This window comes from Duganella sp. CY15W (assembly GCF_009857555.1).
Classification (GTDB): Bacteria; Pseudomonadota; Gammaproteobacteria; order Burkholderiales; family Burkholderiaceae_D; genus Rugamonas; species Rugamonas sacchari.
Genome location: NZ_WWCQ01000004.1, coordinates 344825 through 402495, shown reverse-complemented (window position 1 = coordinate 402495; position 57671 = coordinate 344825). Strand labels below are relative to the sequence as shown.

Below are 57671 nucleotides of genomic sequence, written 5' to 3'. Positions count from 1 at the left end.
CGACCGTGACCACCGCCGGATCGCGCGGATCCTGTTCGCGGCTGACGATGGTTTGCAGCTGGACGATGAACTGGCCAGCCATCACCACCGGGTCTTTGGCATTCTGCGGTTCCGCACCGTGTGCGCCCACGCCACGCAACACCACATCGATGGAGGTGACGCCTGCCGTGGTGGGGCCGCTCGTCACCGCCACCTGGCCTGCCGCGCGGCCCGGCGTGTCGTGCAGGGCGATGGCGAAATCCGGTCTGCCGAAGCGTTCGTAGAGATTGTCCGCCAACAGCGCCTTGGCGCCGTCGGCGGTTTCTTCGGCTGGCTGGCCGACGATGACCAGCGTGCCTTTCCATTGCTGGCGCGTGGCCGCCATCAGGCGTGCGGTGCCGATCAGCGTGGTGGTGTGGATGTCGTGGCCGCAGGCATGCATCACCCCGACCTCCTGGCCGGCCGCATTCTTGGTGCGTACCTGGCTGGCGTATGGCACGCCGGTTTCTTCGATGATGGGGAGGGCGTCGATGTCGCCGCGTATCAGCAGGCGCGGGCCGGGGCCGTTTTCCAGCACGCCGATTACGCCGTAGGCCTGGCTGCCGTCTGTGAACTTGCCGACCCGCTCAGTCACTTTAAAACCGGCTTTGCGCAATTCGTCCGCCACCAGCGCCGAGGTTTTGGCTTCCTGGTGCGACAGTTCCGGGAACTGGTGAATCTGTTTGTAGATGCCGACCAGGGACGGCAGGTTGTCTTCGACCGGCTTGTCGAGATAACTGGCGCCAAACGCGGAAGACAGGGAAAGGCAGGAGACGGTTACAGCGCTGGCCAGTTTTTTCATTGGTCTTTCTTCTGAGTGGTTAAGTGGTCGCCATGACGACGGCGTTTTTGCCTGATCGCTTGGCCTGGTACATGGCGCGGTCGGCGCGCGCCAGCAGGGTGTCAAGGCTGGCGCTATCGTCCGGCAGGAACACGGCAATGCCGATGCTGGCGCTGAGCGACACGGTGGCGGTCTTCAGCGCGAACGGCTGGCGCAGCCGGGGCATGATTTTGTGGCCCATTTCCTCGGCCGCCGCCGGTGCGTGCAGGTGCTCGAGGATGATGACGAATTCGTCGCCGGCCAGCCGCGCCACAGTGTCGGTGCGGCGCACGGCATCCACCAGGCGCGCGCCGAACTGGCGCAGCAGCTCGTCGCCTTCTTCGTGGCCGTAGGTGTCGTTCACGCCCTTGAAACCGTCGAGGTCGAGGAACATCACCGCGCATGGCTGGCGCGTACGTGAGGCGCGCTGCATGGCTTCGGGCAGCGTCTCCATGAGCGCGCGGCGGTTGGGCAGGCCGGTCAGCACATCGCGCATGACCAGGTCCTGCAGCTCGGCGGTGCGTTTGCGGACCGTGCTTTCCAGCTGTTCGTTCATGGTCTGCAGTTGCTGCATGTGCTGTGCTTCGTTGCGCACCATGTCGCTCATCGCCGCTGACAGCACCTGCGCTTCACGGAAGCTGTCGATGGCAGGAATGGGCGGGGACGGCATGCCGAGCAGCGCCGCCTGCGTACGCGCCTCAATGGCGCTGCTCAGGTGATCGATCGGGGTGGCCAGCCGGTGCGCCACCCAGGCGGCGATGCCGGCCATCGCGGCGCCCACGGCGATGCTCAGCCACAGGATGCGTTGTTCCAGCGTGTGCAGCGCCGCCAGCGCGGCATCTTCCGGCTGGCGCACCAGCACCGACCATTGCAGGCTGGCGGGATCGCCGTCCTGGCCGGTGCGGCTGTAGCCGGTCAGATAGGTTTTGCCGTCGCTCCAGGTTTCGCGCAGCGCGCCGGTCTGGCCGGACTGCGCCAGCGGCAGGCTGGGGGCGCTGATTTTTTTCTCTTCCATGCCCGGCGGACCAAGCAGCACGGTGCCGTCGTTGCGGACCACGACAATCTCGGCACCGTAAGCGCGCAGGGCGGGCGTCAGCAGGTTGCCAGCCAGATGACGCGCCCAGGTCCAGCTCATGTGCACGCCCAGTACGCCCCATTGCTCGCCGCTGCTGCGCCGTACCGGTACTGCTACGTCGATGAAGCGCCATGGATCGGGCGCCTGCGGCAGTAGCTTGCCCAGCAGGACGGCCGGATGGTAGTCGATCGCATGCAGCCCGGCTTGCCCTTTCTGGAACCACGGCCGCGCGCTGACGTCGGCCTTTTCCAGCAGCCCGCGGGCCGCAGCATAGACCTTGCCGTCCATGTCGGCGACGCCGATCCAGGCGTAATCGGGGAAGGTGCTTTGCAGGCTGTCGAGCACGGCGCGGGCGGCGGCGGGATCGCGCGCTTCGCGCACCTGCGCCAGCGAGGCGACCAGCTGGACGTCGCCGGCGGCCTTGCTGACGACCCGGTTCAGCGCGTCGCGCATCTGCCACGACTGTTGCTGCAAGCGCAGCTCCGCTTCCCGGCTGGCGTAGTAGATGGTGAAGTGATCGACCAGCAGCAGCTGCAGGCCGGTGCTCACGGCCACCGTGACGCATACCCCGAGCGTGACCAGCGTGGCCAGCCGCAACCGCTTGCGCGGCTGTGCCGGACCATCGGAGGCAGCCTTTTCCGGGGGCTTAGTCATCTGTCTAGGCTAGCCTTGTCGTACGGAAAAATCAAGCAGACCAGTATTTTTTGTGCAATGGCGAATCCGGGCGTATAATCGCCGCGTCACCGCAAGGTGGCAAACGCTAGGGGTCCTGCTTCGCATTGTGCGGCGCGGGTGAGAAATACCCTCCGAACCTGATCTGGATAATGCCAGCGAAGGGAAGCTTAGGATGACGCCGCGCCACCACTCCACCGTGCGCGGGCTGCCGTCCAACCTCCTTTGCTGGCTCCTGTAGCCAACCAAAGGAGCCAAATGAACGCCAACCCAAAATTCATGTCCGCCACCGCCACGGTGGATGAGGCAGCGATTCAGCCATTACCGAATTCCCGCAAGACCTATGTGCAGGGCAGCCGCGCCGACATCCGCGTGCCGATGCGCGAAGTCTCGCAGGCCGACACGCCGGCATCGTTCGGCTTTGAAGTCAATCCGCCAGTCTATATCTACGACACCTCCGGTCCGTACACCGACCCGGAAGCGCAAATCGACATCCGCTCCGGCCTGGCCGCCACGCCGCGCATGCCGTGGATACTGGAGCGCGAAGACACCGAGGAACTGGATGGCCCGACCTCGGTCTATGGCAAGGCGCGCCTGGCCGATCCTGCGCTGGAAGAGCTGCGCTTTGATCTGCACCGCAAGCCGCGCCGCGCGCGCGCGGGCAAGAACGTCACGCAGATGCACTACGCGCGCCAGGGTATCGTCACACCGGAAATGGAATACGTCGCCATCCGCGAGAACCTGCGCCGCAAGGAATACATCGAGAGCCTGAAGACGTCCGGTCCGACCGGCCAGCGCCTGGCGGAGATGATGGGCCGCCAGCATCCGGGGCAAGCGTATGGCGCCAGCATTCCGGCCGAGATCACGCCGGAATTCGTGCGCGATGAAATCGCCCGTGGCCGCGCCATCATCCCGGCCAATATCAACCACCCGGAAGTGGAGCCGATGATTATCGGCCGTAATTTCCTGGTGAAGATCAACGCCAACATCGGCAACTCGGCCGTGACCTCGTCGATCGGCGAGGAAGTGGAAAAAATGACCTGGTCGATCCGCTGGGGCGGCGACACCGTGATGGATCTGTCGACCGGCAAGCATATCCACGAAACGCGCGAATGGATCATCCGTAACAGCCCGGTCCCGATCGGCACCGTGCCGATTTACCAGGCGCTGGAAAAGGTCAACGGCAAGGCCGAAGACCTGACCTGGGAAATCTTCCGCGACACGCTGATCGAACAGGCGGAGCAGGGCGTGGACTACTTCACCATCCACGCCGGCGTGCTGCTGCGCTATGTGCCGCTGACGGCCAAGCGCATGACGGGCATCGTCTCGCGCGGCGGTTCCATCCTGGCCAAGTGGTGCCTGGCGCATCACAAGGAAAACTTCCTGTACACGCACTTCGAAGACATCTGCCAGATCATGAAGGCGTACGATGTGTCGTTCTCGCTGGGCGATGGCCTGCGTCCCGGCTCGATCTACGACGCCAACGATGAAGCGCAGCTGGGCGAACTGAAAACGCTGGGCGAACTCACGCAGATCGCCTGGAAGCATGACGTGCAGGTGATGATCGAAGGCCCGGGCCACGTGCCGATGCAGCTCATCAAGGAGAATATGGACCTGCAGCTGGAGCAGTGCCACGAAGCGCCGTTCTACACGCTCGGCCCGCTGACCACCGACATCGCGCCAGGCTACGACCACATCACCTCCGGCATCGGCGCCGCGCAGATCGGCTGGTACGGCACCGCCATGCTGTGCTATGTCACGCCGAAGGAGCACCTGGGCCTGCCGGACAAGAATGACGTCAAGGATGGCATCATCACTTACAAGATCGCTGCGCACGCGGCCGATCTGGCCAAGGGCCATCCGGGCGCGCAGATCCGCGACAACGCGCTGTCCAAGGCGCGCTTTGAATTCCGCTGGGAAGACCAGTTCAACCTGGGCCTGGACCCGGACAAGGCGCGCTCCTTCCACGATGAGACGCTGCCCAAGGATTCGGCCAAGGTGGCGCACTTCTGCTCCATGTGCGGTCCGCATTTCTGCTCAATGAAGATCACGCAGGAAGTGCGCAAGTATGCGGAAGATGGCATGCAGGTCAAGGCGGTGGAGTTCATCAAGAACGGCGCGGAACTGTACAGCAAGGCGTAATCATGATTGAGATTGAATTGAACGGCGCCCCGCACCTGGTGCCGGCGCAGCACTCGCTGCATCAACTGATCGACGCCTTGGACCTGACAGGGCAGGCGCTGGCGCTGGCGGTCAACCGCAACGTGGTGCCGCGCCAGCAATGGCCGGAGCGCCTGTTGCAGGCGCAGGACAAAGTGGACATCGTACGCGCCATCGGTGGCGGTTAACTGGAGACAGAAATGAGTGACGTATTAACGATCGCTGGCAAGCAATACAAGTCGCGGCTGCTGGTCGGCAGCGGCAAGTACAAGGATTTGCAGCAGACCCGCGAAGCCACGGATGCGGCGGAAGCGGACATCATCACGGTGGCGATCCGCCGTGTGAATATCGGCCAGGACCCGAAGGCGCCCAGCCTGCTGGATGTGCTGCCGCCGTCGCAGTACACCATCCTGCCGAATACCGCCGGCTGCTACAACGCCAAGGATGCGATCTACACGCTGCAAATGGCGCGCGAGCTGCTCAACGGCCACAAGCTGGTAAAGCTGGAAGTGCTGGGTGACGAGAAGACGCTGTTCCCCAACATGCCGGAAACGCTGGTCGCCGCCGAAGCGCTGGTGAAGGATGGCTTCGACGTCATGGTCTACTGCAGCGACGATCCGATCCAGGCGCGCATGCTGGAGGACATCGGCTGCGTAGCGGTGATGCCGCTGGCGTCCCTGATCGGCTCCGGCATGGGTATCCTGAATCCGTGGAACCTGTCGCTGATTATCGAGCAGGCCAAGGTGCCGGTGCTGGTGGATGCCGGTGTCGGCACGGCTTCCGATGCGGCGATCGCCATGGAACTGGGCTGCGACGGGGTGCTGATGAACACCGCCATCGCTGGCGCGCAGGACCCGGTGCGCATGGCGCGCGCCATGAAGCTGGGCGTACAGGCGGGCCGCGAGGCTTATCTGGCGGGACGCATTGCGCGCAAGTTTGCGGCATCGCCATCGTCGCCGATGGCTGGCCGGCTGGCATGACCTCCAGCGGGCGGCCGTGCGTGCTGGTGTTTGCCGGACTCGATCCATCCGGCGGCGCTGGCCTGATCGCGGATGTGCAGTCGGTGGCGGCGCAGGGCGCGCATGCGCTCACGGTCTGCACTGCGCTGACGGTGCAGGATAATGACCGCGTCTACGGCGTGCAGCCGGTGGACGCGGACATGCTGCTGCGCCAGGCGCAGGTGCTGGCCGACAAATGCGTCATCAGCGCGGTCAAGATCGGCATTACCGGCAGCGCTGCCAACGCGCGCGCGATGGCGGCATTTATCCAGCAGTTGCGCGCACGCCAACCGGAACTGCCGGTGGTGCTGGACCCGGTGCTGGCCAGCGGCCATGGCGATCTGCTGTCGCGTGACGACGCAGTGCAGTCATTGGCGCCCTTGCTACCGCTGACCACCGTGCTCACGCCTAACGGGCCGGAAGCCCTGGCGCTCAGCGGCACCACGCAGCCGGACGCGCAGGCGCAGGCGCAGGTGCAGGTGCTACAGGCGCGCGGCTGCCGCCATGTACTCATCACCGGCGGTCACGGCGACGGCAACGATGTGGTCAACCGCTGGTATGGCCCCGACGCCAGTGCCGGCCCGGTCAACACCTGGCGCTGGCCGCGGCTGGCCGGCGAATTCCATGGCAGCGGCTGCACGCTGGCGGCCGCCATCGCCGCCCAGCTGGCGTTGGGCCTGCCGGTCGCCGTCGCACTGGAAAACGCCCAGCGCTACGTCCACCACGCATTGCGCGATGCGTATGCCATTGCCGATGGCCAGCGCATCCCGCTGCGCTAACTTTTGAACGAAAGCACACCATGCAAGGACTCTATCTCGTCACTCCCAACTGGGACGACACCAGCCGTATGCTGCAACTGAGCGAAGAGGCGATGAAGGCCGCGCCCATCGCCATGCTGCAATATCGCCACAAGGAAGCCGGCCCCGTGCTGCGTCACGAACAGGCCAGCGCGCTGCTGGCCCTGTGCCGCCGCCACCGCGTGCCCTTCATCGTCAACGACCATGTGGACCTGTGCACCGAGCTTGACGCCGACGGCGTGCACCTGGGCGGTACCGATGCCGAGGTGGCGCAGGTGCGCAAGCGCCTGGGCAAGGGCAAGATCATCGGCGCCTCGTGCTACGGCGACATGCTGCGCGCACTGAACGCGCAGGAGGCGAGCGCCAGTTATGTGGCGTTTGGCGGCTTTTACCCGTCGCGCGTGAAAAAGTATGCAGTGACCACCTCGCCGGCCATCCTCGACCAGGCTCGCAGCGTGATCCAGGTGCCGACCGTCGTCATCGGTGGCATGACGCCGCAGAATGCCGCGCCGCTGGTCGAACGCGGCGCCCACATGGTGGCGGCCATCAGCAGCGTCTATCAAGCCGAAAGTGTGGCGCAGGCGGTGGGGCAATTTCAATCGCTTTTCGCTGGGCGATAAAAACGCTTGAAGTGTGGACGGATTTCGGTTTTATAATGGGGCGTTAGTATCACACTAAGGTTTCCGCCCCTATGACTGCATCCGTCCCTGCACCGAAACGTCTCGTTCTCATCGTTGACGACGATCCCCTGCTGCTCGACTTCCTTGGCGAAGTGCTGGGCCATGCCGGCTACGAAGTAGTCAAGGCATCCTCGGCGGAGCAAGCCCTGCAGTCGATTGCCCAGCGCGAGCCGGACCTGGCCCTGCTGGACATCCACATGCCCGGCATGAATGGCCTGGAACTGGCCAAGCAGCTGCACGCCACCAGTTCGGTGCCATTCATGTTCCTGTCCGGCCGCGGCGACGCCGACGCCGGCAAGCAGGCCGCCTCGTATGGCGCGGTGGGCTTTCTGGTCAAACCTGTGGATGAAAAACATCTCATGCCAGCGTTTGCTGCCGGCCTGGCGCGTGCGGATGAGATCCGCCAGTTGCGCCGTACCGAGCTGAACCTGAACGCGGCACTGGCAGCGGGCCGTGAAACCAGCCTGGCGGTCGGCTTGCTGATGTGTAAATTCCAGACGGACCGCAACACCGCGTTTGAAGTGCTGCGCGACCACGCACGCTCCAACCGCCGGAAAGTGAATGAAGTTGCAGATCAGTTGCTGGCAGCAGAAGAAACGTTGAACAGCTTGCATGCCGCCTTCAGCAGCCGTCTGAAAAAGTAAACGTTCAGGACAATTTTTCTTGTCGTACGGCATTTTTGTTATACACTGTCGACTGAGCGGCGGATAAGCCTTATCCGCCCGCCTCAATCGCGGCAGCGCCTCAATTCGCACCTGCCGCTTCCATGGCCGCCTGTTCCCCGCGCCACGCCTAATTCCTTCGGCCCAACTCCGCCGAGCTTGTATTCAGCTTTCCAAGCGGAGACCGTCATGACCAATGATTTCCCTACGAGCAGCTATCGTCCCTTTACCGAAGAGAGCGGTGGCGCAATTGGTTTTTCCATTTTTGCCGCCGCGCCGCGCGTGCTGCATATCGATAGCGACCACGATGCCGCGCTGGTGCTGGCGGCGCTGCTGGTGCCGGAAACCCAGGTAACCCACGTGCCGACCATGGCCGCAGCGCAGGAACTGCTGCAGCGCGAGAAGTTTGCGCTGGTGGTGCTGGACCCGGACCTGCCGGACGGCGACGGCGTCGACCTGCTGCACGAAGTGCGCGCCATGCAGCGCGAAGCGCGGGTGCTGATGTACTCGGCCCGCCATCCCGAGCAGCACTACGCCGGCAATGCCTTCCTGCCCAAGCCGTGGACCTCGCCGCGCCAGCTGTGGCGCACCGTGTCGGATTTGCTGGGCATCGGTCCGGCGATGCCGGTTGAGCCCCAATAATCGCAACATTGATCATCTCTACACGCTGACGTCGGCCAGCGCTTGTTTTACGCTGGGGTGAGGTGATAGGCTGCTGTTCGGCCTGATCCTCCTCACCCAAGAAGAACATCATGACGTCAGCTATCAAACTCGCCATCGTTGGCGTCGGCAAGATCGTGTACGACCAGCACGTGCCGGCGATTGCGGCGCGGGCCGATGACTTCTCGCTGGTCGCCACGGCCAGCCGCCACCACACCATCGACCACATTCCCGGTTTCACGAGCATCGAGGCGATGCTGGCGGCCCATCCCGATATTGACGCTGTTTCGCTGTGCATGCCGCCGCAGTACCGCTACGCCGCCGCGCGTCAGGCGCTGGCCGCCGGCAAGCATGTCCTGCTTGAAAAGCCGCCCGGCGCCACGCTGGCGGAAGTCGCCGACCTGGCGGCGTTTGCCGCTGAAAAAGGCGTCACCCTGTTCGCCAGCTGGCACTCGCGCCATGCGCCCGGCGTGCAGCCGGCCAAAGCCCATCTGGCAGCGCATGCGCCCACTGCCGTGCAGGTGCGCTGGCAAGAAGACGTGCACCAGTGGCATCCGAACCAGGACTGGATCTGGCAGGCAGGCGGCCTGGGCGTCTTCGATCCGGGCATCAACGCGTTGTCCATCCTGACGGAGATCCTGCCATCGGCCGTATTCCTGACCCAGGCCACGTTGGCATTTCCGGAAAACCGCGAGGCGCCAATCGCCGCCGACCTGCATTTCCAGGATGCCGCGGATATCAAGGTGCATGCCGAATTCGACTGGCGCCCGGCCGGCCAGCAAGGCTGGGACATCATCGTCACCACCGCCGGCGGCGAACTGCGCCTGACCGATGGCGGCGCGCGCCTGTGGATCAACGGCGCCGGGCAGGCGCTGGCGCAGGAAGCTGAGTACCTGTCGCTGTACCGGCGCTTTGCCGCACTGATCCGCGCCGGCCAGTCGGACGTCGATGTCGCGCCGCTGCGCCACGTGGCCGATGCCTTCATGCTTGGCCGGCGCAAAGCGGTCGCCGCTTTTTACGACTGATTTGCTATGATGGCGGATCACCGAAAGGAGCATCATGAAAACTAAAGCAGCCGTTGCATGGCAAGCGGGCAAACCCCTGACGATTGAAGAAGTCGAACTGGGCGGCCCACGCGAAGGCGAGGTACTGGTCGAAATCAAGGCCACCGGCATTTGCCACACCGATTACTACACGTTGTCGGGCGCCGATCCGGAAGGCATCTTCCCGGCCATCCTGGGCCATGAGGGCGCGGGCGTGGTGGTGGACGTGGGACCTGGCGTGAAATCGCTCAAGAAGGATGACCACGTCATTCCGCTGTACACGCCGGAATGCCGCCAGTGCAAATTCTGCCTGTCGCAGAAGACCAACCTGTGCCAGTCGATCCGCTCGACGCAGGGCAAGGGCCTGATGCCGGATGCGACCAGCCGCTTCTCGATCGACGGCAAGCCGATCTACCACTACATGGGCACCTCGACCTTCTCCAACTACATCGTGGTGCCGGAGATCGCGCTGGCCAAGATCCGCTCGGACGCGCCGTTCGATAAAGTTTGCTACATCGGTTGCGGCGTCACCACCGGCGTCGGCGCAGTGCTGTTCACCGCCAAGGTGGAAGCGGGGGCCAATGTGGTGGTGTTCGGCCTGGGCGGCATCGGCCTCAACGTGATCCAGGCGGCCAAGATGGTGGGCGCCGACAAGATCATCGGCGTTGACATCAATCCGGGCCGCGAAGCGATGGCGCGCAAGTTCGGCATGACCCACTTCATCAATCCCAACGACGTCGAGAACGTGGTTGACCACATCATCCAGCTCACCGACGGCGGCGCCGACTACAGCTTCGAGTGCGTGGGCAACACCACCCTGATGCGCCAGGCGCTGGAGTGCTGCCACAAGGGCTGGGGCAAGTCCATCATCATCGGCGTGGCGGCGGCGGGCCAGGAAATCTCGACCCGTCCGTTCCAGCTGGTGACGGGCCGCGAGTGGAAGGGCTCGGCGTTTGGCGGCGCGCGTGGCCGTACTGACGTGCCGAAGATCGTCGACTGGTACATGGAAGGCAAGCTCAACATCGATGACCTGATCACCCACCGCCTTAAGCTTGAGGACATCAACCAGGGCTTCGACCTCATGAAGAGCGGCGAATCGATCCGCTCGGTAGTGCTGTACTAAATAGCGTCTCCCCAGCGCTGCGCTTATGCGCAGCGCTATCTCTTTCTTTCCACATGAAACCACATTCAAAAACCGTCATCTTTTGGGGTGCCGGAGCGACGGCTGCGCTGGGTATTCGCACGACTGTCCAGCAAACTCAATTTATTCAACGTTTGGCGGGGGCAGATGCTCTGGATGGAAAAATTCCTCCACTTAATGATCGAATTGAGCGCGCATTGGGTCGTTCAGATGATCCGCTGCACGGTGCACTCGGTGAGCTGATTACCATTTTGGGAGATCGGCCGGAAAACTATGAATATATAGGTGCCATCAATCACGACGAGATGGCGGCAATGGGCAAAAGCTGGAAGGGTACAAAAGAAGACGTCAAGGGCAGAATTATGCATCTTCGTCTGTTTTATGACTGGCCTGCGCTGAAGTCACTGATAGGGATTTGTCCTGGCAGCTCGGGGGATTCCTTCAAGCTCAATGACCTCTTTAATCTGCTCGATATGCACGGTCCCGCAGGTTTTGGCGTGAGAGCAGGGACTCGACATGCAAGAACGGAGCAGTTCTTTGACGCGCGCCGTCTGGCGGGAGCAGCGAATGCCTTGAAGATGCTGCTGGGGACCTTGTTCTACATAGACTACCAATACTGCCTGCGTGAGAAATCTGATGTCCTAGCGCAATACCTGGGTTTTGCGAAGCTGCTCGGACAGCGCATACTGAAACAAGGTCATCAACTTGCCGAGCATAACATCAAGTTAGATACGCCTAAGTTTTATGAAGGCGACGTTGCTTTTGTCAGCTTGAATTATGATCCGATTGCACTTTGGACTCAGTATTTGGCCAATCGGGAGCTGAATAATGACAAGAAGTTTTCTGTTAAAAACGTTCCCCTGACAAGTTTCCATGACGCCGGTCACGTGATTCCTTCTCGTCGTATCAACGGGCAGGCGGTCTGGCCCTGGTATCCGATGAATGAGGCTGCAGCGCAGCGTTTGAATGAGGCCGAACCCGGTGCATCGCGGGTCCGGCTGACAAAGTTTTTGTTCCCTCATGGCTGCCTTTGCTGGCGTGAGTGTCCTGACTGCGGAAAACTCTCCTCCTACTATGGTGATGAATGGAAAATAGAGTCTGACAGCCTGTTTCTGCCTCCTCCTTTGAGCGCCTTTGAGAAGAAGAGCTGTCCCAACCGGATCGAAGGGACGGAGTCTGAGCAACGCCAGGCGGGCGAGATAGACGCACGTGCTTGTCTGCACTGTGGCACGCTGAGTTACGCACATAATACTCAGATGGTGATGCAAAGTTCCTTCAAGTCGTCGCCGCCATCCTTTATCGAAGAGATTCAACGTGATCTGCGTGCGGTTGCGATGAAGGCTGAGCACATTATTTTCATGGGCTATTCATTACCTCTAGATGATGTGAGTTATCGCGCCTTCTTTGCCGCGCGTTGCCAGCGTTTTAAAACCCAGAGTTTGCGCGTATGTTGCACGATCGTCGGTTGGGATGGAGAGCATCAAAGTTGGTTTGGACCAAAAGATCTGAAATCCGGAGAGGCGTGGTTTAAAGAAAATGGCACGATAAAAGCTGCAATCGATATTTTTGGCGAGGATAATGTGCGCTTTTTTGGTGGCGGCGCGCCTGGCGTATTCCTGGAGGATGGTGTTGTCAGCGAAAAGGCGTTGGAGCGATTGTTGACTTGGTCGGAAGACTAGCAGGCCAGACGCTGAAAATTGCGGTCTGTCGCAATCCGCGCATGGAAGTGATGTGATTGAAGTAGAGTCGATGGATGTAGAAAAAAAGTTCTAGACTTCACGATCTAGATAATTTATTCTACATCCATCGACTCGGAGGGCGGCATGGATTTCACTTTCATTGTCGGCTGGGCGCTGCTGCATTTCCTGTGGCAGGGCTTGCTGATCGGCTGGAGCGTGGCGCTGGCCATGTTCCTGCTGCGCAAGGCACATCCGCAGACGCGCTATGCCGTTGCCTGCGCTGGCTTGCTGCTGTGCGCGGCGCTGCCGCTGTCCAGCATCATCGTGCAGGCGCTGGATGCGCGCGCCACTGGCGGCACCTCGGCCGTCACCACGCTGATGATGAGCGCCACCGGACAGGGCGCCGATGGCGCTGCCGCCATCACATTCGTCACCGATTCCACACTGAACGCCGTGCAGGACCTGCTGCGCCGGCAGCTGCCATGGATCGTCGGCCTGTGGCTGGCCGGGGCCGCGCTGATGGCGCTGCGTCTCGCGGTAGGCCTCAAGTGGGTGGCCGACCGCACCCGTCCTGACGAATACAGCCGCAATCCGTACTGGCAGCGCCGCCTGTCCGAACTGGCGCGCCGCTTTGGCATCGAGCAGCATGTGCGGCTCGGTGTGGTCGACAGGCTGGACAGCCCGATCACGGCGGGCTGCTGGAAACCCATCGTACTGGTGCCAGCCGCGCTGGTCACCGGCATGCCGGCGGACTTGCTGGAAGCGCTGCTGGCGCACGAACTGGCGCACATCAAGCGCCACGATTACCTGGTCAATCTCGTGCAAAGCACGATCGAGATCATCCTCTTCTACCACCCTAGTGTTTGGGCTATATCGCGCAGGATCCGGAACGAGCGAGAACAAATCGCCGACGACCTGGCTGTCGAGATGCTCGGCCAGCCGCAAAAGCTGGCGCAAGCCCTGTCGCAACTGGACCAGTTCCAGTTCGATACAACACAATTAGCCCATGCGGCTCACGGAGGAAATCTCATGTCTCGTATTAAACGCCTGCTGCGTCCCGATGTTGAACCGGTCAGCTGGAAAATGGCCATCCCGCTGGCCGGCCTGTTGGCAGCCGGTACCGTGTTCTATGTCCAGGCCGCACCGCAACCGTCCGAACCGCCAGCGCCGCCCGCCGTGGTGGCGCCGGCAGCACCGGCGGCCCCTCCAGCGCTGCCGGCCGTGCCCGCCGAACCGGCAAGCCCCGCGGTGCCGGCCCTGCCCGCGATTCCGGCCCTGCCGGCGGCGCCGCCCAAGCCACCCAAGCCAGCGAAAGTTCCGCGCGTTGCCAGCGGCGATGACAGCCGCAGCTACGTCATCGTCCGTGGCGGCAAGGACACCATGACCGTATCCGCCAACACACGCGATATCCGCAACGTCTCGCGGCTGCGTGAGCGCGTGAAAGGCGACTTCCTGTGGTTCCGCGAAGGCGACAAGACTTACCTGATCCAGGACGCCGCCGTGCTGGCCAAGGTCGACGCCGCCTGGACGCCGGTCAATACCATCGGCGAGCAGATGAACGAGCAGGGCAAGAAAATGGAAGCGCAGGGCAAGATCATGGACGCGCTCGGCGAGCAAATGGACGCCGTGGCGCACAAGGCCGAAGCCGGCACGGAGCGCGACATGCAAGCCCAGCAGCGCAAGATGGAGCAGGTGGCCCGCGAACAGGACGCCATCGCGCGCCGCATCGAACGCGCCTCACGCGAGCTGGCGCGCGACAGCAGCGAAGAAAAGGTGCGCGCATTCCAGAAACAGCAAGCCAGCCTGCAGGCGGAAATGGCGCCATTGCAACAAAAGATGGCCGATTACCAGCGCGAGATGGTGCCACAGATGGCAAAGCTGCAAGCCATGCAGGAACCGATGCGCGCGCTCAACCAGAAAATGGCTGAGGCCAGCCGTCCCATGGGCGAGCTCAACCAGCGGATGGGCGAGCTGAACGCAAAACATGCCGAAGCCGTACGCGAAGCAGAGCGCGCGCTGCGTACGCTGATGCAGGAAAGCATGCAGAACGGCAAAGCCGTGCCCACGCCCGCCGCCTAAAAATCCGGGGTCAGTTCTTGCAATCCAACACGGGCTCTGCTTTAGCAGCCGCTAAAGCAGAGCCCGTGTTGGATTGCAAGAACTGACCCCGGATTGAGCGCGGGTCCCCGGTATAATCATGGGATGCAAAATCTTCTCCATAATCTCAACGATGAACAGCTCGCTGCTGTTACCTTGCCTTCGCAGAGCGCCCTGATCCTGGCGGGCGCCGGTTCCGGCAAAACCCGCGTCCTGACGACCCGTATCGCCTGGCTGATTCAAACCGGCCAGGTGTCGCCTTCCGGCATCCTGGCGGTGACTTTTACCAATAAGGCCGCCAAGGAGATGCTGACCCGTTTGTCGGCGATGTTGCCGATTAATACACGCGGCATGTGGATCGGCACCTTCCACGGCCTGTGCAACCGCCTGCTGCGCACCCATCACCGCGACGCCGCACTGCCGCAGACGTTCCAGATCCTGGATACGCAAGACCAGTTGTCGGCCATCAAGCGCCTGCTCAAGGCCAATAATGTGGATGACGAGAAATTCCCTGCCAAGGAGGTGATGTATTTCATCAATGGCGCCAAGGACCAGGGCCTGCGCGCGGACAAGATTGATCCCTACAACGCGGATGAGCGCAAGAAGGTCGAGCTGTACCAGCTTTACGACGATCAGTGCCAGCGCGAAGGCGTGGTGGATTTTGCCGAGCTGCTGCTGCGCACCTACGAGCTGCTCAGCCGTAACCAGCCGCTGCGCGAGCATTACCAGCAGCGCTTCCAGCACATCCTGGTCGATGAGTTCCAGGATACCAATGATCTGCAATACAAATGGCTGAAGCTGCTCTCGGGCCACGGTGGCCAGCAGGGCGGCGTGCTGTTTGCCGTCGGCGACGATGACCAGTCGATCTACGCTTTCCGCGGCGCCAACGTCGGCAATATGAGTGCGTTCGAGCGCGAGTTCAATGTCAAGAATCTGATCAAGCTGGAGCAGAACTACCGCTCGCATGGCCACATTCTGGACGCCGCCAACGTGCTGATCGCCAACAACAGCAAGCGCCTGGGCAAGAATCTGCGCACCGATGCCGGTCACGGCGAGCAGGTACGCGTCTACGAGGCCAACTCGGACCTGTCCGAAGCTGCGTGGATTATTGAAGAAACCAAGAACCTGATCCATGACGGCGCTTCGCGCAGCGAGATCGCGGTGCTGTACCGTTCCAATGCGCAGTCGCGCGTGATCGAGCATGCGCTGTTCTCGGCCGGCATTCCGTATCATGTGTACGGTGGCCTGCGCTACTTCCAGCGCGCCGAGGTCAAGCACGCCATCGCCTACCTGCAGCTGATGGACAATCCGCACAACGATTCCGCCTTCATGCGCGTGGTGAATTTCCCGGCGCGCGGCATTGGCGTGCGTTCGATCGAGACGCTGCAGGCGGCGGCCGACCAGTACGGTATTTCGCTGTACGCGGCGGTGCCCTATGTGACGGGCAAGGCGGGCACCTCGTTGACCGGATTCGTCAAGCTGGTCGAAGGCGCGCGTTTTGAAACCCAGCAGATGGCGCTGCCGGAACTGGTGCGCGTGGTGCTGGAACAGTCCACGCTGCTGGCCCACTACGCCACCGAAAAAGAAGGCGCCGACCGCATTGAAAACTTGGAGCAGATGGTCAGCGCCGCCACCCAGTTTGTCTCGGAAGAAGGCTATGGCCAGGGGGCGCCCGCGCACCTGGGGCCGCAGGCGCAGGCAGCGTCGGGCGCCGCCATCCTGAATGCCGATGGCGTCGAGATTCTGGATGCGGATGCGCCGCTGTCCACCGTGATGTCGCCGCTGTCGGCCTTCCTGTCGCATGCCTCGCTGGAGGCGGGCGACAACCAGGCGACGGCAGGCCAGGAAGCGGTGCAGATGATGACGGTGCACTCGGCCAAGGGCCTGGAGTTCAACAACGTCTTCATCACTGGTCTGGAAGAGGGCTTGTTCCCGCACGAGAGCAGCTCGCGCGAGCACGACGGCGTGGAAGAGGAACGCCGCCTGATGTATGTGGCCATCACGCGCGCGCGCCAGCGCCTGTACCTGAGCTTTGCCCAGACCCGCATGCTGCACGGCCAGACCCGCTACAACATGAAGTCGCGCTTCTTTGATGAGTTGCCGGAAGATGCGCTGAAATGGCTGACGCCGAAGGTTCAGCCGAACTGGTTCGGCGGCCGCAAGTCGGCCTGGGATGAGGCGCCGCTGGTGGGCTCGGATAACGCGATTGCGCAGAAGTTCGCCAGCAAGGCCATCGCGGGCTCAGGCTGGCGCATCGGTGAATCGGTGGCCCACGCCAAGTTCGGCGAAGGTGTGATTGTGAACATCGAGGGCAGTGGCAACAATGCCCGCGCCCAGATCAATTTTGGTGCTGCCGGGATGAAGGTGCTGGACCTGAGCGTTGCCAAGCTGGATCGTCTGTAACCGCAGTCTCCACCACATGCAGCCGCCGGCCTGACAGCTGGCGGCGCATGGCGCGCATGGCCGGCGCTTCCACCAGGTGCCAGCTCAGCATGGCCATCGGTATGGTCAGGCCGATGCCGGCCGCGATCATGGGCACGGCGGTCATGGACGGAATGGCCGCTTTCAGCATGGTCATGATGGGCCAGTGATAGAGGTAGATGCCGTATGAGTAGTCGTGGCGGCGCAGATAGGCCCAGCGCTGCATGCGCGTGCTGCCTGCCCACAGCGCCAGCGCGGTACAGACCAGCGCCAGACCGAACCAGGTGAAGCCGGTTGGCCCCATCGATGCGGTGCGGGTCCAGTTGATGGCGACAAACACGACGGCGCAAGCGACTTGCACCGGCCCCACGCGCAACTGCGCGGCCAGCGAGCAGCACAGCATCCCCACCAGGAACATCGACCACAGCTGGGTTTCCCAGACATAGCCGCTGGCGACGTCGGGGAACAGCTGCGTCGCCAGCAGCAGGAAGGCGGCGCAGCCCATGAACCACTGGCGCAGCGGCAGGGCCGCAGCCATGCCCAGCAGCGCGACCATCACATACATGCGGCCTTCCCAGAACAGTGTCCACAGCGGCGCGTTGATGGCTTGTCCGCCCAGTACGCCGTTGATATGCCATTCGGTGTCGGGAATCACAAAGCGCAGGCCATGCAGGCCCACATTGGCGAGGATGTATTGCCAGGTGTCGCGGCTGAATATGCCATGGGCTTCCGGTGCGGAAAAGAACAGCACGGCGCACAGCGTCATCAGCGGCACGCACACCGCCAGCGCCGGCAGCAGGCGCGCGGCGCGGCGTGCGGCAAAGCGGCCCAGGTGCGGATCGTTGATCCAGCTGCGCGTGACAAAGAAGCCGCTGATGAGGAAAAACACGGCCAGCGCCAGGCGGCCGGTATCGGCGGCCGGGGAGAACAGCTTGCCCAGCGGCTCCAGGGCTGGAATGGTGCCGGTGGTCATATAGGCGTGGAAATAGGCGACCGTCAGCGCGGTTGCCAGCCGCACCAGGTTGAAGCCGTTATCGCTGGCGTCCGCGGCTTCCGCCAGCGTACGCCGTGGCGTGCTCAAGGCGTCTCCTTGGACAGTGCCGGCGAGGCGTCCGGCGTGCCGAAGATCTGGCGATAGCTGGCATACAGCGTGCAATGCATCAGCACAATCATCATCAGGAAGATGGTGAAGATGGCCGTCAATTCAATTTGCGCGGAACTGAACAGCAGTACCGGAATGGCCGTCAGGATCTGGAACATCAGGAACAGCGACACGGCCGTGGTCAGGAAGGCCTTGATGTCGCGGCTCACCGTGACCACGCTGAAGAACAGTGCTTTGCCGAGCGCCATTTTCTGCCAGTAGATCAGCGGCGCGGCCAGGCAGCTCAGCATCCAGCCGACCATGTACACCACCGACGAAATGAACAGCGCGCTGCGCGATTTTTCAATGAGCTCCTGGTCCATCGGAATCTGGCGCGTGGCCATTTTGAGCAGCACGCCATCGTCGAGCAGGGTCAGCAGCATCATCGACAGCATCATCACCAGCAGGTAGATCACGCCCAGCAGCAGCAAGGGCTTGCGCACCGGCTTGCGGAAACCGGCCAGCGCCAGGTTCGGCAATGCGCGCTGGCCCTGGTCGATGTCGGCGCAGGCTTGCAGCAGCGCTACGCTGAACAGCGGCGCCAGCACCACAGGCGCCATGCCGCCCACCAGGGGAATGAACAGCGACAGCATGGCGATGAACATGCAGCTGAAGAACAGGGCCATCAACGCGCCCGGCTGTTTGCGGAATACGTCCAGACCTTGCTTCACCCAGAGCCAGCCGACGCGTGCGGGGAGTTTTTCCATCAGAACAGCTCCGGCGCCGGGGTGGCGATGCGTTCCCGCAGGATGCGCTCGAAATGGCCGGGATCGTGCGGCGTCAGGATTTCTGCCTCGCGCGGACGATAGTAGTCATACAGGCGCGACAGCCAGAAGCGCAGCGCGCCGGCGCGCAGCATGGTCTGCCAGGCGTGTTGTTCCGCTTCGGTGAACGGCCGCACGGCATGGTAGGCGTCCAGCATGGCGCGCACGCGCGCCGCATCGAGCACGCCGGTGCTGAGGTCGATGCACCAGTCGTTGACGGTGACGGCCACATCGAACAGCCAGGTGTCGCAGCCGGCAAAGTAGAAATCGAAGAAGCCGGTCAGGCGTTCGCCCTCAAACATCACGTTGTTGCGGAACAGGTCGGCATGCACGGGACCGCGCTGCAGCTGTTTGTAGGTTTCGCAGGCGGCAAAGGTTTCCTGGTAGTGCACTTCGGCCTTGAGCAGCTGTGCCTTGTCGGCCGGAATATAGGGCAGGACCTCGGGCGTGGTTGCATGCCACCATTCCAGCCCGCGCAGGTTGGGCTGCTGGAGTGGGTAGTCGCGGCCGGCCAGATGCATTTTCGCCAGCATGGCGCCCACTGCGGCGCAATGCACCGGTTGCGGCGTCATTTGCGAGCGGCCGGCGAGCTTGGTGACGATGGACGCCGGCTTGCCGTGCAGTGCGACGATCAGCTCGCCCTTGTCGTTGGCGATCGGGTCGGGCACCAGCACGCCGTGGGCGGCCAGGTGGTGCATCAGCTTGAGGTAAAACGGCAGCTGCTCAAACGACAGGTTTTCAAAGATGGTGAGCACATACTCGCCACGTTCGGTGGTGAGGAAGAAATTGCTGTTCTCGATGCCGGAACTGATGCCTTTGAGCTCAAGCGCCTGGCCGAGCGGGAATTGGGTGATCCACTGGGAGACATCGTCCAGCGATACCGGGGTAAAGACTGCCATGTGCGAATAGGGTGGTTGATGACGGCCTGCGGCGTGCAGGCCGGCGTAGGGTTATTTGGCGGCAGGCGGAGATGGCGGCGCGTTGGTTTCCGGCGCGCTGTCTTCGTCTGTGGTTTTCTTTTTCTTCTTGCCGATGTCAAATTCCATGATCGTCCATTGCGGGCCGCGGTTGCTGCCGCCCAGTGCATCACCGGGCAGGGCGGTGCCGGCCGGGTGGTTGGGACGTAGGGTGTAGGTGCTCGGGCCGCTTTTGACGGTCGCTTCGGTCACGTTGCCGCTGTTGTCGCGTTTTTCCGTGATTTTGCCTTCGGTGCCGGGTTTGGCGGTGACAGTGATGGGATCGTCGGCAATTTCTTCGATTTTTTCCAGCTTGGGCGGCGCCTGGCTCGGAGTCGACTGTGCAAACGCCGCATGGGCGACCAGTGTCAGGAGGAGAACGGAAATGCGCTTCATGATGGATCGCCTTTAGCAGAGAAAAAGCCGCAGAATTTTTATGTATGGTCCATTGTAACAAACAGACACGCATCGCTGGGCTTTCCCTCTGTGGTCGGGCCGGCTATTGTCGTTGTGAAAACATTGTGGCGCCGGCGGCGGGGGACCAAAACCTGCGATAATGTTGCATTCAAGGCTAAGCACCCTCATCTAGTTTCCCTATGCAAAATACCCTGTTGTTAGTAGACGGCTCCAGCTATCTTTACCGCGCGTTCCACGCGCTGCCAGACCTGCGCAGCCCGGACGGCCATCCGACCGGCGCCATGCACGGCATGGTCAATATGCTGCGCCGTCTGCGTGCGGACTTCCCGGCCGCCTACATCGCCTGCGTGTTCGACGCCAAGGGCAAGACCTTCCGTGACGAGATGTACCCGGAATACAAGGCCACGCGCGCGTCGATGCCGGACGACCTGCGCCTGCAGATCGAGCCCATCCACGAGGCGGTCAACGCCATGGGCTGGCCGATCCTGATGGTGGAAGGCGTGGAGGCGGATGACGTGATCGGTACGCTGTCGGCCGATGCCGCCAAGGCCGGCATGAATGTGGTGGTGTCCACCGGCGACAAGGATCTGGCGCAGCTGGTCAATCCGCAAGTCATGCTGATCAACACCATGACCAACGAGAAGATGGACGAAGCGGGCGTGCTGGCCAAGTTTGGCGTGCCGCCCAACCGCATCATCGACTACCTGACCCTGATCGGCGACACCGTCGACAACGTGCCGGGCGTGACCAAGTGCGGCCCGAAGACGGCGCTCAAGTGGCTGACCCAGTACGACTCGCTGGACGGCGTGATGACCAACGCCGCCAGCATCACCGGCGCGGTCGGCCAGAACCTGCGCGACGCGCTGGAATGGCTGCCGAAAGGCCGTGAACTGATTACCGTCAAACTGGACTGCGACCTGTCCGGCCACATGGTGTCGATCACCGAATCGCTGACCGCGCGCGCCGAAGACAAGGATGCGCTGCAGGCGTTCTTTGCCAAATACGGCTTCAAGACCTTGCTGCGTGAACTGAGCTCCGCTGCCGGCGCCGCTGCGCCCGCCGCCAAGGCTGCGCCCGCCGCCAAGGCTGCGCCCGCCGCCAAGGCTGCGCCCGCCGCCAAGGCTGCGCTGGACGCACCGGTCGGTGGCGCCGTGTCCGCCACCGGCGACCTGTTTGCCGAGCCGGTCGCCACCGAGTACGAAACCGTGCTGACCGAAGCGCAGCTGGACAGCTGGATCGCCAAAATCAACGCCGCCGAGTTGACCGCCGTCGATACGGAAACCACCTCGCTGGAGCCGATGACGGCGCAGCTGGTCGGCATTTCGTTGTCGGTCAAGGCGGGCGAAGCGTGCTACATCCCGGTGGCGCACGCCTACCAGGGCGTGCCGGTGCAGCTCGAGCGCGAACACGTGCTGGCCCGGCTCAAGCCATGGCTGGAAGACGCCAGCAAGCTCAAGGTCGGCCAGAACCTCAAGTACGACAGCCATATCTTTGCCAACCACGGCGTGCGCCTGCAAGGCATCCATCACGATACGCTGCTGGAGTCGTACGTGTTTGAATCGCACCGCACGCACGACATGGACAGCCTGGCGCTGCGCCACCTGAACCACACCACGATTCCATTCTCGGATGTGTGCGGCAAGGGCGCCAGCATGATTACCTTCGACCAGGTGGCGATCGACCGCGCCACCGCCTACGCGGCGGAAGATGCCGACATCACGCTGCGCCTGCACCAGAACATGATTGGCGAAGTGGAGAAGGATGACAAGCTCAACTTCATCTACCGCCAGATCGAACTGCCGACCGCCGTGGTGCTGCAGAAGATCGAGCGCAACGGTGTGCAGATCGACGCCGCGCTGCTGGAGCAGCAGTCGGCTGAACTGGGCGCGCGCATCGTCGAGCTGGAAGCCAAGGCGCACGAACTGGCAGAGCAGCCGTTCAATCTGGGTTCGCCCAAACAGATCGGCGAAATCTTCTTTGAGAAGCTCAAGCTGCCGGTGGTGAAGAAGACCCCGAGCGGCGCGCCGTCCACCGACGAGGAAGTGCTGCAAAAGCTGGCGGAAGACTATCCGCTGCCGAAAGTGCTGCTGGAGTACCGCAGCCTGTCCAAGCTCAAGTCGACCTATACCGACAAGCTGCCGAAAGGGATCAACAAGGACACGGGGCGTGTGCACACCAACTACGCGCAGGCGGTAGCGGTGACGGGCCGTCTGGCGTCCAACGATCCCAACCTGCAGAACATTCCGATCCGCACCAAGGAAGGCCGCCGCATCCGCGAAGCGTTTGTGGCGCCGGCCGGTTCGCACATCGTCTCGGCCGACTATTCGCAGATCGAGCTGCGCATCATGGCGCACATTTCGGAAGACGAGAACATGCTGCGCGCGTTTGCCGATGGCGTGGACATTCACCGCGCCACTGCCGCTGAAATCTTTGGCGTGGCGCCGGAATCGGTCGAGAGCGAGCAGCGCCGCTATGCCAAGGTGATTAACTTCGGCCTGATCTACGGCATGAGCGCCTTTGGCCTGGCCGGCAATCTGGGCATCGAGCGTGCCGCAGCGCAGAGCTATATCGAGCGCTACTTCGCGCGCTTCTCGGGCGTCAAGCAGTATATGGACGACACGCGCCTGCAAGCCAAGGCGCGCGGCTATGTGGAAACCGTGTTCGGCCGCCGCCTGTGGCTGCCGGAGATCAATTCGCCTAACGGCCCGCGCCGCCAGGGCGCCGAACGTGCCGCCATTAACGCGCCGATGCAAGGCACGGCGGCGGACCTGATCAAGCTGTCCATGATCGCGGTGCAGGACTGGCTGGAAACCGAACAGCTGCAGACCAAAATGATCATGCAGGTGCACGACGAGCTGGTGCTGGAAGTGCCGGACGCGGAACTGGAACTCGTCAAGCAGAAGCTGCCGGAACTGATGGCTGGCGTGGCCAAGCTGAAAGTGCCGCTGATTGCCGAAGTGGGCGTCGGCAGCAATTGGGATCAAGCACACTAATCCGTCGTCCCCGCGCCTGCGGGAATGACGCTTCTTCTACAAACGGAGGGTAGGTATGGACGATTTGATGCGTGATGCGGAGAGTTTGCTGGATAAAACCAGTTTGTCGGATGGCCTTGACCGCCGTGACTTTCTCAAGGTCGCACTGGGTAGCGGCTTTGCCGCCGCGACCTTGCCGGTGATGGCGCAAAACGTCGTCAAGACCGACACGGCCGGCCTGACCGCCGGCACCATCACCGTCAACGTCCATGGCCAGAACGTGCCCGTCTACCGCGCGCAGCCGGAAGGCAAGACCAGCCTGCCGGTCATCCTGGTGGTGTCGGAAATCTTCGGCGTGCATGAACACATTGCCGATGTCGCGCGGCGCTTTGCCAAGCAGGGCTATCTGGCGCTGGCGCCGGACCTGTTCGTGCGCCAGGGCGATGCCACCAAGGTGGCCTCCATCGCCGATCTGCAACGCGACATCATTGCCAAAACCCCGGATGAGCAGGTGTTTGCCGACCTCGACGCGGTGGTGGACTGGGCCAAGGCCAATGGCGGCAATGGCGACAAGCTCGCCATCACCGGTTTCTGCTGGGGCGGCCGCATTACCTGGCTGTATGCGGCGCATAACCCTTCGATCAAAGCTGGCGTGGCGTGGTACGGACGGCTCAAGGGGGACGTCAACGCCAACTTTCCCAGGCACCCAATCGATGTTGCTGGCACTTTGAAGGTACCTGTGCTGGGCCTGTACGGCGCCAAGGACACCGGTATTCCGCAGGACTCGATTGCGGCCATGGAAACGGCGCTGGCGCTGGGGCCGAGCAAATCGGCGTTTGTGATTTACCCCAACTCCGGCCATGCCTTCCATGCGGACTACCGGCCCAGCTATGTGGAGGCGGATGCCAAAGATGGCTGGCAGCGCACACTGGCCTGGTTCAGGCAAAACGGCGTTAATTGACGGGTTTTTAAGCAGAAAAGCATGCCGGGCGGTAAAATAGCGCCCCGGCTTGCGCAGCAGCGTGCGCGGCTCCAGGTACCAGAGGCTATAACATCGATCCCGTACTCATTTCCATATTGTTAGCGACCACACTGGCTGGCGTAGTGAGCATCACTGCGGCAGCCGTGTTCTCGTTTACGCTGCTGTCCAAAGTCGTCGAGCGCATGGTCAGCCTGTCGGTTGGCATTATGCTATCGACTTCGCTGCTGCATGCCTTGCCGGAAGCGTTTGAATCGCAGGCCAGCGCGCGCAGCCTGTTTGCCACGCTGCTGGGCGGCCTGCTGGCGTTCTTCCTGCTTGAAAAGCTGGCCATCCTGCGCCATTCGCACCATCATGAGCATGACGGCCACCATCATCATCACGGCCATGACAAGAGCGAGGCGGGCAAGGCGGGCTGGATGATCCTGGTGGGCGATGGCATGCATAACTTCACCGACGGCATCCTGATTGCGGCAGCCTTCCTGGCCAACCCGGAACTGGGCCTGGTGACCGGCCTGGCCATCATCGCGCACGAGATCCCGCAGGAGATCGGCGATTTCATCGTGCTGCTCAATGCCGGCTTCTCGCGCACACGCGCTTATGTCTACAACCTGCTGTGCAGCCTGCTGGCGATTGCCGGCGGCCTGCTGGGCTACTACACGCTGGACCGTGCCAGCAGCCTGATTCCCTATGTGCTGGTGTTTGCCTCGTCCGGCTTCATCTATATCGCCGTCAGCGACCTGATGCCGCAGATGCAGCGCCGTGCGACGCTGCGCGAATCCGTGCCGCAGGTGCTGCTGATCGCCACTGGCGTGGCCATTGTGGTGTTCCTGGTTGGCGGCCATCACTGATACACAAGCTCCGGGACAGCGCTGCTGATGCGTGCGCTGCCCCGAAGGCGATTCCACTACTTAATCCACTAACGCATCCGCTGGCGTTGCACCGCCGGACAGTCTGAAGATTTTGTTTTCAAACAGGTCTTTGGGACCGCTGGCATACGGCGTACCGGTCTTCCAGAAGTCGAGCAGCTTCATGCACTGGTCTATCGCATCGCGGCTGCCGGTTAATGGGTTGAAGGTCTCCAGCTTGCCGGTATCCAGTTTGCTGGCGTCAAAGTTGTCGTACTTGTCGTGATCGGCATGGTTCTGTCCTTTGTAGCAGTGGAAGTTCTCGACGTCGCCATACTTGCCGTACGTGCCGGGCTTGAACTGGTCCGTTTTGCCGGCAAGCAGATCGCCCGGATTCAGCAAGGTGCGTTTGACATGGCCTTTGGCATACGAGTCCTGGATCAGATGCAGCAGGGATCCAATCGCACGGCGGCCGTTGTTGACGGTGACGTAGCTGGTGCCGCGGTTGATCAGATAGCCGATGGTTTGCGTCTCGGACGGCGTGCTGGCAGCGGTAAAGAATGTATTCATCGAATAGGTCGTGGCGCCAAACGCGCTGGTGACCGGAATCGACTTCAGCGTATCGCTAGCGGAGATGCCTTCGCCGACCGCAAACTTGTACATGGTCTCGGCCCACAGCAGGATCTTGGCGCGCGTGTCCTTGGGATCTTCGCCGACGGCCGACGCCATGGCGTGCACGAACTGCAGGTCCCAGTAGTGCGAGCGCCCCGTGAGGTTGTTGAGATCATTGCTGGCAGCTTTGGCGGCGGCATCAAAATGCTTCTTCCAGGTGATGCCGCTGGAGAAGTCCCAGTTGTCCCACTTGTTATCGTCGAACAGCAGTACCTCGGGATCGTCATTCCAGAATACGCCGCGCAGGAATTCATTGACGTCCTGTGGCGAACCGACCTTGGTCCCGGCGGGAACGATCTTGCTGGTGCAGTTGATCAGCGCTGCCAGCGAAATGTTCTCGTGGATGGGTTGGTTGATATTCCACGGTCCTTGCACCTGGTAGCCTTCGCCCGATGGCTGGATCGCCTGTTCAAAGTGGACGATCTGTACGTATAGCTGATCGTCGGCATTGTCGGTCACCATTTGTTCGAACACGTCGATGAAGTCGAGGAAGTTCTCCGTTTCTTCATTGCCCGTGGCGGGGTTGACGAAGATGAACTTGGTGCCGGTGCCATTTGGCGTGCCCGTGCCCGTGATCCTGGTCAGGATGCGCGCATGCGGCGAGAACGGCCCGGTGGTCACGGAGGAATCGGTGGTCACCCACAGCGGTCCGTAGGTAGTGAGCCAGTCGATGTACTGCTGCAGCGTGTAGTTGGCGGGCGCTTCGCCGGTCATCTTCAAGGTCGAGATGAAATCGGCTTTCTCGCTGGAGGCCAGGCCCTGGTTATTCAGGTACTTTTGCAGGTATACATCGCCAGCCTCCGTCATCACGTCCTTGACGGCCATGACTTTGTTGCGCTTCCAGCCGACCATGATGGCAGCGGCCGTCGCCCAGCAGGTATTGCTGCTGTCCTGCTTGAGCCTGGGCACGATGCCATCGGCTTTGGCCAGCACATTGTCGCCATTGCCACCGCTGATATCGACGGATTCCGCATTGCCTTCGGCGTCGATTTTCTGCGCCTTGACGTCCTTGCCCTGCTCGACTGCCTTGACTGCGGCATCGGTGAGCGTCGGCTTGGTGGGCTTGGCTGCCTCCGCTTCTTTCTTGGCGGTTTCGCCGCCGTCGATCTGCTGCTGCAAATGTTCTTTGACCAGCTTGCCGTAGTCGTCCTGGTTGATGGCGCCGCTGGCTTTGGCCGACTTGAGCGAGTCCATGATCTTGTCGGAGTTCTGCGTATTGTGGGCCTGCATCGCCATGTCCTTGGCCATCTGGGCGAAGGCCTTGGCGTTCTCCTGGTTCGACAGATAGGTCGCCATGACGTTTTTCTGGTTGCCATCAAGCCCCGTGATGTCCTTGAACACATCGCTCTTGCCCAGCAGCTCAGACAGGCCAGCCAGGCCCGCGCCCGGTGCTGGTGTCGCTGGCGCGTTCTGGATGCTGACCAGCGGCGTGGTGAAGTCCTTGAATGCCGCCTTCCAGTCGGTGACCTGCGGCGTCGGCGTCTGCACCGGCAGGAACGCGGTGGGCTCGTCGGTGTTGGGCAAGCGGTTCCAGTCCTGCAGGCGATCGGTCTCGATTTTTTCGCAGGCATTGCAAGCGCCTTGCACCGCCTCGGCAAACACCCCGCGCGACGGTACGCTGATGCGGTAGGGCGGCACCGGCGTCAGCGGCTGGTAATGGTCCATCAGGGAGATATCTTCCTGTTCGCCTTCCTCGTTGGTCTCGGTGATATAGGACTGGCTTACCTTGTAGCCGGCGGCCACCGGGAACACCATGGAGTTACCGGTGATGGTGATGAGGTCGTTCTTGACCACCGAGGCCAGGCTGCGGAAGCCGACCGGCACGCCGGACGAATTGAAGACCTGGATGTTGAAGCCATCGAGCAGCATGTAGCGGCGGTCCGGATCCAGGCTGAACCACAAGGCCTTGTTGTAGTGCTCCAGATTGCTGTTGAGGTGGCTGATGAGTTTATTGACGACGTAAATGTCTTCCTTGCGCAGGTTGCGCTTCTCATCCGAATTCTCTGGAATATACAGCTGCGTGCCATCGAGCAGGTCGTCGTTGACATTGCCGCTGAAGAGGGTGCCGTGATAGTGCGCGGTGTCATAGTAAATCTTGACCGTGCCGGTGTTCAGCGTGACCAGGTTAAGCAAGCCGTTGACCACCGCGCTGTCGAAGCGGATGTCGATATACAGGGGGAATTCGACGCGCTTCTTGGTGGTGGTGCCGCGGAAGTCCACGCGCATGGCGCGCTCGCCGCCTTTGTAGCGCGTGGCGCAGCTGAAGTCGAGCGCCAGGAAGTCGATGGCCAGGGTGTTGACGATCTTGTCGAAAATGACCGGCGCCATTTCGTTGTAGTAGATGTCATCCCACTCCGCGATCAGGCGGCCCTGGAAGTAATTCTCCATCATCGGAATCACGTCGGCATAGCCCAGCAGCTTGGCGTAGGTGGTCCAGACTTTTTTATCGACCACGTCGTTTTCAAAGAAGTCGGCAAACGTCACCGGCACCGTGACGCCGCCGATGGTGATGGAGGTTGGCTGGAAGTTGATGACGCGGACGCAGCGTGCCGGCGGCACGGTCTGGAAGTTGTCATCGATCTGCATGAAGGCATCGAAGATTTTTGCCCGGACCTGGATTTCCTCGCTCACCGTTTTGCTGTCGGAGTGCGCCAGCAGGGAAGCGCCGCCAGTGAAAATCGCGCCAACGATTTCGCTGGTCGAAAAGCCTTTGGCTTCCTGGTGTGAGACGGTCTTGGTCACAATCGGCAACGACTTGATGCGGTCATAGCGTGTTTTTGGCCGCTGCAGATTGGTCTTCAGGTTGATTTCGCCGCGTACATAGGTGATGCTCTCTTCGTCGTAGCGGCCGGCCGGGAAATCCACGTTGGCGTAGTCGGTCTTGATGCGTTCGTTCGCGTCAAAGGCTTTGAGCAAAGGATGGCGGTAGCCAAAGCCGCGGAAGCGCAGATAGGTTTCCGATGGCATGTAGAGCAAATGCCTGGCCAGCACGTCGCGCCATTTGAAGATGTTTTCGGTGGAAAAATCCGTCATCAGCAAGGGCACGAACACGCATTCTTCAACGTTGCTGAGCTCCTGGTAGATCGCGTAGTGGCGCAGCACTTCAAAATACATCATCGTCAGTGCGTGGCAGTGATTGTGGTTGGCCACCACTTCGGTGGACGCGGCATAGCGCTGGCCTTCGCTGACGGTGGTGACGACCGAGGCGTTCAGCTGGCGATAGCTGGCAGCGTTCTGCATGATCGACTGGCGCAGCTTTTCGCCAAAGAACTGCGACACGCCGCGCGAACTGCTTTGCTGTGCGCTGGAGCTGGAGTCCGCCGTGCCGCCAGAGACGCCCAGCACAGCGCCCACCGGACCGACCAGCGCACCCGCGCCAAAGCCGGCGCTTACGCCGCTGGTATGGGCCGAGCTGCTGCCCTGCATGCTCTCGTTGATATTGCCGCCCAGCTGATCGAGGATTTCCCGGTCATCGACAATCGCGGCGGCCAGGTTTTCTGCCTGGCTGATTTGCTGCGTCTCGCGGGCTTGCAGGGAGTGGGTGGCGTCAAAGACGACGATTTCTTTTTTCTGTCCCGGCGCCAGCGCCAGCGAATAGATTAAATCGCCGAGCGAGTAGCCGTCCGCCTTGAATACGGATTTGTAGTGCAGCACGTGGCCGGTCGCTATCGTCACCGCCTGGTACAGCGACAGGTTGGCGTGGTCGTCGGGCGCGTCCTGCCAGCGGATCGGATTGGTCAGGTCGACTGGCTTGCGCGTGATCTTGGTGGCGCCGCCGGTCAGCTCAAAGCTGGTCATCTTTTGTCCCAGCTTGGGCACATAGGTTTCGATCTTCTTCAGCGTGTAATTGGTCACGTCCGGATCGGATGTCCGCACGATTGCCTTGTAGTTGTATTCATTGAGCGTGCGGTTGGGCGTGGACAGATTGACGCAGGAGCCGCCGATGTCCTGCGAATAATCGTCGGAGCCGATCAGGTCTTCGTGGTCGGGCAGGCGCGGGGCTTTCTTGGGGCTGTGGCAATCGCAGTCATCGTCGCTCTCGTCGGGGCAGGCAAAGTCTTTCAGCAGCAGGTACAGGAAATCGTCCGAGATGGTGGCGCCGCTGCCGTCATCGGCGATGATGGCGATATCCACGGGATCATTGGGCATCACCGACAGCAGGGCCTGGGCTTTGACATAGATGCCGTAAGGATAGGGCAGCGAGAAGTTGCCCGACTTGTCGGTGGTGCCAGCACTGACGATGTGCCATACCTGGTCGCCATCTTTCTTGGCCTGGACAAGGACGGTAAGGCCCAGCACCGGGCACTTCTTGGTCGGCTCCAGCACCTGGCCGCGGATCTTTTTGCCCGATGGTTTTTTGCCGTTCTTGTCGGCGGGATTGAGTACGATAGGCCGCATCAGCGGGACTTCGATGTCCAGTGCGCCCAATGTCTTGTCGCCGGCGTCGAAAGATTCGGACCACAAGACCGAGCCGTCAAAGCCTTTGACCTTGACCTGTACATTGCCCTGTAGTGCGTTCTTGTAGATCGGCGCCTGGTCTGCAAAGGTGAAAGGCAGAGCATTGTCGCTGACGTTGTTTTTGTTTTTTTTCCAGTTGATGTGGCGTTCGTTCTGCGCCGGGTTTTTGCTGTTGTCGGGGAGCGCCAGTTCGACGCTCACATCGTAGTAATCGAAATCGGCTTTGCTGACTGCGGACAGGTCCGAGGTCTTGATGCGCAGTGTGCCGGCAATCTCGAGGATGGCGATTTCCGCAATCAGTATGGGGAAATCAAACAGGCTGGCGTAGTGCTTCTTGATCAGTGCCAGCGCGCTGGCGGGATCGCCGATGCCCCGTTCGCGCAGGCGTGCCATCAGCAGCTTTTCCAGTTCCGGATCAATCTTTTTGGAGAGCACCGGATAGTCGCCGCTGGTATCGCACAGGTAGGCAATGATGGCGAGCAGATAGATGTCGTCACCGGACCTGGCCACGCCGCCGAGTTCCTTGAGCAGGGCGAGATAGGCTTCCTTATTGATGAAGATGAGACTATCGCTGCTCATGCCGGTCGATGGATTGCCGGTGTCGAGTTCCACTCGGTCGCCGAGTGCCGCTCCGGCAATGGCATGTGCTGCGCCCGCCAGCAGGCGGCCAAATGAGAACAGGGCATGGAACTGCTTCTGTCCCAGGCTATTGCCGTCTGGTGTCAGGTAACGCACCGTGACCGGCACGGTCAGCTGGTCCAGGGTCGCGGCTTGGCCTGGAATGCCGGCCGCATCGCTACCGCTGCCGCGCAGTACCTGCGCGACGTATTTCCAGAAATTGGCGACGGTGGTGTCGTCCTTGCCGGTCAGTGCGGAGGCGGGAAAACTGGCATGGTAGTCGCTCGCTGTGAGCGTGCTGGAGATGTCATAGTTGACGGCGGGGAGTGCCGTCCGTTCGACCCAGCCGTTGGTGCTGCCGGGTGCTGCTGCATAGTCGTAAGTGGGAATGGCAAAAGACAGGATGATGTCTTTCAGGGGAATCTTGCTGGTATCGCCCTCGTATTTCAGCTTCTTTTGTAGTGTCAGCATGATCAGGCTTTCATAAGTAGAACTGCGTTCAAATGAACAATGGGAACCGTCCCCGAAAGGGGAGGCTCCCAAACCCAGTATCTGCTTATGTGATCTTTACTACAATGAATTTGCTGTAATTTTTACAACAATTCTACATATTTAATTACTATTTATTTAATAGTTTCTGTAGAGAGATTTAGTGGCTTCCCGTGGCGACAGGGCGGGTGGTGTCGCCTACCCATTCGCTCCATGAGCCGGGATAGAGGGCGGCGCCGGGCAGGCCGGCCACTTCCAGGGCCAGCAGGTTGTGGCAGGCGGTGACGCCGGAACCGCATTGCATGATGGCTTTCGATGGCTCGTCAAACAGCGGCGCGAATTCGGCCTTCAGTTGCGTGGCGTCCTTGAAGCGGCCATCGGCGGCCAGGTTGTCTTTGAAGAAGCGGTTTTTGGCGCCCGGGATGTGGCCACCGACAGGATCGATGGTTTCATTCTCGCCGCGATAGCGGTCGTTGGCGCGGGCATCCACCACGGTGCGCGCTTGCGTCGACAGGTTGTTGAGCACATCGTCCACGCTGACGGTCGGCACCAGCGAAGACTTCTCGCTGAGCGAACCCGGCGTACGGCGTTCGGCATGCGTCACCATCGGCAGGCCGGCGGACTGCCATGCCACCAGGCCGCCATTCAGCACGGCCACCGCTGGATGGCCGACCCAGCGCAGCAGCCACCACAGACGCGCGGCGAACATGCCGCCGTGTGCATCGTAGGCCACCACTTGCGTGTCGTCGCTGATGCCCCAGCCGCGCAGGGTTTCGATCAGGGCCGCGCGCCCCGGCAGTGGATGACGGCCCAGGAACTTGCCGTCGGCGCCAGTCTTCGCGCCCGACAGATCCGTATCGATATTGGCAAACTGCGCGCCCTCGATATGGCCGATGGCAAAGCTGTCGAAACCGGCGTTGGGATGCATCAAATCATGGCGGCAATCGAGAATGACCCATTTCGGATCTTGCAGATGCTGGGACAGTGTTGCGGCGTCGATCAGGGTCGTGTGCATGGACTGGTTTCCTTAAACTTCGCTGGCGATAGGATCGGTATTGGCAATGGCCTTACCGCGTTCGGTATTGCGGGTATTGTAGAACGTTGCCGCCATACCCGACGCAAGAATGATACCGATGCCCGCCCAGCTGTGCCAGTCGAACACGTCGCCAAAGATAAACACACCCCAGATACTGGAAAACACAATGCCGGTGTACTGCAGGTTGGCCACCACCAGCGTATTCCCCAGGCGGTAGGCGCGCGTCATGGCGATCTGCGCGCTGGTGGCGCAGACGCCAATCGCCAGCAGCAGCACCGCGCTGCGCACACTATTGATGGGATGCCATACCGGGCCGTCGCTGCCGCCGGTCAAGAACACGCCGACAATGCCGGCCAGCAGATTCATCACGGTGAAGTAGAACACCACGCGGTTTTCAGGTTCGCCGGCCAGGCCCATTTTGCGGACCTGCATATAGGCCGTGGCGGTGATCACGCTGGAACCCAGCGCAATCAGCGCCGGCGTCAGCTGATTGGCATTGAAGGCAGGGCGCAGCAGCAGGGTGACGCCGACAAAGCTCAGGCCCACCGCCACCATCAGCGGCCATTTGACGTCGCCCTTGGCATGCCACCAGCCCAGGGCAAACAGCCAGACCGCGATCCAGATCGGCGACATGTAATTGAGGGTCATGGCGGTGGCCAGCGGCAGCTCGCCGATGGAGTAGTACCACAGCCACAGGGAAGTGACGCCGATCAGGCCGCGCCATACGTGGGCGCCCGGCATGGCGGTGCGGAAGGTTTCGCCGCGCAGCTTGATGATGGTGCCGAGGGTGATCACGCCGACCACGCCCCGGTACAAGACCAATTCAGATGTTGAGAACTCTACCGAGGCCAGTTTCACGCACACGCCCATGACGGCAAACATGAAACTCGCAAACAACATCCAAAGTGACTGCATTGTAAAACCTTATAAATCCATTTTGCGTTGGTACCACTCGTGGAAGTGCTGCATGCCGTCTTCCATCGGTGACTGGTACGGCCCGCCGTCCGTCTCGCCCCGTTCCATCAGGGCTTTGCGGCCGGCATCCATGCGCTGGCCGATCTCGTCGTCCTCGATGCAGGTTTCCATGTAGGCGGCGCGTTCGGCCTCGATGAATTCGCGTTCGAACAGCACGATCTCTTCGGGGTAGTAGAACTCCACCACGTTCTTGGTGCGGTTCGGACCTTCCGGCCACAGGGTCGAGACGATCAGCACGTGCGGGTACCACTCCACCATGATGTTCGGGTAGAGCGTGAGCCAGATCGCGCCGTATGGAGGCGGCTCGCCGCCGCGGAACTTGAGCACCTGCTCCTGCCAGTGCTTGTAGACTTCCGAGCCGGATTTCTGCAGGCCCTTGTGCACGCCCACGGTCTGCACGCTGTACTCGCGGCCGAACTCCCAGCGCAGGTCGTCACAGGTGACGAAGCTGCCCAGTCCAGGATGGAACGGCTCGACGTGATAGTCCTCCAGGTAGACTTCAATGAAAGTCTTCCAGTTGTAGTCGCAGTTGTGGACTTCGACGTGATCCAGCATGTAGCCGCTGAAATCCAGGTCCTTGGTGACGGACAGGTCGTTCAGCGTTTCCATGACGTTGTAGCCGTTTTGCTCGAACAGCAGGCCGTTCCAGCTTTGCAGCTGGGTTTTCGGCAGGTTCAGACATGGCGTTTCAGGGAAGTGCGGCGCACCGATCAACTCACCCTTGAGGTCATAGGTCCAGCGGTGCAATGGGCAGACGATGTTATTCGCATTGCCACGGCCGTTGAACATCAGCGCCTGGCGGTGGCGGCAGACGTTGGAGAGCAGCTCCAGGCCATTCGCATTCCGTACCAGCATGCGGCCTTCGTTTTCGGCGGTGAGGGTCGCATAGTCGCCGACATTCGGCACCATCAGCTCATGTCCGACATAACGCGGACCGGCCTTGAATAATTGCTGCATTTCGCGCTGCAGTAGCGATTCGTCAAAATAGACGCTTACCGGAAGTTGCGCAGTTGGCCGCGCTAGCTTGGCGTGGGTACCCAGATCGGACATCCAAACCCCCCTTAATTAAAAATTCAAACCAAGAAGAGACAGAATCCGTAAAGACGACCCGCATAACTAAAATGCGTTGAGGTGGTATTTAGGACAGAACCGGCAATTATACCGTCTTTTGTGCTCGACCGACAGCCTGCTGTGCTCGTTTTTCGTGCGAAAACTTGCAATTCCAGCATGCTGATACGGCAAATGGGGGCGATTGCGATAAAATCCATAGTCCGCCCGAAGGTGTGGCCGCTAATGTTCCACCGGATAAGGTGGTTTGTTCTAAAATATCGGGCTACACTGCGCTGGCTCTGAGTAGGCCTAAGCGTGCCAAAGATAACTGAGTGACTATGTCTAAGAAAATAACTGCCGACGCGACTGCCGCCGCCCCCGTCTCGTTTGAAGAAGCGATGGCGGAGCTGGCGCAACTGGTCGCACAAATGGAGGCAGGCCAACTGCCGCTGGAAGCCTCGGTGGCCGCCTATGCGCGCGGCTCGGAGCTGGTGAAATTCTGCGCCGCCCAGCTGGAGAAAGTGGAATCCCAGGTCAAGGTATTGGAAGGCGAGATGCTCAAGCCATTTGTGGAAGCTGGCGAGGGCGAACAATGAACGCCGCTTTCCAGGATTGGATGAAAACCGTGCAGGCCGGATCTGAAAACGATTTATCCGGTTTCCTGCCTGCTGCTGATGTTATCCCCACCAAGCTGCACGATGCGATGCGCTATGCGCTGCTTGGCGGCGGCAAGCGTGTGCGTCCGCTGCTGGTGTATGCGGCCGGTGCGCTGTTCGGCGCCGATGCGGCCACCCTGAGCCGTGCGGCGGCGGCGGTCGAAATGATCCACGCCTATTCGCTGGTGCATGACGACATGCCATGCATGGACGACGATGAACTGCGCCGCGGCAAACCGACCGTGCACGTGGCCTATGACGAAGCGACCGCGCTGCTGGTCGGCGACGCGCTGCAATCGCAGGCGTTTCTGGTGCTGTCGGAAGCGGCCACCGTGCCGCCAGCGCGCCAGGTGGCGATGCTGCGTTTGCTGGCGCATGCTTCCGGTTCGGCCGGCATGTGCGGCGGCCAGGCGATTGACCTCGACAGCGTCGGCATCAGCCTGACGCTGGAACAGCTGGAGCAGATGCACCAGCTGAAGACCGGTGCGCTGCTGCGCGCGTCCGTGGTACTGGGCGCGCTGGCAGGCAAGGATCTGACGGAACAAGAACTCAGCACGCTGAATGTGTATGCGCGCGCCATCGGCCTGGCATTCCAGGTGGTGGACGATGTGCTCGACGCGACGGCCGATTCGGCCACGCTGGGCAAGACCGCCGGCAAGGACGCCGCCGACAACAAGCCGACCTATGTATCGATACTGGGTCTGGAACCGTCGCGCGCGCTGGCAGAAAAATTGCGGCTCGATGCGCATGCAGCGCTCGCGCCGTTTGGAGATAAAGCTTTGCGATTACGCGAACTCGCGGATCTGATCGTGCAGCGGAAGGCATAAATGAACTTGCTCGATAAAATTGAAACCCCGGCCGATGTACGCAAACTGCCGTACAGCCAACTGACGCCGCTGGCGCATGAACTGCGCGCTTACCTGCTGGATTCGGTCTCCAAGACCGGCGGCCACCTGTCGTCCAATCTGGGCACGGTGGAACTGACGGTGGCGCTGCACTACGTGTTCAACACGCCGCATGACCGCATCGTGTGGGACGTGGGTCACCAGACGTATTCGCACAAGATCCTGACCGGCCGCCGCGACCGCATGCACACGCTGCGCCAGCTGGGCGGCATTTCGGGCTTCCCGAAACGCGACGAATCGGAATACGACACCTTCGGCACGGCGCACTCGTCGACCTCCATCTCGGCAGCGCTGGGCATGGCGCAGGCGGCCAAGATCAAGGGCGAGCATCGCCACGCGATCGCCGTGATCGGCGACGGCTCGATGACCGCCGGTATGGCGTTTGAAGCACTGAACAACGCGGGCGTGCAGGACGACGTGAATCTGCTGGTGATCCTGAACGACAACGACATGTCGATCTCGCCGCCAGTGGGGGCGCTGAACCGCTACCTGGCGCGTCTGATGTCGGGACAGTTCTACGCCGCCGCCAAGAACGTCGGCAAGTCGGTGCTGCCAGGTCCTGTGCTGGAACTGGCCAAGAAACTGGAAGAGCATGCGAAGGGCATGGTGGTGCCAGCCACGATGTTCGAGGAATTCGGCTTTAACTATATCGGCCCGATTGATGGCCACGACCTGGAGTCGCTGATCCCGACGCTGCAGAACATCAAGCAGCTGAAAGGCCCGCAGTTCCTGCACGTGGTGACCAAGAAAGGCCAGGGCTACAAGCTGGCCGAGGCCGAGCCTATCCTGTACCACGGCACCGGCAAGTTCAATCCGGCCGAAGGCATCAAGCCAGCCGCTGCGCCGTCGAAGAAAACCTACACCGAAGTGTTTGGCGACTGGCTGTGCGACATGGCTGCCGCCGACAAGAAGCTGGTCGGCATCACGCCTGCCATGCGTGAAGGTTCGGGCATGGTGCGCTTCGACCAGGAATATCCGGACCGCTACTTCGACGTCGGCATCGCCGAGCAGCACTCGGTAACCTTTGGCGCGGGCCTGGCCTGCGAAGGCCTGAAGCCGGTGGTAGCGATTTACTCCACCTTCCTGCAACGCGGCTACGATCAGCTGATCCACGACGTCGCGCTGCAAAACCTGGACGTGACGTTTGCGCTGGACCGCGCAGGCCTGGTGGGCGCAGATGGGGCAACCCATGCCGGCAACTACGATCTGGCGTACCTGCGCTGCATCCCGAACATGGTGGTGATGGCGCCGTCGGACGAAAACGAATGCCGCCAGATGCTGACTACCGGCTATCACTACCACGGCCCGGCCGCGATCCGCTATCCACGCGGCGCAGGCATCGGCGCGGCGATCCAGCCGGAGCTGACTTCCATCGAGATCGGCAAGGGCGAGATCAAACGCACTGGCCAGAAGATCGCGATTCTGGCGTTCGGCTCGATGGTGACGCCATCGGTGACTGCTGGTGAAACGCTGAATGCAACCGTGGCCAATATGCGCTTCGTCAAGCCGCTGGACGTGGAACTGGTGAAGCAGCTGGCGGCCGATCACGATTACTTCGTGACGGTGGAAGAGGGCTGCATCATGGGCGGCGCTGGCGCGGCAGTGGCGGAAGCACTGGCAGCGGCAGGCCTGCACAAGCCGATGCTGATGCTTGGTCTGCCGGACCAGTTCATCGACCACGGCGATCCGGCCAAGCTGCTGGCCAGCGTTGGCCTGGACGCCGCCGGCATCACCGCTTCGATCAAGCAGCGCTTCGCCAGCGACGAACCACGCTTGGTGGTCAATAACGTCTAACCTTTAATGGCGACGGTTGACGCCCGATAAAACGCCTGCCAGTTCGGCGGCCATGGCTGCATAGCCGGCGTCTCCCGGATGCAGATGGTCGCCGCTGTCATAGTGTGGCCGCATGCGCGCCGGGTTGGCGGGGTCGCGCAGCAGCGCATTGATATCGGCCACTGCGTCGAACTCTCCACTCTCCTTGATCCACCGGTTCACCTGCTGGCGCAACGCGTCCTTGGCCGGCGTGTAGTAGCCTTCAATCGGCGTGCCTTCAAATGGCGGCATCGTGGCGCCGATAATGCGGATCTTGCGCGCACGCGCTTGCACGATCAGCTGGCGGTAGGCGCCGATCATGCGGTCGGCCGTCATGGGCGCTTCATTTGGCGCGAAGATGCTTTGCGGCCAGCCGATATCGTTAATCCCCATCAGGACAATCGCGGTGCTGACGCCTGGCTGGCTCAATACATCCTGCTCGAAGCGCGCAGCCGCGTTGACGCCCATGCGGTCGCCCAGCAGGCGGGCGCCCGAGATGCCGGCGTTGACGACGGCGATGCCTTTCTTTGCCAGCCGTGCAGCCAGATAGTCGGACCAGCGGCGGTCCATATCCGGCGTGGAGCCGTTGCCGTCCGTGATGGAGTCGCCAAATGCGACCACTGCGCTGGCCGGCGTCGCTGTGTTGACCCAGATCCCGCTGAGCAGCGCGCGGCCATGCAGGGCCTGGGCATTGGCCGGCATGGCCTCCCCGGTAAGGTTGCCGTCGGCGATGGCGCCGGTTTGCTGCGCGCCCCAGTGGAAAGTGGTCAGCGGTGTGCGCTGTGGCAGGTAGATGCTGACCGCCAGCTTTTCCAGCGCTTCGACCGGCATGTCGATGGCGTCGCTGACCATCGGCGCACCGGGAGGAATGGTGACGCTGCGTTGGCCGCCGAAGGTCAGTACCACTCCGTGAGCTTGTGCAGCCGCCGGTTCGGCGCGGGCGATGCGCGCCTCGCCGATCACCAGTGGCTGCGTGCCATAGCGGTTGGACAGCACTACGCGGGCATGCCGTCCACCGACGCTGATACGCACCATTTCGCGTACGGTCTGACGTTCCAGCACCGTTGGCACGCCTGTCGGCAGCACAAATTCCTGTTCGCTCCATGCCGCGTGCGGGCTGGCTTGCCAGCTTGCGACCCAGTTTTCTGCGGCATGCAGCGGCGTGATGGCGGCGGCGACCAATGCGGCCGCGATAAGTTTTTTCATGATGCTTCTCCTGTCGAAAAGCACACGATAGGTTATTCCATTGGCGAGCAGAAGACAGTAAAAATGACTATACTTCATTCGATATTGGAATGAGGATGTGAATGGATACGATACGATCATTGCGCTGCTTCGTGCGTGCCGTGGAGCTGGGCAGCTTGTCCGCCGTGGCGCGCGAAGAGGCGACCACGCAACCGACGGTCAGCAAGTTGATGGCCGCGCTGGAGCGTGAACTGGGCGTACGCCTGCTGGAGCGCAGTACCACCAGCCTGCAAGTGACGCCGCAAGGCATGCGGTTTTATCAGCGTGCGCTCGGCGTGCTGGCGGAATATCAGGAGGCCGTTGCCGAGGCGCGCGGCCAGACCGAAACGCCGGCCGGCCTGATACGCCTGAATGCGCCCAACGCCTTTGGCCATTTCCGTCTGAATGCCTTGCTTGCGCCTTTCCTGGCAGCCTATCCGCAGGTTGATATCGAGCTGATACTGGAAGACCGCATGGTCGATCTGGTCAAGGATGGCGTTGATATCGCTGTGCGGCATGGCCGCGAGCTGCCGCCGGATGCGGTGGCGCGGCTGGTTGGGGCGTCGCCACGCCTGCTGGTGGCAGCGCCGTCCTACCTGCAGCAGCACGGTAGGCCGAAGCAGCCGCAGGATCTGGGCCGTTTCGACTTCATCCGCTTTGCCTGGCTGCCCGATGGCGATGTGCTGACGCTGCATAACGGCGAACGTACCGAAATCGTGCACACGCATAGCCGTTATCGCATCAACAATGCGCTGGCGAAGCGCGACAGCCTGGTCGCCGGTGGCGGCATCGGGCTGTTCCCTCTGTGGCTGGTGCAGGACTTGCTCGACAGTGGCGCGCTGGTACACGTGCTGCCCAAATGGCGCGGCCAGCCGCAGGCATTGCACCTGCTGTCGCCATCGCGCCGCTACCAGCCCTTGCGCGCGCGGCTGCTGCTGGATTATCTCGCTGCCAAGATTGCCGAACTGCCGGGATACAACGCTTCCTGAAGATCTTCTTGCCTCTGGCCGAGGCTGTCCTATATTGATATAAACAGTTTATCTCAGAGGATGGCATGAAGCCGGTATGCGCAGTGCTGATGATGCTTGCCATGGCTGCCGCTCACGGGCAGGTGCCGGGATCTGGCCGCATGCAGGAACTGAGCTTCAGTGCCGAAGAAGTGGACTCCCGCATGGAAGACCGCTATATCGACCGCATGGTGGACCTGGCTGCGGCTGGCCGGCTGGATGAGGACCATCCACTGCTGGCGCGCCTGCGCTACATCAGTGCGGAGCTCATACGTGCCGCGATTGAATTGAAGCCGGAAGCGGCCCTGTGGGAGTGGGAAGTCCATACTACCAGCGATCCAGAGGTCGATGCCATCTGCATGGCGGGCGGGAAAATCCTGGTGGGTAGCGCCTTCGTGCGGCAACTGGCGCTGAACGATGGCGAACTCGCAACCTTGCTCGCCCATGAAGTGGCGCATGCGGTGGCCGAGCATCACCGCGAAACTTTTTCGGAAGCTGTGCTGCTGAACCGTTTTCCTGCGGTCCCGCTGGATGTGGTGATGGCGCGTCTGGACAGTGATTTGTCGCTGCAAATCCGCCTGTCCAATTTATCAAGCTTGCAGGAATCGGAAGCCGATCAACTGGGCATGGTTCTGGCGCACCGCGCCGGCTGGTCGGCCAGCGATATGGTGAGCTTCTACCGCAAGCTGGCCGAGGGAGAGCAGGCGGCGCTGGTGTCCGGCGCCTATCCCGCCACCGCGTCGCGCCTCAGCATGGCCAAGGGCATGGCGCGGCTATTCGACGATTAACCGCGCTTGCGCTCGTGCTGCCACAGCACGTCGCTGCCGCCGGCGTAGCGGTTCAATACACGCGACAACACAAACAGCAGATCCGACAGGCGGTTCACGTACTGGCGTGGATGCTCGTGGATGGTCTCTGCCTTGCCCAGCGTGACGATGGCGCGTTCGGCGCGGCGGCACACCGTGCGGCACACATGCGCCTGCGATGCGGCGCGCGAGCCGGCGGGCAGGATGAATTCCGTCAACGCCGGCAGCGTGGCGTTGTACTTGGCCAGCAGTGCGTCCAGGCGCTCAACGTGGGCCTCCTTGATCATCTGATAGCCCGGGATGCACAGCTCACCGCCCAGATCAAACAGGTCGTGCTGGATGGTGACCAGTTCTTCGCGCAGGTCGGCTGGCATGTCTTCGCACAGCAGCAGGCCGAGATGCGAATTGAGTTCGTCCACTTCACCGATGGCGGTAATGCGGACGCTGTCCTTGTCGGTGCGTGTGCCGTCGCCCAGGCCGGTGGTGCCGCCGTCGCCGGTGCGGGTGGCGATTTTCGAGAGTCGGTTACCCATGATGGTCAGCCCTGGTTGGCGATGCTTGCGCGGCGCGGGTTGTAGGGATCGAAGCCAGGCGTGTTCCAGAAATCCTTGGTGCCGATGGTTTCGTACATCTTGATTTCTTCGTCGTACATCGGGAACAGGCCGGCCAGGAAGATGGTGCGGTCCGGCAGTTCGAACTTGATCTGCTCTTCGTTCATGAACGGTGGACGGTAGACGAAGCAGGCGTTCATCGCGCTGTCCTTGGACATCGGGTGATCGAGCTTGAACGACGCCTGGTAGTGGAACGAACTGTCGTTGAAGAAGGATTGCGCGATATAGGCGGCAGCGCTGCCCCAGCCGGTATCCTTGGTGTACAGCGAGAAGCTCAGTTCAGGCTTGCCGTGCACCCAGTTCGGGTGATTGGCGTTGGAGAGCCCGGAGGTGACTGCGGTCAGCATGTCCTTGGCCGGGAAGTCCTCGAAATAATAGATCAGCATGCGCGGGCGGTTATCCAGCGCGATCTGGCCAATCTTGGCCTGTACGCCGAACCGTTCTTCCAGCGCCAGGAGCCAGGCCTGTTCAAAATTGTGTTCCATACTCTGTTCCAGTAGTTGAAGTAGCTGCGCCCGAAAGAATACAACAAATCGGCGGGGTATTTCGCCTTGGGAGGCGTTTGTGCTTACAATCGTGTCTCAATGTGTGTTTTCAGGTGCACGACCCAATGAACACTGTTACTGATCTTACTGCCCGCCGGGCGCAGGTTTGTACCGCGTTGCAGCATGTGCTGCCAGCGCGCGCTGTGCTGTCGGCGGTGGAGGACACTCGTCCGTATGAGTGCGACGGCCTGGCGGCATATCGCCAGCTGCCCATGATTGTCGTGCTGCCCGATAGCGAGGCGCAGGTGGTGGCGGTGCTCAAGGTATGCCGCGAGCTGGGTGTGCCAGTGGTGCCGCGCGGTGCCGGCACGGGCCTGTCCGGCGGCGCGATGCCGATTGCGGATGGCGTGGTGCTGTCCACCGCGCGCCTGAACCGCATCGTGCGGATGGATGCGTATTCGCGCACGGCTGTCGTGCAACCGGGCGTGCGCAATCTGGCGATCTCGGAAGCGGCGGCGCCATATGGTTTGTACTACGCGCCTGATCCTTCGTCGCAGATCGCCTGCACCATCGGCGGCAACGTGGCCGAGAACTCGGGCGGCGTGCACTGCCTGAAATACGGCCTCACGGTGCATAACGTGCTGCGCGTGCGGATGGTGACCATCGACGGCGATGTGGTGGAACTGGGCAGCGAGGCGCTGGATGCGCCGGGCCTGGATCTGCTATCGGTGTTTATCGGTTCCGAAGGCATGCTGGGCATCGTGACGGAAGTGACAGTGAAGCTGGTGCCCAAGCCAGCCACCGCACGCGTCATCATGGCGTCGTTTGATGAAGTGGTGAAGGGCTGCCACGCAGTCGCTGCGCTCATCGCCGCGGGGATTATTCCGGCGGGGCTGGAGATGATGGACCAGACTTCTTCGCGGATGGTGGAGCCGTTTGTGAAAGCGGGCTATGACACCGAGGCCGCCGCCATCCTGTTGTGCGAAGCGGATGGCACCATCGAAGAAGTGGAAGAGGAAATCGCCCGCATGTCGGCGGTACTGAACACGGCCGGTGCGATTGCGATTGCCGTATCGCAGACCGAAGCGGAGCGCCTCAGATTCTGGTCCGGCCGCAAGAACGCCTTTCCCGCTGCGGGCCGCATTTCACCCGACTACTACTGCATGGACGGCACCATTCCACGCAAGCGCCTGGGCGAGGTCCTGGCGGGCATCGCTGCAATGGAAACCAAATATGGCCTGCGCTGCGCGAACGTGTTCCATGCGGGCGATGGCAATTTGCACCCGCTGATCCTGTTCAACGCCAACATCCCCGATGAATTCCATCGCGCGGAAGCGTTTGGCGCCGAAATCCTGGCCTTGTGCGTGGAAGTGGGCGGCACCATCACCGGCGAACATGGCGTGGGTATCGAGAAGATCAATTCCATGTGCGTGCAGTTTGCACCGGCGGAGCTGGAGGCATTCTTTTCGGTCAAGCGCAGCTTTGATCCGCATGGCCTTCTCAACCCCGACAAGGCCATCCCGACGCTGCATCGTTGCGCAGAATTCGGCAAGATGCATGTGAGCGGTGGTGCGATGCCGTTCTCCAACCTTCCCCGTTTTTGACGATGACTTCTCACGACGATTTCGCCGCCCGCATACGCAACGCCAGTGCGCCCTTGCGCATCCGGGGCGGCGGCACCAAGGACTGGTATGGCCAGGCGCTGAGCGGCGAGATACTGGACACGCGCGGCTACAGCGGCGTGGTGTCTTACGAACCGACGGAACTGGTCATCACCGCGCGCTGCGGTACACCGCTGGCCGAGATCGAAGCGCTGCTGGCGCAGCACAACCAGATGCTGGCATTTGAACCGCCGCGCCATGAGGGTTCAACGATAGGCGGCGTGGTGGCCAGCGCGCTTTCCGGCCCGCGTCGTGCCAGCGCTGGCGCGGTGCGCGACTTCGTACTCGGCGCGGTGCTGATGGACGGCCGTGGCGAAGTGCTGCGCTTTGGCGGCCAGGTGATGAAGAATGTGGCCGGCTACGACGTATCGCGCTTGCTGGCCGGTTCGCTGGGTACGCTGGGACTGATACTGGAAGTGTCGCTGAAGGTGCTGCCGTTGCCGCTGCGCGAGGCCAGCCTGCGCTTCGAGATGAGCGAAATCGACGCATTGAGGCGTTTGAATGAATGGGCCGGCCAGCCATTGCCGATATCGGCCAGCTGCTGGCATCGGGGCGTGCTGTCGCTGCGGCTGTCCGGCGCCGACGCGGCAGTGGAAGCGGCGCAGCGCAAGCTGGGTGGGCAGGTATTGGATGGTGCCGATGCCTTCTGGTCGTCGTTGCGCGACCAGACGCACCCGTACTTCAAGGCCGCCAGCTTGTGGCGCATGTCCGTGCCCTCGCACGCCAGCGCCATCGTCCTGCGCGGCGAGCAGTTGATTGAATGGGGCGGGGCGCAGCGCTGGCTGGCGATCGATGCCGACGAAGCCACGGGCAGCGATGCCGGCGGCTGTGTCGAGGAGCGCGCGGGCATAATACGCCGCAGCGTCGCTGCAGCCGGAGGGCATTCCACCTTGTTCCGCTGCGCTGACAAACGCGTGGGCGTGTTTCATCCGCTGGCGCCGGCCATGGCGAAAATCCATGAACGCCTGAAGCAGTCGTTTGACCCTGCAGGTATCTTCAATCCTGGCCGCATGTACTGAATTATGCAAACCAATCTTGCCGATTTCATCAAGCACACACGCGAGGGCGAAGAAGCCGATGCCATCTTGCGCGCTTGCGTGCACTGCGGTTTTTGCACGGCCACCTGCCCGACCTACCAGCTGCTGGGCGATGAACTGGATGGGCCGCGCGGCCGGATTTACCTGATCAAGCAGGTGCTGGAAGGCGCCCCTGTCACTGCGAGTACGCAGACGCACCTGGACCGCTGCCTCACCTGCCGCAACTGCGAAACCACCTGTCCGTCGGGCGTGAAATATGGCCGCCTGGTCGATATCGGCCGCCAGGTGGTGGAACAGCGCGTGCAACGTCCGCTGGGCGAACGTATCAAACGCAAGGTGCTGATCGAAGGGTTGACGCGCAAGCCGGTGTTCAGTGCTGCGCTGCGGGCCGGCCAGATCTTCCGTCCCCTTTTATCCCCCGCGTTGCAGGACAAGATCCCGCAGCGCCAGAACGCCGGCGTGTGGCCGGCGCGCGAGCATGCGCGCAAGATGCTGGTGCTGGATGGCTGCGCGCAGCCTGCCATGGCGCCCAACATCAACGCCGCCACCGCGCGCGTGCTGGATGCGCTGGGCGTGCAGCTGATGGTCGCCTCCAGGGCCGGATGCTGCGGCGCGCTGCGGCACCATATGAATGAGCAGGAAGCCGCGCTGGATGACATGCGCCGCAATATCGATGCCTGGTGGCCGTATGTCGATACCGTCGAAGCCATTGTCATGACGGCGTCCGGCTGCGGCGTCACGGTCAAGGAATATGGGCATCTGCTGGCGCACGATCCAGTCTACGCGGAAAAAGCCGCGCGCATTTCAGCGCTGGCGCGCGACCTCAGTGAAGTGATGCCGCAGTTTGAAGAAGCGCTGACGCGTCGTGTCCGCAGCAGTTCAGCGGGGCGCGTGGCCTACCATCCGCCGTGCACGCTGCAGCACGGCCAACAGATCCGGGGCAAAGTGGAGAGTGTGCTGCGTGCAGCCGGTGTGGATGTGGTGCTGTGTGCCGACAGCCATCTGTGCTGCGGCTCGGCGGGCAGCTACTCGCTGCTGCAACCGGAGCTGTCGCTGCAACTGCGTGACCGCAAGCTGGCCAACCTGGTGGAGACGGGCGCGCAGACCATTGTTTCCGCCAATGTCGGTTGCACGGCGCATCTGCAATCCGGCACTGAAACGCCGGTGATGCACTGGATAGAGCTGATCGACCGCGCCTTAAATTAAGGCCATCTGCGAGGTGCCGCCGGCGGCGCTGTTGTCGTGCAGGCTCATAATCGGTGGCAGGCTGGCGGCAGCTTGCCATACAGTGGCGGTGTCGAAGCTGGCCACCCATGCCAGCACGTCATCTGCCGGCATCGGACGTGCGATGCCATAGCCCTGTACCAGATCGCAACCGAGGCGCATCAGCATGGCGCCATGTTCGATGGTTTCCACACCTTCCGCAATCACGCCCAGACCAAATGAACGCGCCAGGCCAATCACGGCGCTGACCAGATGCAGGTCATCGCGGTCCACCAGCATATTGCGCACGAAGCTTTGGTCGATCTTCAGCACATCGGCGGGCAAGCGCTTGAGGTAGGACATGGACGAGTAGCCGGTGCCAAAATCATCCAGCGCAAAGCTGATGCCCAGCGCCTGGCAATCCAGCATGATGCTGCGCACGTGGCTGATGTCGCTGAGCGCCGACGATTCCAGTATCTCCAGCTCCAGCATATGCGGCGGCACGTCCGGGAATTCGGCCAGGATGCCTTTCAGGCGCTCGACAAAATCATGGCGCTGGAAATGGCGGGCGGCGATATTCACGCTGATCACCCAGTCCGCATCGAACGCGCGCCAGGATTCCAGCTGGCGCAGGGCTTCGCGCAGTACCCATTCACCGATGTCCACAATCACATCGCTGTGCTCCACGATGGGCAGAAAGTCGCCAGGCGAGATGGTACCGCGCAGCGGATGCTCCCAGCGCAGCAGCGCCTCCATGCCGATGATGCGGCCTTTGCGCATGTCCAGCTTGGGCTGGTAGTACAGCGCCAGTTCATTGGCGCGCACTGCCGCGCGTACCTCGGTGCGGCGGTTGTGGTGCGTGCGTACCTGTTCATCCAGGTCGGCGTCAAAGAAGTGGTGGCGGTTGCGGCCGGTGATCTTGGCCTGGTACAGCGCCTGGTCGGCGTGACGCAGCAGACTGTCGGCGCTGATGTCGTTGCCCGTGTAGACTGCAATGCCGACGCTGGCCGACATGCTGACCGCTTCGCCGTCGCAGACATAATCGCGCGCCAGCGCCGCCATCAGTTTGCCCATGGCGTATTCGATGGCGGCGCGGTCGTTCAGTTCCGGCAGCAGCAGCACGAATTCATCACCGCCCAGCCGCGCGACATAATGGCGCTGGCCGGCGAAATCGTGCAGGCGGCTGGCGGCCTGCTTGAGGATCTCGTCACCCACGGCCTGGCCCAGCGACTGGTTCACGTGCTGGAAGTGGTCGAGGTCAAACAGGCAGACTGCAAGCAGATGGCCATGTTCCCGCGCGCGCTCCACCTCCTGCTCGAAACGCTGGGCCAGCGCGGTGCGGTTGGGCAGGCCGGTGAGAATGTCGTGATTGCTCTGCCAGGAAATTTGCTGCATCAGCTGGCGGCGTTCGGTGACGTCGCGGAACACCAGCACCGAGCCTTGCACCTCGCCTTGCGGCGTGCGGATGGCATTGGCCGTGTACTCCACGGTGCTGGTCTGGCCCATGCGGTTGCGCAGGCTCTGGTTGCCGACCTTGACCATCTCGCCGCCCGCATAAATCGCCTTCATCGACTTGAGCAGCGAATGCTGGCCGAAGTTATTCGCCAGAACAAACACCTGGTGCAGCTGCATGCCGCGTGCGCGCGCTTCGGACCATCCCGTCAGCTGTTGCGCTACTTCGTTGATGGTTTCGATGCCGCCGGTGAGATCAGTGGTGATGACGGCATCGCCGATCGATGCCAGCGTCACTTCGATGCGGTCCTTTTCCACCTGTAGCTGCTGCTGCGCCAGCAGGGTGCGCGTGAGCTGTGCGCTCAGGTCGTTCTGGCTTTGCTGCAGCTTGTGCACCAGCGCCTGCACGCGCTGCGCCATGTTGTTGAAGGTACTGGCCAGCATGCGTGCTTCCAGCGTGCCGCTGATTGGCAGGCGGACATCGTGGTCGCCGCTCTGGAAGCGGTTGGTGGCGTCGGCCAGCCGGCGTAGCATGCGCTTGTTGGCAAAGATGATGAGGCCCAGCAGCGTGTAGATGACGGTGACGTTGACCACTGAAATAATGGCTTGCTGGTAGATGGTGCGCCAGACCTGCATCAGCGGCAATGTCGGCTCAAAGCTCAGCGCCAGCGTGGCATTGCCGAGATGGATGGTGCGGTTGAACGGCGTGATGGTGCTGAAACGGGTGAACCAGCCGGGATAGTCCGGCACGGCGGGCACACTGCGCAGCGCCTCCAGGTGACCGCCGGCGAAATCGAGCCGTGCGGCGGACAGGTCGGGATTCAGCAGCAGCGCGGTGGACAGCGTGGTATCCAGGCTGCCGCGATCGGGCGTTGCCAGCGCGGGCGCCAGCGTCTTGCGCAAATGCGCCACCAGCTCGCCGGCGTCTTTTTGATAGCGGGCGTTGGCATAGCTGGTCTCGGACGCCAGCATGAGGTGGTAGCGCACGCCGACCACCACCGCAATAATCGCAAAAATCGGCACGAACAGCCGGGAGTACATTCCCATCCGCAGCCACGGCGACAGTATTTTTCCCAACAAGGACATAGGCAACTGATTTGATAGGAAAGGACCAAATCGCATTATTACTTAAAAGTTAACCTATAGCACGCTTTTTGGTAAACGTTTTTCACTTTTGTTGCCTTAAGTCACTCCGCGAGCAGCTTTTCGATGTCGGCGATGAGTTCTTCCGGCTTGGTGGCGGGCGCGTAGCGGTTGTAGACCGTGCCGTCCTTGCGGATCAGGAATTTGGTGAAGTTCCACTTGATGCCTTCCGTGCCCAGGATGCCGGGCGCGTCCTTCTTCAGCTTCTGGAACAGCGGGTGGGCGTGATCGCCGTTGACGTCCACCTTGGCGAACATGGGGAAGGAAACGCCGTAGTTCTTTTCGCAGAAGGCGCCGATTTCCTCGGCCGAGCCGGGTTCCTGCTTGCCGAACTGGTTGCACGGGAAGCCCAGCACTTCCACGCCCTTGTCCCGGAACTGCTGGTAGACCGCCTCCAGGCCCTTGTACTGCGGCGTAAAGCCGCAGGCGCTGGCGGTGTTGACGATCAGCAGGACCTTGCCCTGGTACTGGCTCAGATTGACTGGCGTGCCAGACAGGCTGTCGGCGGTGAGATCGAAAATAGTGGTCATCAGAGTATGCTTAAATGTTCGGTACCGGCGGACAGGTCGCGGTTCTTGGCGGCCTTGCTCTCCAGCTTGATGGTGAGGCGCAGGTCGTTGACGGAGTCGGCGTTGCGCAGCGCGTCCTCGTAGGTGATAAGGTCAGCCTCGTACAAATCGAATAGCGACTGGTCGAAAGTCTGCATGCCGAGTTCGCGCGATTTCTTCATGAGCTCCTTGATCTCGTGGACTTCGCCCTTGAAGATGAGGTCCGAGATCAGCGGCGAGTTGAGCATGATTTCAATTGCCACGGCGCGGCCTTTGCTCTCCTTGCGCGGGATTAGGCGCTGCGAAATCATGCCTTTCAGGTTCAGCGACAGATCCATGAGCAGTTGCTGGCGGCGCTCTTCCGGGAAGAAATTGATGATGCGGTCCAGTGCCTGGTTGGCGCTGTTGGCGTGCAGCGTGGCCAGGCACAGGTGGCCGGTTTCAGCGAAGGCGATAGCGTGGTCCATGGTCTGGCGGTCGCGGATCTCGCCAATCTGGATCACATCGGGCGCTTGGCGCAGCGTGTTCTTGAGCGCGACTTCCCAGTCATCGGTATCCACGCCCACTTCGCGCTGGGTGATGATGCAGTTCTTGTGCGGGTGGACGAACTCGACCGGATCTTCAATCGTGATGATGTGGCCGTAGCTATTTTCATTGCGGTAGCCGACCATGGCCGCCAGCGTAGTCGACTTGCCGGACCCGGTCGCGCCCACCATGATGACCAGACCGCGCTTGGCCATGATGACTTCCCTGAGCACCTCGGGCAGGCCGAGCTCCTCCAGCTTGGGGATATCGCTGTTAATCACGCGCAGCACCATGCCGACCGAACCCATCTGCACAAACGCGGACACGCGGAAGCGGCCGATGTCAGCCGGGCTGATGGCGAAATTGGCCTCCTTGGTCAGCTCAAAGCCGGCGGCCTGCTTGTCGTTCATGATGGAACGGGCGAGATCGATGGTGTGGGCAGGCGACAGCACCTGCGCCGACACCGGCGTCATCTTGCCATCGATCTTGACAGCGGGCGGGAAGCCAGCCGTGATGAACAAATCCGATCCCTTCTTCGCCTGCATCAGACGCAGCAGATCGAACATGAATTTAGAGGCCTGATCGCGTTCCATAATCGTTCCTTCAAATTGGGGTCAGGTCCGTCATTTCTACACGGGCTCTGCTGTAACGGCGTTACAGCAGAGCCCGTGTAGAAATGACGGACCTGACCCCGGAGTTTAACCAGGGAAGTTTTCCGGGGTTTTGGCGGCGCTGCGGGCGGCGGCGGCGCTGATGATGTTGCGGCGGACCAGGTCGGTCAGGTTCTGGTCCAGTGTCTGCATGCCGACGCCGCTGCCGGTCTGGATCGCCGAGTACATCTGGGCGACCTTGGCTTCGCGGATCAGGTTGCGGATCGCTGGTGTGGCCACCATGATTTCGTGCGCGGCCACGCGGCCGTTGCCGTCCTTGGTTTTGAGCAGGGTTTGCGAGATCACGGCTTGCAGCGATTCGGACAGCATGGCGCGCACCATTTCCTTTTCGTCCGCCGGGAATACGTCAACGATACGGTCGATGGTCTTGGCGGCCGAGGAGGTGTGCAAGGTGCCAAACACCAGGTGGCCGGTCTCCGCCGCCGACAGGGCCAGGCGGATGGTTTCCAGGTCGCGCAGCTCGCCGACCAGGATGGCGTCCGGGTCTTCGCGCAGTGCCGAGCGCAGGGCGTTGTTGAACGACAGCGTGTGCGGCCCCACTTCGCGCTGGTTGATCAGGCATTTCTTGGATTCGTGGACGAATTCGATCGGGTCTTCGATCGTCAGGATGTGGCCGTATTCGTTTTCGTTGAGGTGGTTGACCATGGCCGCCAGCGTGGTCGATTTGCCGGAGCCGGTCGGTCCCGTCACCAGCACCAGTCCGCGTGGCTTCAACGCAAACTCGGCAAAGATCTTGGGCGCGTTGAGTTCTTCCAGGCTCAGGATCTTGGACGGAATCGTGCGCAGTACGGCCGAGGCGCCGCGCTCCTGGTTGTAGGCGTTGACGCGGAACCGCGCCAGCCCCGGGATCGCGAACGAGAAGTCGACTTCCAGCATTTCCTCGTAGGCTTTGCGCTGGCCGTCGTTCATGATGTCATAGATCATGCCGTGCACGTCTTTGTGCTCGAGCGGCGGCAGGTTGATGCGGCGTACGTCGCCGTGCACCCGTATCATCGGTGGCAGCCCGGCTGACAGGTGCAAGTCCGAGGCCTTGTTCTTGACGGAGAATGCGAGTAGTTCGGAGATGTCCATTTATAATCCCTGTGCCCAGACGTTGCGGGGTGCACCATGCGTGCCGTTTTAACGCTTTTTACTCGATGATTATGTCCCTGATCCGCCAGAACTTGCAAGCCATCACCGCGACAATTGTTGCCGCAACCCAAGAATCAGGCCGCCAGCCGGGATCGGTGGAGTTGCTGGCCGTGTCCAAGACGTTCGGCCCGGAGGCGGTGCTGGAGGCCGTGGAGGCGGGCCAGCGTGCGTTTGGCGAGAATTACCTGCAAGAGGGGCTGGACAAGATCCGTGCCGTGCAGGAGGCCGGTGCGCCCGCGCTGGCGTGGCATTTTATCGGTCCCATCCAGAGTAACAAGACGCGGCCGATCGCCGAGCATTTCGCCTGGGTGCACACGGTGGAGCGTGAGAAGATTGCGCAACGTTTGTCCGAGCAGCGCCCGGCGGATTTGCCGCCGTTGCAGATTTGTCTGCAGGTGAATATCAGCGGTGAAGCCAGCAAGAGCGGCGTCGCGCCGGAAGACGTGGCGGCGCTGGCCCGCCAGGTCGCGGCGTTGCCGAACCTGACCTTGCGCGGTTTGATGGCCATTCCCGAGCCGGCTGTGGAATTTGCGCAGCAGCGTGCGGCCTTTGCCCAGTTGCGCGTTTTATACGAGCAGTTGCGGGCCGACGGGCTGGCGCTGGATACGCTGTCGATGGGCATGTCGGCCGATATGCGGGCGGCGATTTTTGAGGGCGCCACGATGGTGCGCGTCGGCAGCGCGATTTTTGGCGCGCGAAACTATAACAAGGCTTGAGACATGAAAATTGCATTTATCGGCGGCGGCAATATGGCTGCGGCCCTGATCGCGGGACTGGCCGGCAAGCTCACTGAAGGCGCCAACATCCATGTGGCGGATCCCAGCGCGGAGGCATTGGCGCGCTTGCACAAGCAGTACGGCGTGACCACGGCGCCCGCTGCCGATGCGGCGGTGTCGGCGGCCGATGTGATCGTGCTGGCGGTCAAGCCGCAAAGCATGCGCGAGGTGGCCGCGCAGCTGCTGCCGCTCATCGATCCATCTCGTCAGCCGCTGGTGATTTCGATTGCGGCCGGTATCCGCAGTGCTGACCTGTCGCGCTGGCTCGGCGGCTATGGCGCCATCGTGCGCTGCATGCCGAATACGCCGGCGCTGATCGGCATGGGCATTACCGGCATGGTGGCAATGGCGGGCGTGAGCGAAGCGCAAGTCAAGGCGGCAGACGACATCCTGCGCGCAGTCGGCCCGACCGTGTGGCTGGACGATGAAAACAAGATCGATGCGGTGACGGCGGTGTCGGGCAGCGGTCCGGCCTATGTGTTCTACTTCCTTGAGGCGATGCAGCAGGCGGCCGAGGAAATGGGCCTGAGCGCGGAGCAGGGCAAGCAGCTGGCGCTGGCGACCTTTACCGGCGCAGCGCAACTGGCGCTGCAATCGAGCGAACCGGTGTCGCTGCTGCGCGAGCGCGTCACGTCCAAGGGCGGCACCACGTACGCGGCGTTGACCAGCATGGAAGGCGGCGGCGTCAAGGCGGCCATCATCACCGCCATGAAAGCCGCTGCCGCGCGCGGCAAGGAATTGGGCGACGAGCTGGGTTCCGCCAGTTAAGCCAACCGGAGAGGCTGCATCGATGTTAGTAAAACGCTACTTACTCGTGATTGCAGCCACCTTCGCCTTGCCGGCCGGTGCTGCGACGATTCTTGACGAGTCGCTACAGCGCCCGGAAGGTCTGCGGCATTATCTGCTGGCGCAGCCGGCCACCCCGGCGGACGGCAAGCGGCCACTCGTGATACTGCTGCATGGCCATTCGGCCTCCGCCGCGCTGACTTTTGGCCGCGGCAAGATCAATGATCCCGCTGCCGCGTGGCTGGCGCTGGCAGACCGCGAGGGCTTGCTGGTGATGGCGCCGGATGGCTGGAAGGGCAGCGATGATGAACGCGGCTGGAACGACTGCCGCGCGGATGCCTCCACCAGCCCGAAGACCGATGACGTTGGTTTGATTGCCGCACTCATCGATGTAGCGGTAGGGCGCTACAACGCCGATCCTGCCCGTGTTTATCTTTCTGGCATGTCCAATGGCGGCGGCATGGTGTACCGCGCTGCCGCTGAACTGTCGCCGCGTCTGGCGGCGGTTGCCGTTTCCAGCATGCTGATGCCCACCAGGTCGGTGTGCCCGGCGCCCAGGCGAGCCTTGCCGATACTGGTCGCGCAGGGAACGGCCGACAGCATCGTGCCTTACAACGGTGGCGAGGTCGGCGGCATGTGGCTCAAGGGGCGCGGTTCGGTGCTGAGCGCCGAGGCGACGGTGACGTATTGGCGTGAATTGGCGCAGTTGCCGGCCGCCCCGGTCATCACCAGGGTGCGGCAGCGCGATGCATCGGCGCCCACTTCGCTGGTGCGCTATGTGTGGGGCGGCGATCCACAACAGGTGCAGGTGGAATTTCTCAAGATGGAAAATGCCGGTCACGTTCAGCCCAGCATTGCCTATTCCGTGCCATGGGCGCTGCGGCTGATACTGGGCAAGCAGAACGGCGACCTTGAATTTGCCGATGAGACCTGGGCCTTCTTCAAAAACAAGCGCGCGCCGTAAGTCTGGCTTATTTGCTGCCGCAGCCTTCCTGCATGGCGGCGATCCATTCGCGGATCAGGGCCACACCTTCCTGATGGACTGAGCTGCGCCCCAGTTCGGGCATCATCACGCCGGGCTCGGCCGAGTTCAACCGGTACAGCATGATGGAATCGTCCGGTTTGCCCGGCGCGATGTCATGGCTGCGGCCACCCGTGCCGGCGCCTGCCGCGACGGGCGGCTTGCACAAGCCCAGATGCAGGTCGGCCGGTGCGCCCATGTTCAGGTGCAGCGCCGTGGTGTTGGCCGCGCCTTTGTCGTTGTGGCAGTGGGCGCAGTTGATGTCCAGGTAGGCGCGGGCACGCGCGTCAATCGGCTGTTGGGCGTCATGCCAGTTGGCGTTGCGTGGTGCGGCTTTGGCGCCCTCGGCTGGCAGCCCAGTCAGGTAGCCCACTTTTGCCAGGTATTGCAGCTGGTTGGTGCTGATGCCTTCATATGTGTAGTCGCGGTTCAGGTGGCGCGCTTTCGGGCCGATGGGCTGGAACTGGCGCGATTTCACATCGGCCACGTGGCAGGACGCGCACTGGTTGACGTTCGGGACCACGTAGGTGATCTTGTCGCTGTGCTTGTCTTGGTGGACCACGTCCAGCGGGATCTGGTCGCCCGTGCGGGACAGCACAGCGTCGGTCTGCTCCGCATTCCACACATAGGGCAGGGCGATCCAGCCGCTGGCACGGCGCACCAGCAAGCGGGTTTCGACGAGGCGTACTTTGGTGGTGTCGAGCTGGTCGCCATCGCTGGCATAGTTGGCCAGCACGGCTTTGCCATCGGCCGCTTTGGGGTAGTAGAAAGTTTTGCTGATGATGGTGCCGACCGGGAAGTCAAACGTGGTCTCGGCGTTGTAGGCAGCGCTCTGGCCCTTGGGCATCCAGACCGTGCGCAGCTTGTGTGCATAGTCGGTGAACAACGGCGTGTTGAGGTCGTACGGCACTACCTGCTTGTTCAGGTTCAGTTTGCTGCTGGAGACGGCCATCAGATGCCAGTCGCTGAGCTTTTCGGGATTGCCTTCGGCGATGAAGCTGACGGGCGCCTGCTGCTGCGAGCATGCAGCGAGCGCGAGCGCGCACGCCGCCGCCAGCAGCGGACGAATTGCGGGTATGGACATCATGACTGTGCGGCGAGTTGGGCGATGGTAACAGGTGGCAGTTTGGCCAGTTCGCAGCGGAATGGTGCGGCGTCCTTGCTCGGGTTCTTGTACTTGTTGGGGCCGTCGGCGTTGAGCACCTCGGCGTCGTTCTGCACGCAGATGCGCTGCTCGGCCGGCAGCACGCCTTTGACCAGCAGCTTGTTGTCGACGTAGCCGTCCCACAGCACATCAGGCAGATGACCGCTCAGGCCGTACATGGCGATCTTCAGCGCTTTCAGGTCCAGGCCATCCGGCGAATCGCCGCCGCCCTTGAAGCGGTTGCCGTAGACGTAGATGGCTTTGGGATACGGGTCGTAATTGGCGGACACGCCTTTTTCGGTGTAGTAGCCGGTCGAGTGGTAGCTGGAGATGATGACGTTGGCGGTCTGGTTGTCGGTCACGTCGTTATCGAAAATCTCCACCTTGGAATTGGAGTTGATGACGATGCCCGAACCGGCCGGTACGCTGGCCACGGCCGTGCCGCGCGCAGCGAAGTTGCCGAGATTGTTTTTATCAACCTTGTTCTTGTACACGCGCGTGCTGTGGCCCGGCTGGGACAGGTTGGGCATGTTGAACACCAGGATGCCGCCGGTGTTGTTGGTAGCGACGTTGTCGTAGACGTCGGCATTGACGGTGTTCTCGATTTCGATGCCGGCCACATTGCCTTCCGCGCGCGAGCGGCGCACGATGACGCCGTTCGACTGGCCGACGTAGATGCCGGCATCGGAAGCGCCAATGGCTACGCTGTCCTCGATCAGCACGTTTCTGGTCTTGACCGGGTAGATGCCATAGGCGCCGTTGGTGACTTTGGGGCCGCCGGTCCATTGCACTTTGACCTTGCGGACCGTGATGGTGTCGCCGTCATTGATCTTCAGGCCATCGCCCTTGGAATCCTGGATGGTGAGGTTTTCAATCGTGAAGCCGTTGCCATAGACCAGCAAGCCTTCCGGACCGGTGACCTGGCCTTTGAACGAGAGGATGGTTTTCTCCATGCCGGCGCCACGGATGGTGACGCCATCGCCACGCAGCGTGAGGCCGGAGGTCAGGTGATAGCTGCCGGCCGGGATCTCGATGACGGTGCCGGGCTTGGCATCCAGCAGCTGCTCCTGCAGCTTCTTCTGGAACGCCGCGTCGGCCGACGCCTTTTCCGCCGGCACGGCCGGGCCGTCCGTTTTGCTGCAGGCGCTCAACAGCACGCCGATGGAACCACATACTGCTAATGCACGTAATGCTCTGTTCATCTGCTATCTCCCCAATATTTTTTGTTATATGTAGAGTGCTTGGCAAGATGAGTATAACAGCATGTTTTCCGTAAATTAGTTAAACCAGATTCGTTCTGTTGCGTTTGCGGTCCAGCGTCCATGCGTTTCTCGCCGCTGTAAAAATCCCTTGTGGGGCCGGGGAATTTCAACTACGATGAGCGGCTTCACTTAGCCAACCCACTTTCAGAAAGGAGATCGCCATGCAGAACACGACCACTACCACTCCTTCCCTGGGTCTGGCTGGTTACTTTCTGGATTAACTCATTCCTTAAGTCCCCCGCACACTGAACGGCGCTTGAACGCCGGTGCGCTGCCACGCCCATCCTTTTTGTTTTTTCAGGATAAGGCTCCGCAATGGGCAATTTCATTCAAAGTATTTCTGACCGCGTGTCGGTCATTGCGTCTGATCGTCTCTGGCTTGAGGACGCGGCATTACAACAAACTAAAATCACGTCCAACCTGCATGGCATGGTGCGCGTGGTCGGGCTGCCGGATCTGCATCCGGGGCGCGGCTATCCCGTCGGTGCGGCATTCTTCAGCGTCGGCCGGTTCTATCCGGCGCTGGTGGGGAACGATATCGGCTGCGGCATGGCGTTGTGGCAGACGGATCTGCTGGCCGGCAAGGTCAAGCTGGATAAGCTGGACAAGCAGATCGGCAATCTCGATGGCTTTATCGATGATGATGAGTGGGCGGTGCTGGCGGCCGGCGACGCTAGCCTGGCCGAGCGCCGTGCCGCGCTGGCTTGCGCGATGGCGCAAGCTGGCCTCGATGCTGCTCCTCTGCGCTCGCTGGGGACCATAGGCCGCGGCAATCACTTTGCCGAGCTGCAGCTGATTGAGCAGGTGGCATGCGAAGACACGGCCGCCCACGCCGGACTGTCGCGCAAGCATGTGCAGTTGCTGGTTCATAGCGGTTCGCGTGGTTTGGGCCAGGCGGTGCTGGCGGCCCATGTGGACGCTTACGGCCACGCTGGGCTGGAGGACGGTGGCATGCCTGCCCAGGCTTATTTGCGGCAGCACGCGATTGCCGTCCAGTTTGCCGAGCTGAATCGTGCGCTGATCGGTGCCCGCATTTTGCATCGGCTGCGTTGCCATGGCGAGCTGGTGCTGGAGCTGAACCACAACACCGTCACGCCGGCGGAGATTGACGGGCAGCAGGGCTGGCTGCACCGCAAGGGCGCAACCCCAAGCGATCAGGGACTGGTCATGCTGCCCGGTTCGCGCGACGACTATAGCTATCTGCTGCAACCGCTGGCACAGCATGGCGCGCTGAGCCTGCATTCGCTGGCGCACGGCGCCGGCCGTAAATGGCAGCGTAGTGAATGCAAGGGACGGCTGTTCAGCATTGCGACACCGGCGCAACTGAGCCGCACGGCGCTGGGCGGACGCGTGATCTGCAATGACCGCGCGCTGATTTATGAAGAGGCAGCACAAGCCTACAAGAACGTTGACAGCGTAGTGGCCTGCCTGCTTGGCGCAGGGCTGGTTCGTGTGGTCTATCGGAGCCGGCCGCTGCTGACCTACAAAACACGTGGGGAGTGCTGCT

At 61.8% G+C, this 57671-nt stretch carries 46 protein-coding genes and 1 riboswitch (2 of these 47 running past the window's edge); of the genes, 27 read left to right on the top strand and 19 right to left on the bottom strand.

Annotated elements, in window-relative coordinates; all coding sequences use genetic code 11:
• Window positions 1–820 carry the 5' portion of a M20 family metallopeptidase gene (locus tag GTP58_RS21815; RefSeq protein ID WP_161079227.1) on the bottom strand. It extends 515 nt beyond the left edge of the window, so only the first 820 of its 1335 coding nucleotides appear in the window; its start codon is at window positions 818–820; the stop codon falls past the left edge of the window.
• A 19-nt stretch (window positions 821–839) separates the two neighbouring features.
• A complete protein-coding gene (locus GTP58_RS21810) occupies window positions 840–2567 on the bottom strand; it encodes a diguanylate cyclase domain-containing protein (RefSeq protein WP_161079226.1) in 1728 nt (575 codons plus the stop codon).
• Window positions 2568–2665: 98 nt separating this feature from the next.
• A riboswitch (TPP riboswitch) is annotated at window positions 2666–2769 on the top strand.
• 74 nt (window positions 2770–2843) lie between these two features.
• Between GTP58_RS21810 and thiC the strand changes: the two genes are divergently transcribed.
• From thiC to GTP58_RS21750, 12 genes are all read left to right on the top strand, one after another.
• Window positions 2844–4727 (top strand): phosphomethylpyrimidine synthase ThiC, encoded by a 1884-nt coding sequence (thiC, locus tag GTP58_RS21805; RefSeq protein WP_161079225.1) that lies wholly within the window; start codon window positions 2844–2846, stop codon window positions 4725–4727.
• Window positions 4728–4729: 2 nt separating this feature from the next.
• The gene (gene thiS, locus GTP58_RS21800; protein WP_161079224.1) at window positions 4730–4933 is read left to right on the top strand and encodes a sulfur carrier protein ThiS; all 204 of its coding nucleotides are present in this window, start codon (window positions 4730–4732) and stop codon (window positions 4931–4933) included.
• Window positions 4934–4945: 12 nt separating this feature from the next.
• Window positions 4946–5725, top strand: coding sequence for a thiazole synthase (locus tag GTP58_RS21795; protein WP_161079223.1), 780 nt, complete (start codon window positions 4946–4948; stop codon window positions 5723–5725).
• A complete protein-coding gene (locus GTP58_RS21790; protein WP_161079222.1) occupies window positions 5722–6522 on the top strand; it encodes a hydroxymethylpyrimidine/phosphomethylpyrimidine kinase in 801 nt (266 codons plus the stop codon). Before GTP58_RS21795 ends, GTP58_RS21790 begins: the two co-directional genes overlap by 4 nt.
• Before the next feature lie 20 nt (window positions 6523–6542).
• The gene (gene thiE / locus GTP58_RS21785) at window positions 6543–7160 is read left to right on the top strand and encodes a thiamine phosphate synthase (RefSeq protein WP_161079221.1); all 618 of its coding nucleotides are present in this window, start codon (window positions 6543–6545) and stop codon (window positions 7158–7160) included.
• 71 nt (window positions 7161–7231) lie between these two features.
• A complete protein-coding gene (locus GTP58_RS21780) occupies window positions 7232–7864 on the top strand; it encodes an ANTAR domain-containing response regulator (RefSeq protein ID WP_072788937.1) in 633 nt (210 codons plus the stop codon).
• A gap of 207 nt (window positions 7865–8071) precedes the next feature.
• Entirely contained in the window at window positions 8072–8524 is a 453-nt protein-coding gene (locus tag GTP58_RS21775) for a response regulator (protein ID WP_072788935.1), read from the top strand.
• A 110-nt stretch (window positions 8525–8634) separates the two neighbouring features.
• Complete coding sequence (locus GTP58_RS21770) at window positions 8635–9567, top strand: Gfo/Idh/MocA family protein (protein WP_161079220.1); 933 nt, start codon at window positions 8635–8637, stop codon at window positions 9565–9567.
• Window positions 9568–9601: 34 nt separating this feature from the next.
• Window positions 9602–10708 (top strand): S-(hydroxymethyl)glutathione dehydrogenase/class III alcohol dehydrogenase, encoded by a 1107-nt coding sequence (locus GTP58_RS21765; protein ID WP_161079219.1) that lies wholly within the window; start codon window positions 9602–9604, stop codon window positions 10706–10708.
• A gap of 53 nt (window positions 10709–10761) precedes the next feature.
• A complete protein-coding gene (locus GTP58_RS21760) occupies window positions 10762–12405 on the top strand; it encodes a hypothetical protein (protein ID WP_161079218.1) in 1644 nt (547 codons plus the stop codon).
• A 144-nt stretch (window positions 12406–12549) separates the two neighbouring features.
• Window positions 12550–14484: a M56 family metallopeptidase gene (locus GTP58_RS21755; RefSeq protein ID WP_161079217.1), complete on the top strand. Its 1935-nt coding sequence runs from the start codon at window positions 12550–12552 to the stop codon at window positions 14482–14484.
• Between the two features lie 123 nt (window positions 14485–14607).
• On the top strand, window positions 14608–16905 hold the full coding sequence (locus tag GTP58_RS21750; protein ID WP_161079216.1) for a UvrD-helicase domain-containing protein: 2298 nt from the start codon (window positions 14608–14610) through the stop codon (window positions 16903–16905).
• Here GTP58_RS21750 and GTP58_RS21745 read toward each other — a convergent pair.
• Genes GTP58_RS21745 through GTP58_RS21730 form a run of 4 tightly spaced genes read right to left on the bottom strand, consistent with a single transcriptional unit; the run spans window position 16841 to window position 20180 of the window.
• On the bottom strand, window positions 16841–18004 hold the full coding sequence (locus GTP58_RS21745) for an acyltransferase (RefSeq protein ID WP_161079215.1): 1164 nt from the start codon (window positions 18002–18004) through the stop codon (window positions 16841–16843). The two genes, GTP58_RS21750 and GTP58_RS21745, sit on opposite strands and share 65 nt — an antisense overlap.
• Window positions 18001–18771, bottom strand: coding sequence for a BPSS1780 family membrane protein (locus tag GTP58_RS21740; RefSeq protein WP_161079214.1), 771 nt, complete (start codon window positions 18769–18771; stop codon window positions 18001–18003). Before GTP58_RS21740 ends, GTP58_RS21745 begins: the two co-directional genes overlap by 4 nt.
• Window positions 18771–19727, bottom strand: coding sequence for a homoserine kinase (locus tag GTP58_RS21735; RefSeq protein WP_161079213.1), 957 nt, complete (start codon window positions 19725–19727; stop codon window positions 18771–18773). The genes GTP58_RS21740 and GTP58_RS21735 overlap by 1 nt, the downstream gene beginning before the upstream one ends.
• Window positions 19728–19778: 51 nt before the next feature.
• Entirely contained in the window at window positions 19779–20180 is a 402-nt protein-coding gene (locus tag GTP58_RS21730; RefSeq protein ID WP_161079212.1) for a hypothetical protein, read from the bottom strand.
• 200 nt (window positions 20181–20380) lie between these two features.
• Between GTP58_RS21730 and polA the strand changes: the two genes are divergently transcribed.
• The 3 genes from polA to GTP58_RS21715 all read left to right on the top strand — a co-directional run bounded on the left by polA (window position 20381) and on the right by GTP58_RS21715 (window position 25003).
• Window positions 20381–23194 (top strand): DNA polymerase I, encoded by a 2814-nt coding sequence (gene polA, locus GTP58_RS21725; RefSeq protein WP_161079211.1) that lies wholly within the window; start codon window positions 20381–20383, stop codon window positions 23192–23194.
• A 55-nt stretch (window positions 23195–23249) separates the two neighbouring features.
• Entirely contained in the window at window positions 23250–24134 is an 885-nt protein-coding gene (locus GTP58_RS21720; RefSeq protein ID WP_161079210.1) for a dienelactone hydrolase family protein, read from the top strand.
• Window positions 24135–24298: 164 nt separating this feature from the next.
• Window positions 24299–25003 (top strand): ZIP family metal transporter, encoded by a 705-nt coding sequence (locus GTP58_RS21715; protein WP_084560359.1) that lies wholly within the window; start codon window positions 24299–24301, stop codon window positions 25001–25003.
• Between the two features lie 60 nt (window positions 25004–25063).
• Here GTP58_RS21715 and GTP58_RS21710 read toward each other — a convergent pair whose 3' ends face one another.
• From GTP58_RS21710 to GTP58_RS21695, 4 genes are all read right to left on the bottom strand, one after another.
• Window positions 25064–31219: a papain-like cysteine protease family protein gene (locus tag GTP58_RS21710; RefSeq protein ID WP_161079209.1), complete on the bottom strand. Its 6156-nt coding sequence runs from the start codon at window positions 31217–31219 to the stop codon at window positions 25064–25066.
• Window positions 31220–31397: 178 nt separating this feature from the next.
• Window positions 31398–32252: a sulfurtransferase gene (locus tag GTP58_RS21705; RefSeq protein WP_161079208.1), complete on the bottom strand. Its 855-nt coding sequence runs from the start codon at window positions 32250–32252 to the stop codon at window positions 31398–31400.
• Window positions 32253–32264: 12 nt separating this feature from the next.
• Window positions 32265–33188 carry a DMT family transporter gene (locus tag GTP58_RS21700; protein WP_161079207.1) on the bottom strand — a complete coding sequence of 308 codons (924 nt, stop codon included), beginning with the start codon at window positions 33186–33188 and terminating at the stop codon, window positions 32265–32267.
• A 9-nt stretch (window positions 33189–33197) separates the two neighbouring features.
• Window positions 33198–34298: an aromatic ring-hydroxylating dioxygenase subunit alpha gene (locus GTP58_RS21695; RefSeq protein WP_161079206.1), complete on the bottom strand. Its 1101-nt coding sequence runs from the start codon at window positions 34296–34298 to the stop codon at window positions 33198–33200.
• A gap of 338 nt (window positions 34299–34636) precedes the next feature.
• Between GTP58_RS21695 and GTP58_RS21690 the strand changes: the two genes are divergently transcribed.
• The 3 genes from GTP58_RS21690 to dxs are packed head-to-tail and all read left to right on the top strand — an operon-like array spanning window position 34637 to window position 37653.
• Window positions 34637–34894, top strand: a complete 258-nt coding sequence (locus GTP58_RS21690) for an exodeoxyribonuclease VII small subunit (protein WP_161079205.1) — start codon at window positions 34637–34639, stop codon at window positions 34892–34894.
• A complete protein-coding gene (locus GTP58_RS21685; RefSeq protein WP_161079204.1) occupies window positions 34891–35781 on the top strand; it encodes a polyprenyl synthetase family protein in 891 nt (296 codons plus the stop codon). Before GTP58_RS21690 ends, GTP58_RS21685 begins: the two co-directional genes overlap by 4 nt.
• Window positions 35782–37653: a 1-deoxy-D-xylulose-5-phosphate synthase gene (gene dxs, locus GTP58_RS21680; protein WP_161079203.1), complete on the top strand. Its 1872-nt coding sequence runs from the start codon at window positions 35782–35784 to the stop codon at window positions 37651–37653.
• Window positions 37654–37656: 3 nt separating this feature from the next.
• Here the strand turns inward: dxs and GTP58_RS21675 are convergent, their stop codons facing one another.
• Complete coding sequence (locus tag GTP58_RS21675) at window positions 37657–38877, bottom strand: SGNH/GDSL hydrolase family protein (RefSeq protein ID WP_161079202.1); 1221 nt, start codon at window positions 38875–38877, stop codon at window positions 37657–37659.
• A 101-nt stretch (window positions 38878–38978) separates the two neighbouring features.
• On the opposite strand from GTP58_RS21675, the gene GTP58_RS21670 reads away from it, so the two are divergent.
• Window positions 38979–39884: a LysR family transcriptional regulator gene (locus tag GTP58_RS21670; RefSeq protein WP_161079201.1), complete on the top strand. Its 906-nt coding sequence runs from the start codon at window positions 38979–38981 to the stop codon at window positions 39882–39884.
• Between the two features lie 65 nt (window positions 39885–39949).
• Window positions 39950–40690, top strand: a complete 741-nt coding sequence (locus GTP58_RS21665) for a M48 family metalloprotease (protein ID WP_161079200.1) — start codon at window positions 39950–39952, stop codon at window positions 40688–40690.
• Here GTP58_RS21665 and GTP58_RS21660 read toward each other — a convergent pair.
• Window positions 40687–41241, bottom strand: coding sequence for a cob(I)yrinic acid a,c-diamide adenosyltransferase (locus GTP58_RS21660; protein ID WP_161079199.1), 555 nt, complete (start codon window positions 41239–41241; stop codon window positions 40687–40689). The two genes, GTP58_RS21665 and GTP58_RS21660, sit on opposite strands and share 4 nt — an antisense overlap.
• A 5-nt stretch (window positions 41242–41246) precedes the next feature.
• On the bottom strand, window positions 41247–41804 hold the full coding sequence (locus GTP58_RS21655) for a suppressor of fused domain protein (RefSeq protein WP_161079198.1): 558 nt from the start codon (window positions 41802–41804) through the stop codon (window positions 41247–41249).
• 125 nt (window positions 41805–41929) lie between these two features.
• Between GTP58_RS21655 and GTP58_RS21650 the strand changes: the two genes are divergently transcribed.
• Genes GTP58_RS21650 through glcF form a run of 3 tightly spaced genes read left to right on the top strand, consistent with a single transcriptional unit; the run spans window position 41930 to window position 45708 of the window.
• A complete protein-coding gene (locus GTP58_RS21650; RefSeq protein ID WP_161079197.1) occupies window positions 41930–43408 on the top strand; it encodes an FAD-linked oxidase C-terminal domain-containing protein in 1479 nt (492 codons plus the stop codon).
• Window positions 43409–43410: 2 nt separating this feature from the next.
• Complete coding sequence (glcE, locus tag GTP58_RS21645) at window positions 43411–44484, top strand: glycolate oxidase subunit GlcE (protein ID WP_161079196.1); 1074 nt, start codon at window positions 43411–43413, stop codon at window positions 44482–44484.
• Between the two features lie 3 nt (window positions 44485–44487).
• A complete protein-coding gene (glcF, locus tag GTP58_RS21640) occupies window positions 44488–45708 on the top strand; it encodes a glycolate oxidase subunit GlcF (protein WP_161079195.1) in 1221 nt (406 codons plus the stop codon).
• Here glcF and GTP58_RS21635 read toward each other — a convergent pair.
• From GTP58_RS21635 to GTP58_RS21620, 4 genes are all read right to left on the bottom strand, one after another.
• The gene (locus tag GTP58_RS21635) at window positions 45700–48198 is read right to left on the bottom strand and encodes a bifunctional diguanylate cyclase/phosphodiesterase (RefSeq protein WP_229215687.1); all 2499 of its coding nucleotides are present in this window, start codon (window positions 48196–48198) and stop codon (window positions 45700–45702) included. The genes glcF and GTP58_RS21635 overlap by 9 nt on opposite strands.
• Window positions 48199–48344: 146 nt before the next feature.
• Window positions 48345–48830: a glutathione peroxidase gene (locus tag GTP58_RS21630; RefSeq protein WP_161079194.1), complete on the bottom strand. Its 486-nt coding sequence runs from the start codon at window positions 48828–48830 to the stop codon at window positions 48345–48347.
• The gene (locus GTP58_RS21625; protein WP_161079193.1) at window positions 48830–49966 is read right to left on the bottom strand and encodes a PilT/PilU family type 4a pilus ATPase; all 1137 of its coding nucleotides are present in this window, start codon (window positions 49964–49966) and stop codon (window positions 48830–48832) included. The genes GTP58_RS21630 and GTP58_RS21625 overlap by 1 nt, the downstream gene beginning before the upstream one ends.
• A 105-nt stretch (window positions 49967–50071) precedes the next feature.
• Window positions 50072–51115, bottom strand: coding sequence for a type IV pilus twitching motility protein PilT (locus GTP58_RS21620; RefSeq protein WP_072785404.1), 1044 nt, complete (start codon window positions 51113–51115; stop codon window positions 50072–50074).
• 71 nt (window positions 51116–51186) lie between these two features.
• On the opposite strand from GTP58_RS21620, the gene GTP58_RS21615 reads away from it, so the two are divergent.
• Genes GTP58_RS21615 through GTP58_RS21605 form a run of 3 tightly spaced genes read left to right on the top strand, consistent with a single transcriptional unit; the run spans window position 51187 to window position 53701 of the window.
• Complete coding sequence (locus GTP58_RS21615; RefSeq protein ID WP_161079350.1) at window positions 51187–51891, top strand: YggS family pyridoxal phosphate-dependent enzyme; 705 nt, start codon at window positions 51187–51189, stop codon at window positions 51889–51891.
• 3 nt (window positions 51892–51894) lie between these two features.
• Window positions 51895–52719: a pyrroline-5-carboxylate reductase gene (gene proC, locus GTP58_RS21610; protein WP_161079192.1), complete on the top strand. Its 825-nt coding sequence runs from the start codon at window positions 51895–51897 to the stop codon at window positions 52717–52719.
• A gap of 22 nt (window positions 52720–52741) precedes the next feature.
• Window positions 52742–53701 (top strand): PHB depolymerase family esterase, encoded by a 960-nt coding sequence (locus GTP58_RS21605; protein ID WP_161079191.1) that lies wholly within the window; start codon window positions 52742–52744, stop codon window positions 53699–53701.
• A gap of 7 nt (window positions 53702–53708) precedes the next feature.
• On the opposite strand, the gene GTP58_RS21600 is transcribed toward GTP58_RS21605, so the two are convergent.
• Both GTP58_RS21600 and GTP58_RS21595 read right to left on the bottom strand, forming a co-directional pair.
• On the bottom strand, window positions 53709–54845 hold the full coding sequence (locus tag GTP58_RS21600) for an SO2930 family diheme c-type cytochrome (protein WP_229215686.1): 1137 nt from the start codon (window positions 54843–54845) through the stop codon (window positions 53709–53711).
• Window positions 54842–56104: a parallel beta-helix domain-containing protein gene (locus GTP58_RS21595; protein WP_161079190.1), complete on the bottom strand. Its 1263-nt coding sequence runs from the start codon at window positions 56102–56104 to the stop codon at window positions 54842–54844. The genes GTP58_RS21600 and GTP58_RS21595 overlap by 4 nt, the downstream gene beginning before the upstream one ends.
• Before the next feature lie 375 nt (window positions 56105–56479).
• Here GTP58_RS21595 and GTP58_RS21590 point away from each other — a divergent pair, with 375 nt between their 5' ends.
• Window positions 56480–57671 carry the 5' portion of an RNA ligase RtcB family protein gene (locus GTP58_RS21590; RefSeq protein WP_161079189.1) on the top strand. The gene runs 2 nt beyond the window's last position, so 1192 of the gene's 1194 nt are visible here — the first part of the coding sequence; it begins with the start codon at window positions 56480–56482; its stop codon straddles the right edge of the window (only 1 of its three bases is visible, at window position 57671).

Bases quoted from the DNA above. Each gene is read 5' to 3' on its own strand.
- thiC (WP_161079225.1), top strand. From the start codon at position 2,844: ATGAACGCCAACCCAAAATTCATGTCCGCCACCGCCACGGTGGATGAG.
- GTP58_RS21760 (WP_161079218.1), top strand. From the start codon at position 10,762: ATGAAACCACATTCAAAAACCGTCATCTTTTGGGGTGCCGGAGCGACG.
- GTP58_RS21795 (WP_161079223.1), top strand. From the start codon at position 4,946: ATGAGTGACGTATTAACGATCGCTGGCAAGCAATACAAGTCGCGGCTG.
- GTP58_RS21730 (WP_161079212.1), bottom strand. From the start codon at position 20,180: ATGAAGCGCATTTCCGTTCTCCTCCTGACACTGGTCGCCCATGCGGCG.
- GTP58_RS21670 (WP_161079201.1), top strand. From the start codon at position 38,979: ATGGATACGATACGATCATTGCGCTGCTTCGTGCGTGCCGTGGAGCTG.
- GTP58_RS21755 (WP_161079217.1), top strand. From the start codon at position 12,550: ATGGATTTCACTTTCATTGTCGGCTGGGCGCTGCTGCATTTCCTGTGG.
- GTP58_RS21630 (WP_161079194.1), bottom strand. From the start codon at position 48,830: ATGACCACTATTTTCGATCTCACCGCCGACAGCCTGTCTGGCACGCCA.
- GTP58_RS21780 (WP_072788937.1), top strand. From the start codon at position 7,232: ATGACTGCATCCGTCCCTGCACCGAAACGTCTCGTTCTCATCGTTGAC.
- GTP58_RS21605 (WP_161079191.1), top strand. From the start codon at position 52,742: ATGTTAGTAAAACGCTACTTACTCGTGATTGCAGCCACCTTCGCCTTG.
- GTP58_RS21750 (WP_161079216.1), top strand. From the start codon at position 14,608: ATGCAAAATCTTCTCCATAATCTCAACGATGAACAGCTCGCTGCTGTT.
- GTP58_RS21810 (WP_161079226.1), bottom strand. From the start codon at position 2,567: ATGACTAAGCCCCCGGAAAAGGCTGCCTCCGATGGTCCGGCACAGCCG.
- glcE (WP_161079196.1), top strand. From the start codon at position 43,411: ATGACTTCTCACGACGATTTCGCCGCCCGCATACGCAACGCCAGTGCG.
- GTP58_RS21720 (WP_161079210.1), top strand. From the start codon at position 23,250: ATGGACGATTTGATGCGTGATGCGGAGAGTTTGCTGGATAAAACCAGT.
- GTP58_RS21695 (WP_161079206.1), bottom strand. From the start codon at position 34,298: ATGTCCGATCTGGGTACCCACGCCAAGCTAGCGCGGCCAACTGCGCAA.
- GTP58_RS21660 (WP_161079199.1), bottom strand. From the start codon at position 41,241: ATGGGTAACCGACTCTCGAAAATCGCCACCCGCACCGGCGACGGCGGC.
- GTP58_RS21700 (WP_161079207.1), bottom strand. From the start codon at position 33,188: ATGCAGTCACTTTGGATGTTGTTTGCGAGTTTCATGTTTGCCGTCATG.
- GTP58_RS21765 (WP_161079219.1), top strand. From the start codon at position 9,602: ATGAAAACTAAAGCAGCCGTTGCATGGCAAGCGGGCAAACCCCTGACG.
- GTP58_RS21790 (WP_161079222.1), top strand. From the start codon at position 5,722: ATGACCTCCAGCGGGCGGCCGTGCGTGCTGGTGTTTGCCGGACTCGAT.
- dxs (WP_161079203.1), top strand. From the start codon at position 35,782: ATGAACTTGCTCGATAAAATTGAAACCCCGGCCGATGTACGCAAACTG.
- GTP58_RS21705 (WP_161079208.1), bottom strand. From the start codon at position 32,252: ATGCACACGACCCTGATCGACGCCGCAACACTGTCCCAGCATCTGCAA.
- GTP58_RS21620 (WP_072785404.1), bottom strand. From the start codon at position 51,115: ATGGACATCTCCGAACTACTCGCATTCTCCGTCAAGAACAAGGCCTCG.
- GTP58_RS21655 (WP_161079198.1), bottom strand. From the start codon at position 41,804: ATGGAACACAATTTTGAACAGGCCTGGCTCCTGGCGCTGGAAGAACGG.
- glcF (WP_161079195.1), top strand. From the start codon at position 44,488: ATGCAAACCAATCTTGCCGATTTCATCAAGCACACACGCGAGGGCGAA.
- thiE (WP_161079221.1), top strand. From the start codon at position 6,543: ATGCAAGGACTCTATCTCGTCACTCCCAACTGGGACGACACCAGCCGT.
- GTP58_RS21650 (WP_161079197.1), top strand. From the start codon at position 41,930: ATGAACACTGTTACTGATCTTACTGCCCGCCGGGCGCAGGTTTGTACC.
- GTP58_RS21685 (WP_161079204.1), top strand. From the start codon at position 34,891: ATGAACGCCGCTTTCCAGGATTGGATGAAAACCGTGCAGGCCGGATCT.
- GTP58_RS21690 (WP_161079205.1), top strand. From the start codon at position 34,637: ATGTCTAAGAAAATAACTGCCGACGCGACTGCCGCCGCCCCCGTCTCG.
- GTP58_RS21735 (WP_161079213.1), bottom strand. From the start codon at position 19,727: ATGGCAGTCTTTACCCCGGTATCGCTGGACGATGTCTCCCAGTGGATC.
- proC (WP_161079192.1), top strand. From the start codon at position 51,895: ATGAAAATTGCATTTATCGGCGGCGGCAATATGGCTGCGGCCCTGATC.
- GTP58_RS21600 (WP_229215686.1), bottom strand. From the start codon at position 54,845: ATGATGTCCATACCCGCAATTCGTCCGCTGCTGGCGGCGGCGTGCGCG.
- GTP58_RS21770 (WP_161079220.1), top strand. From the start codon at position 8,635: ATGACGTCAGCTATCAAACTCGCCATCGTTGGCGTCGGCAAGATCGTG.
- GTP58_RS21710 (WP_161079209.1), bottom strand. From the start codon at position 31,219: ATGCTGACACTACAAAAGAAGCTGAAATACGAGGGCGATACCAGCAAG.
- GTP58_RS21635 (WP_229215687.1), bottom strand. From the start codon at position 48,198: ATGTACTCCCGGCTGTTCGTGCCGATTTTTGCGATTATTGCGGTGGTG.
- GTP58_RS21675 (WP_161079202.1), bottom strand. From the start codon at position 38,877: ATGAAAAAACTTATCGCGGCCGCATTGGTCGCCGCCGCCATCACGCCG.
- GTP58_RS21665 (WP_161079200.1), top strand. From the start codon at position 39,950: ATGAAGCCGGTATGCGCAGTGCTGATGATGCTTGCCATGGCTGCCGCT.
- polA (WP_161079211.1), top strand. From the start codon at position 20,381: ATGCAAAATACCCTGTTGTTAGTAGACGGCTCCAGCTATCTTTACCGC.
- GTP58_RS21615 (WP_161079350.1), top strand. From the start codon at position 51,187: ATGTCCCTGATCCGCCAGAACTTGCAAGCCATCACCGCGACAATTGTT.
- GTP58_RS21595 (WP_161079190.1), bottom strand. From the start codon at position 56,104: ATGAACAGAGCATTACGTGCATTAGCAGTATGTGGTTCCATCGGCGTG.
- GTP58_RS21740 (WP_161079214.1), bottom strand. From the start codon at position 18,771: ATGGAAAAACTCCCCGCACGCGTCGGCTGGCTCTGGGTGAAGCAAGGT.
- GTP58_RS21775 (WP_072788935.1), top strand. From the start codon at position 8,072: ATGACCAATGATTTCCCTACGAGCAGCTATCGTCCCTTTACCGAAGAG.
- GTP58_RS21625 (WP_161079193.1), bottom strand. From the start codon at position 49,966: ATGGAACGCGATCAGGCCTCTAAATTCATGTTCGATCTGCTGCGTCTG.
- thiS (WP_161079224.1), top strand. From the start codon at position 4,730: ATGATTGAGATTGAATTGAACGGCGCCCCGCACCTGGTGCCGGCGCAG.